This is a genomic window from Actinotignum sanguinis, assembly GCF_030230305.1.
GTDB classification, from domain to species: domain Bacteria; phylum Actinomycetota; class Actinomycetes; order Actinomycetales; family Actinomycetaceae; genus Actinotignum; species Actinotignum sanguinis.
Genome location: NZ_JASPCQ010000005.1, coordinates 1 through 57671 on the forward strand (window position 1 = coordinate 1; position 57671 = coordinate 57671).

Here is a 57671-nt window from a genome sequence, read left to right on the forward strand (position 1 = left end):
TCAAGGACGAGCTGACGCATCCGATACATGATCTCGGTACGCTTCGCCAACGAGGTACGAGCCCAAGCTTTTTGAGCTTCAACCGCAATCTCTACTGCGTAGTCAAGATCTTCACGGCTTGCCTGTAACAAATACCCGCGAATCTCGCCACTCGCCGGGTCGTCAACCGCGATCTTTCCCTCCGGCTGGCCCGTGTACAGGCCACCATTAATCCAATGAGGTATATCCATTCGTTATCACTCCTTTGTGAGTCCAAACCAGCACCCCACCAGCGGGGTGTCTCATTTGTTCCCAAAATAACCCCAGACCCCCTACTTGTAAATACAAAAGACCAGCCAGAATGGCGGGGAAACTTCGATGAACGTGGCCATATAAACCGCTATGAATCGCTAAAACTACAGAAATACTGGCTAAACATACGACGATCGGCTATGTTTACAATTGGGTGAACAAATAAGAGTGAGAGGGTCACGTTAATGTCAAACCCCCATGGAAAAGACGATGCAGATCAGCTGGATGTTCCGGTTGCTCCCCGGATTAGTTTCGACTCTCGGTCTTCCACTCCTTTACATCAGCAAATCACGCAATCATTAGCGAGTCTTATTGACTCTGGCACGCTCTTACCCGGACAACTCCTTGAAGACGAAGTGTCCATGTCACGCAGGCTGGGTGTCTCGCGCCCCACGCTACGGCGGGCATTACAAGTCCTGACTGATGAGGGGAAACTCTCACGGCGTCCGCGTGTGGGAACCAGGGTGATGCCACGGGTTTTCCAAAGGGATCCTTCCCTGGCTAGTCTTTCCGATGATTTACGGGCCGCGGGCCGTGAACCGCGCACGGATGTTCTCCAGTATCGGGTGGTGTTTGCTGATAGTGGTCTAGCTGCCGATATGCACTGCCCGGAAGGTAAAGAAATTGTGGCTTTAGAACGTTTGCGGTGGGCGGAGGGAAACCGTATGGGGATTATGCGTAACTGGATCCCTGCCGATCTGGCTCCCTCGCTTACCGCTATATCATCGGGTGGTCTCTATGATTTCTTCAAGAGTCACGGGATTGTGTTACGGGGCGGGGTCCAGCGTATCAGCGCGCGCAGCGCAACTCCCGTGGAAGCAGAACTTCTCCACGTGGCATCCGGGGCTCCTCTCTTACGAGTGAGGCGTAGCGCTTACGATGAGTCCGGGCAGATCGTGGATCTAGCCGACCACCTCTACGACGCAGAACAATACGACCTCACCCTGCCACTCAACTTCCCCGCATAGCCTGAAGTACGTGCACAAATTTTCTGTCGCAAGCCCCCTCTAAGATAGGAACGTACCGCCCGAGCCGCAGCACCCGCGCCGCGCCCGGGCCCGTCCGCGAAAGGAGCCGGCCGTGGCCATCACCCTCCAGAGTATTGAGGAGAACGTCAAGAAACTCACCTCCCGTGCGCCCTTCACTCGCGATTTCTTCTTCGACCTCCTCCTCGCTTACGGCATCTCCAAATCCAGCGTCACCCGCCTGCGTTCCACCACCGCCAGCTCGCTCAACGTCGCGGCGAACCCGGAGCGCGATATCGTGTGGAAAAACAAGATCTACCTGGCCGAAACCAGCCGTGACCTCATGGCCGCCGCGCTGGAAATGAAAACCAGCGAAGCCGCGCTCCGCTTCAATACCCGCTTCGTCATCGCCACAAATTACGAATCCCTCGCCGCAATTGATACCAAAACCGGCGATTCCCTCAGCATCCCCCTCGCCAAACTCGCCAGCGATTTCACCTTCTTCCTCCCCTGGGCGAATATGGAGAAACAGCACTTCTCCTCGGATACCCACGCGGACCGCCGCGCCGCCGAACACATGAGCAAGGTGTACGACGAACTCCTCGCCGCCAACCCCAACCTCTTCCACGAGGACAAATCTCCCCACAGCCTCAACATCTTCTTCACTCGCCTCCTCTTCTGTTTCTTCGCGGAGGATACCGGCATCTTCGCAAAAGGCCAGTTCACCAGCGCGGTCGGCTCACACACCCAGCGCGACGGCTCCGACACCGCCGCATTCCTCACCGCACTTTTCCACGCGCTGGACACCCCGAACACGTCCGATAAACCCGTCTACTTGCAGAGCTTCCCCTACGTCAATGGTCGCCTTTTCCGCATTAATAACGACGACGCCGCCTCCTTGACAGTCCCCCAATTCACCAAGCACGCGCGCGATTCGCTCCTGGAGCTCGGCACCCTGGATTGGTCGGAAATCAACCCGGATATTTTCGGCTCCATGTTCCAGGCAGTGGTAGATAAGGATCAGCGCGCTAATCTGGGCCAGCACTACACCTCGGTCCCCAATATCCTCAAAACCATCAAACCGCTCTTCTTGGATGAACTCTGGAACGAATATGACAAAGCCTGCGAATCGGTACCGCGACTCAAGAAACTCCTCACAAGAATTTCAAAAATCAAGCTTTTTGATCCGGCCAGCGGCAGTGGCAACTTTTTAGTTATCGCATATAAGGAATTGCGCAAGCTCGAACACGCAATCCTGGATCGCATCGATTCTCTTTCCTCGGCGGGCCGCTGGGGCCTGCTCGGCATGGGTGAGGAAGAGAAGCTCGGCGCTGCCACCCTGGGCTTTGGCTCCTCGGTGATCAATATTGAGAACTTCTACGGCATCGAAATTGATGATATCTCCGTGGAGATGGCTATCCTTTCACTCTGGATCGCCAAACACCAGATGAACCAGGAGTTCAAAGCCAAATTCGGCCTGGATATTCCCCTCATTCCACTTAAGGAAACCGGGCACATCGTGCACGGCAACGCCACCCGCCTCGACTGGAACGAAGTCTGCCCCAACAACGGCACCGACGAAATTTATTTAATCGGAAACCCACCCTATGTAGGTTCGGCGGGCCAAATATCCTCCCAGAAACAAGATTTTCACTTTGTTTTTGGCACTGAGAAGTATCCTAAGAAGCTCGATTATGTTTCCCTGTGGTTCATTAAGGGTGCCAATTACATTCGCGGCAGCCGGGCCAAGCTCTCTTTCGTGACCACGAATTCCATTACCCAGGGCGAGCAGGTTGCCCTGCTCCACCCCCATGTTTTCACGGGCGGTATAGAGATTGGCTACGCCTACACCTCCTTCAAGTGGAGCAATAATGCCTCCCATAATGCGGGTGTGACCGTGGCAGTTATTAGCCTGCGCAATGAATCCTCCGAGACGAAATACCTCTTCACGGACCTCGTCCAAACCACGGTGGAAAATATTAACGCCTACCTCATTTCCGGAGAGGATACTTTCGTAACAGCGCAAGGTAAGGCTCTATCATCGACTCTTCCAAAAATGACCAAAGGCTCCCAACCGACCGACGGGGGTAACCTCATTCTTTCTGCTCAAGAGGCAGAAGATCTTCTTACCAGCTATCCTGAGCTTTCCGAAGTAATTAAGCAGTTCGTGGGCGCTGATGATTACATCAATGGGAAAGACCGCTACTGCCTGTGGCTCACGGAGGAAAACCGGCACGAAGCAGCCAAGATTCCAGAAATAAAGCGGCGCCTGGAGCACGTTTCCGCCATGCGTTCGGCCAGTACGAAGAAGCAGACCCAAGAGTTTTCTGCCATCCCTTGGCGATTTGGGGAAGTCCGCTACAAGCCCACCGATTCGATTATCGTACCGGCAGTTTCTTCCGAACGCCGACAATACGTTCCTATTGGTTATCTCGATCCTGACACAGTTATCTCTAACCTTGCATTTGCAGTTTACGATGCTGAGCCGTGGCTGTTCGCCTTGCTGACCTCGAAAATGCACATGGCCTGGCTACGCGCTGTTGGCGGGAAGATGAAAACCGACTTCCGGTACTCGAATACCTTGGTTTATAACACTTTTCCCGTGCCAGAGTTATCGGCGTCGTCGAAAGAAGAACTCACGAAACGCGCGCTACGCGTACTCGATGTACGCGAATACCACTGCGAAAAAACCTTAGCCGAGCTCTACGACCCAGACCTCATGCCACGCAACCTCCGCGAAGCACACGAAAAAAATGACGAAGCCGTCGATAGACTTTATAAGAGCACCCCGTTCGCATCCGATGAGGAACGCCTCGCGGTGCTATTCGCGAAGTATCAGCAGATGATCGAAGCAGAAGGGAAATAGCCGTGGCCACCGAAAACGTTGTGGACGTGACCTATGCGCAAACCGGGAAATCGGTTGCCACCGATGAGCTCGGGATGCGGGAAATGCAGGCTCGTGCCTATGAACAGCGCGCCTCCCAGTACCTGCTCATCAAGGCGCCGCCGGCTTCCGGGAAATCGCGCGCGCTCATGTTTATTGCGCTCGATAAGCTCTTCAACCAGGGCCGGCGCAAGGTGATCGTGGCGGTACCCGAACGCTCCATCGGTGCGTCCTTCGCGCCCACCGACCTCACCACCTACGGCTTCTTCGCGGACTGGGACGTCAAACCCGCGAACAACCTGTGCACACCCGGCAGCAACGAATCGAAAGTCGCCGCATTTCTGCGTTTCCTGGAAGGGCCGGATGCCACGCTCGTCTGCACGCACGCCACCCTGCGTTTCGCCTTCGAACAGGCCAAACCCGAGGATTTCAACGGCTGCGTGATCGCGATTGACGAATTCCATCACGTCTCCGCCGACCTGGACAACAACCGGCTCGGCTCCGTGCTGCATGCCATTATGGAGCAGTCCGACGCGCATATCATCGCCATGACCGGCTCCTATTTCCGTGGTGACTCCGTGCCCGTGCTGGACCCGAAAGACGAAGCGAAATTCACGCCCGTCACTTTCAACTATTACGACCAGCTCAACGGCTACCAATACCTGAAAACACTAGGGATCGGCCACCACTTCTACCAGGGCCGTTACACCGATGCCATCGCGGAAGTGCTGGATCTCGACAAGAAAACCATTCTGCATATCCCCTCCGTGAACTCCGGGGAATCCACGAAGGACAAGTACGAAGAAGTCGGGAAGATCCTCGATATTATTGGCGAGGTGCTTCCGCCCGAAGAAGTTGCGCAGGTAGAGCCGCGTTTCCCCGGGGACGACTGCATGATCTTCGTGCGGCGGCGCGACACCGGTGCCGTGCTGCGCGTGGCCGATCTTGTGGATGATAGTGATGAGAAAGCGCGCGCTAAGACCCTGGTGTACTTGACTGATGTGGCCGCGAAGAATCGCGATGCCGCCGATATCATCATCGCGCTCGGCATGGCGAAAGAAGGTTTCGACTGGCCTTTCGCGGAACACGCCCTCACGGTTGGTTACCGAGCCTCGCATACCGAGCTCATCCAGATCATCGGGCGCGTTACCCGCGATAGCCCCGGGAAAAGCCACGCGCAATTCACCAACCTGCTGGCCGAACCGGATGCCACCCAAAACGAAGTGACGCTCTCCGTGAACAACGTGCTGAAAGGCATCACCGCGGCGCTGCTCATGGAGCAAGTGCTTGCCCCGAACTACAACTTCCAAGCCAAGCGGAACACAGACGAAACCCCAGATCCCGGCACCCTGGAAGTCAAAGGCCTGATGGAGCCATCTACCAAGCGCGCCAAGGAGATTATCGCCACCGGTATTGATGATCTGAAGGCCAATATTTTGCAAGATGACCAGGTGGCGCGGGCCGCGGCCGGAGCTGCCGAACCCGAAGTCATCAACAAGGTGCTTATCCCGCGGATCATTCGCGAAACCTACCCGGATCTGACCGAGAAAGAAGTGGAGCAAGTTCGCCAGCATGTGGTGGTCTCCTCGGTAATCAAGGCCGGTGAGGTGCGGACCGTGGGTGACCGGCGCTTCGTGGAGGCGGGGAACAAGTTTGTGGATATCGATGAGATCAATATCGACCTCATCGAATCGATCAACCCCTTCCAGAAGGCTTTTGAAGTGATGTCCAAGCAGGTCTCCAGCCCGGTGCTGCGCATCATCCAAGACGCCATCGCCGCTACCCGCATCACCCTGAAGCCGGAAGAAGCGATGGAGATGTGGCCGGCAATCACCGACTGGGTCAAGGTCAATGGCCGCCGCCCAGACGTGCGCAGCGAAAACCCAACCGAGAAAATGTACGCCGAAGGCCTGCTCGTGCTTCAGCGCGAAAAAGCAAAGCGGGATGCTGAGAAGGCCGCCGCCGAGGCAGCGGCTGAAGCTGGGGCTGAGCAGAGCGAACCCGAGGCAGTCCGTAGCGGCGGCAAGCACGCCGCAGATGTTCCGGTACCGGCACGTACCGCGGGTACCGATGCTTCCCAGGGGGACAAGAACTAATGGCCGATTTCGATTTTGAAGCTGAATTCGCGAAGATCCTTGCCTCGGATACCGAAGGGCTACTTGACGCGCCTCCGGCCCCGCGGCGTTTCACCAGCGAAGACCGCCTAGAACGTGCCTTCCTGGAAATCGTGGACTTCCGAGCCAAAGAAGGGCGCGAACCTGACCCCCACACCCGCACTATCGGAGAACGTAAGCTCGGAGCACGCCTGGAGGGAATCCGTGCCGATCCCGAAAAGCTCGAAAAGCTCAAGGACCTAGACACCGAATTCGGGCTACTCACCCGGCACGAAGCTCCGCAAAACATTGATGATGTTCTGGCTTCCGACGAGTTCAACCTCCTGGACGACGGATACGGGATCACGGATGTGTCCCGACTCCCCGCTGCGCCGCCACGGACTATCGCTACGCCGGACTACGTGGCCAAACGCGTGAAAGCGAAAGAGTTTGAGAAGTTTGAGCCGCTCTTCAAAGCCAAGCATGCACAGCTATCGGCTGGGATCGTGGAGCAGAAGCCTTATAAGAGTCTAGATACCGGCATCAACGCGATTCGTGAGGGCCTGTACTTCGTGCTCAACGGCATCATGGGATATGTCGCTTTCCAAGGAGACGACGAAAAACACCTTACTGGCGGCGAAATCCGCACCCGGCAGCGCCTGCGCGTAATTTTCGAAAATGGAACAGAATCTGATCTCTTCCGCCAATCCCTTGCAGGACGCATGGGAGAAGAAGACGGCCGGATCATCACCCAACCAGCAGAAGCGGCTTACGATCTTGCCTACGCTGAACCGCCGGCAAATATTGAGGCATCTAGTGGAACTACTAACGAAGCTTCTCCGGACGAAACTCCAACCGGGTGGATCTATGTGCTGCGGTCACTCTCCACAGATCCGCAAATCTCCAGCCTGCGTAACCTCCACAAGATCGGATTCTCACGCGGGCCGGTAGAAAAGCGCATCGCTGGTGCGGAACAATCACCCACCTACCTCATGGCACCCGTTGAAATCGTGGACACGTACGTAACCTACGATGTGAATGCCGCGAAGCTGGAGCACCTACTCCACCAGATCTTCGCGGACGTAAAAGTATCCCTCTCACAAATTGATAGCGAGGGCAAAAACTACGACCCGAGCGAATGGTTCATCGTCCCGCGCGAAGCCATCGCCACCGCCATCGAGCTCATTCAAAACGGGGAAAATACCCGGTACCGCTATGACAAGGTCAGTGAGAGTTTCGTGCCGATACAGTAGCGAAGAACAACTGTGGCGGGGCCTGCCCGATAGTACCCGATCAAGCCCCGCCACACGCGGGAGACATGACAACCACTGTTCCGAACACTCTGTGAAAGAGTGCCTACGGAAGGGGAAATAGCTTAGTTAGTCGCCTTCACCTCTTCTTCCTCTGTGATCTTCAAGTCAGCCTCGAAACGCAAGAACAGCGTGCAGATGAATGCAACGAGGAACCCGACCAAGCAGGAAATAACGAACAGAACGAACCCGTTACCGAAGAACACCGGCAGTGTAGCAAGCGACGGAATCGCAAAACCTCCAGCCTGCGCACCCGAAATACCTGCAATAGCGCCGCCCACGCCACCGCCAAGGCAGACGGCAATCATGGGAGTCTTTCGCGGAAGATTGACACCAAACAACGCCGGCTCGGTAATTCCAAACAATGCTGAAATCACCGAGGAGGCACACACCGTACGCGTCTTTCCGTTCTTCGAGCGCACCAGTACCGCCAACGCGGCGCCAGCCTGGGCGAAAATCGAGGGACCGAACAGGGCCAAAACCGTATCGTGCCCCAGCGCAGCAACATTATTCATCGACACCAGCATGATGCCCCAGTGCAGACCGAAAATAACGAGAAGCTGGAAACATGCACCCAGAACCAAACCAGCCGCAGCCGGCGAAAGATCGTATAGGAACTCGTATCCAGCAGCCAGTCCATTACTGATCAACGTGCCGATAGGCCCGAACGCCATTAGCGTGACCAGCCCGACCAGAATTACCGAAATGAACGGGGTGAGGAATCCTCGAATCACCTCTGGGAAAATCCTGTCCAGACCCTTCTCAACAAAGGCCAGCAATCCAACCGTCATGAGAATCGTGATAACACTGGAGTGGTAGATCGCGCTGAAGACAGGGATCCCCAGGAAGTACATCGTTGTGCCGGACTCCAAAGTCTGGTTCAGATCCGGGTACAGCAGCACACCCGCAATCACCACTGCCGTATACGGATTAGCGCCGAACTTCTTAGCCGACGTAAATGCCAGCAGGACCGGCAAGAAGTAGAAAACGGCGTCGCCCATAGCAGCAAGAATCCGGTAGGTATCCGAGGCATCACTCAACCACCCGGCCGCCACGCAAATCGCCAAAATACCCTTGAGAATACCCGCTGCAGTTAGCAGATTAATGACGGGCAAAAAGATTGCCGCAACGGCATCAATAATTTTATCGAAAGTCTTTTTCTCACTCATGGCTGTCCTCCTTTCGGTAGCCCATGATTAATCAATGTCGCCCCGCGCCCACTGCACCAGGAATTCTCTGAGCTCATCGAAAGCAGGACTCCGGCCCGCACGAACATAGAAGCCTGAGTTCGCTACACCCAGAAAGAGCGATTCTTTACTGGTGAGACCAAGCGAACGCCCGGTGAGGAACCCCGAGTTGAAATTATCCCCGCCGCCCGTTGTGAGCGTTGGATCGGCACAATACGGTCCATCAACAGCAACGTCCTCGTGAGCGTTACTGAGAACCGCGCCATCCACCGGGTGAATAACAATCTCGCTAATTCCAATCTTCTCCCGCAAGAAACGCGCAAGCTCGTGAAGATCCGCGAAGTCCTCCTTCGCTGCACCGTAACGGCTAGCCACTTCATAAGCCTCCTTCTTGTTGAGGCCGAGCGTAGTATCGAAGAACTCCTCGTACTTGCGAATAGTCGCCATAACATTGAGGACATCCTCCGTTGTGCGCTTAGTCGGATCAGAAAGATCGAAGAACATCATCCGCCGCTCGCGGTTCGTCATCTTCGGAAGAACTTCGTCAGCAATGCCATCCCAGATGCTGCCAACATTAATCAGCAGGGTCCAATCGGCAAAAGCTACGATATCCGCGCGGTCAAAAATCTCCACCAGGCGCTCAAGCGTGGTTACCTCAAGGAGGTTCTCCCAGCTCACCATCTTGAGCGGCTCCAGCTGGCTGGAAATCACCTTGCCGTCGGTAAATTCCAGTGCGTCAGAAACCCCGGGGTCGGAGAAGGAAATAACCTCCTCAGCCATATTCGCAAAATCCTGGAAAACAGGATTGACTCCACCCAGGCCCAGCGCGCCCATATATGTCACCCGATTACCCAAGGTCGCCAGTGAATTCGCAAGAATAGTCGCCACGCCCCCGAGTTTCGTGGTAACAGGCACCATTTCGATATTCATACTGAGCCCGGCAGCATCAATAAATTTCTGCCCGTAAGCAGTCAGCGTCTCTACACGCTGGTAATCATCCGGCCCAAGCCGTTTGTCAACAACATGGGTAATACGGTCAATGAAACCATCGTAACCAACCGGAATATTAGCGTTAGGCTTCTTTGCCTCTATTTTTTGTGCCAGATCAATGATCGCTTCGTTGCTCATCATCTCACCTTTCTTGTGTTATATATTTTCTCCGCGGCTGCGGATCACATCGCGGTACCAGAAAAAGCTCTTCTTCCGAGTTCGTTTCCCGCTCCCGTGGCCTGCGTCGTCGAAATCCACATGAACAAAGCCGTACCGTTTACTCATCTGTCCTGTTGATTCAGCAATCAGATCAACGCATCCCCACGTCATGTAACCGCGCAGGTCCACGCCATCGGCAAGCGCTTCTTTGAGTTGCTCGATATGCGCGCGCAAGTAATCAATGCGATAGTCATCCTCGATTCGCCCATCTTCTGTCACAACGTCGACGGCGCCGAGCCCGTTTTCAACGATGTACATTGGAAGCTGATAGCGATCCCAGACCAGGTTGCAGGCAATGCGGATCCCAATTGGATCAACCAACCAGCCCCATTCGCTTTTCTTGAGATAGGGATTGGGAACGCCAGCAAGATTATTACCCTCAACCCCGCTCTGCCCTTCAGCACTGATACAGCTCGAGGAGTAGTAGGAGAAACCAATAAAATCAACCGTTCCTGCGCGCAAAAGATCGGCGTCCTCGGGCTCCACAGTGATGGAAATACCCTCCTCAGCCATATGGCGTTTCATATAACCGGGGTACTCCCCGCGTACGGCCACATCTGAACAGAACCAGCAGTCACGCTGGAGAGACTGGAGATTCGCGAGATTATCTTCCGGTGAGCAAGTCAGGGGATAGCTCGCCGGGCCGGCAAGCATGCACCCAACATGGTTCTCCGGGTCAATCTCCCGCGCCAGCTTCACCACTTTCGCGTTAGCAACGAAAATATGGTGCATAGCCTGGTATCTGGCCTGGATGCGCTCAGGAGAATTCGTTTCCCGCGGGAAGGGGCCTTCCGGCGGTAGGATGCCCGCGGAGGTCGCCTCACCAAAAGCGGTTAGGGTCAGATTCACCTCAACAAATGGAATCCAATACCGCACTTTCCCGCGAAACTCACGCATGATTGTTTCGCAGAACTTCAGATAAAAATCGATGGTTTTCCGGTTCGACCAGCCTCCGTATTCTTGCGCTAAATACAGCGGCGGTTCGTACTGAGTAATCGTAACCATCGGGATCATGCCACTCGCGAGACATTCGTCAATCAACGCGCGATAGAAAGCTAATCCTGCCGGATTAGGACTATCTTCATCACCCCGCGGGAATATACGCGTCCAGCTGATGGAAAAGCGGTATACATTGAAGCCCATCTCGGCAAGAAGCGCGATATCTTCACGCCAATGATGGTAATGGTCAGCCGCAAGATGGCTCGGGTAATGCTTATTCGGATCTAGCGAGAGGGAAAACTCCCGCTTCGTTGTTCTACTTCCTACACTCAGATGATCCCCGATTGAGGGGCCACGTCCATCCTCATTCCACCCACCCTCAAACTGACTGGCAGACGTGGCCCCTCCCCATAGGAATTCTTCAGGGAAACGAGTGGTACTTATGTGAGTCACTTTTCTTCCCTTTTCGGCCCGTCACATCTATTTATCCGCTGGCGGGTTAATGCCAAGAACAACCGGAGTGGAGCGGTAACCAATGCCCATGCGGTCAATACCGAGATCAATGAGTTCAAGGAAATGCTCACGAGTGCGAATGCATCCCGCGCCCTTCACGGCAATCTTGCCGTCAGCCGCCTCGATCATGGTTTTCACAACCTCAACCGTCGCACCCTTGTTTTCAGCGCCGGTGAAGAACCCGGTCGATGTCTTAATGAAGTCTGCTCCAGCGCGGATTGCCGCCTTCGTCCCCTCCGCAACCTGATCCAAGTTGAGGGAGTCCGTTTCGATAATGACCTTGACCTTGGTATTCCACTTATGAGCGGCAGCTACGACCGGTTCGAGATCCTTGACAACATCATCGAGACGGCCTGTGCGCAGCCACCCGTAATTAGCAACAATATCGAGATCTTCAATATCCCACTTCGAGCAATAGTGCTCGGTGAGCATTTCCTTCGCCTCAGTTGTGGCAAGTCCGAAGGGGAAATCTGCCACCACACACAGGCCGGTATTGGTTCCCTCAACCATGGGAGCCACAATTGGGAGAGACGCGGGATTAATACAGATCGTCTTGCACCCAAAATCAATACCTTCCTGGGTGTACTTCCGAATGTCATCATCGGTGAATTCAGGTTTGAGCACTGACTGATCAATGTAGCGTGCCAATTCCTCCGGAGTCATATCAGCGGCTTTACGTGCGGGAATCATCATTTTCCTTTCATTAGTAACGCGTATTGAACTGCATTGTCCGGTACGTTCCATACTTTTAGGTTTAAGGTAGCCCCGAAAATGCAACCTGTCTACAAAATTCGCGGTAATGTTAGCTTTGTACCGTACAAACCGAGGAGACCATGAACACTCTCGATGTCATCGCCAGTCAGCCTTTGAATACCGAGTCCGAACACCCGCTGTACCGGCAATTACAAGAACGAATCGTGCAGCTCATCGCCACCGGATTCCTCAGTGAAGGAACAGCGTTGCCCACCGAACAGTCCTTGTGTGAGTCCTTTGGTCTTTCGCGAGCAACCGTACGTAAATGTTTCGAGGGTTTGGTGAAATCTGGGCGGGTTATCCGTAAACGCGGTAAGGGGACTTTCGTTTCCAAAGGAAATGACCGGCCCGGTTTAGATACCGCCCTCAATTTTTCTGCCGAGATGGCAGGTTTCGGTAAGACGCCGTCGTCCCATGTTGTGAGTTTCCAACAAGTGGAAGCGCCCAACTGGGTAAGCGAGCTGCTCGAATTACAGGAGAGCAACGCGGTCTGGCAAATAGAAAGAGTTCGGCTGGCCGATGAAACGCCGCTACTTCTCACCACCGCATACATTCCGGTGGAACTCTGCCCAGAATTGAGTGAGGAGGAGCTCGAAGATTCGCTTTATTCCGCGATTGCGCGCCATTCTGGAACGCTTCCAGAACGCGCAGATGAGGTGTATGAAGCGACGACGCTGAACGCTGTTCAAGCTAAGCAGCTCCGGGTTCCAGCTGGTTCCCCGGCCTTAAGAATTCTCCGTCATTCCATTGATTCACAAGGCCGGATATTCGAACTATCCGTCATTATTGCCCGGGCTGATCGCTATAAGCTCGCGGTAACAACCACAAGTCGGGGCGCGCGTCTGCGGAAAAATATTACGTGAGGGGACTCTGGTTATTTCACGATTCTGAAGAGACTGCATGACCCTTCGAGGCAGAAACGGTTGCTCTTACCCGGACTTTCCCCTGGTATAGCAACGAAAAATCACAACCGCTGAGCCCGAAACTTTGAAGGCTTGCGAAACCCTACCACTCCGCGGAAAATAAAGAGGGGCGACGTTTGCACGCCGCCCCTCAACGGCAGGATCAAGCAACCCGCTCACCTCAGGTTGAGTGATACACATGCCGTGGTGTGCACACCGAAACGGTGGCACCGGTCTGTCAATGTAGCAACAAGTGAGTACTTGTATAAGTCTAAACGCATGCGCAACAATACTTGCGATTATCGCGCCACCAAACACCGTGCCATTACTCACATTTAATATTGATTAATTTAAACTCGGTACATTGGAGCCTTGTGGAGCGCTCAGAAGCACCTTATTCCACCAAAATCCCCTGGGTGAATCGTCAAGCTACGTGAGTGAATCTCCCTCAGTAACATCCCACGCTCAGGCTTCTTCGCCCTCGCGTTCGCGCTGCTGGGGCGCGTGCAGATCCAAGAAATGCGGCCCGCGCGCATCTAGCTCCTCCATATAGGCCGCACCCCATTGCATCCACGGATCCTTGGAAAGATGGTCATTGGTGAAACGTAGATCGTCTGAAACCTCGGTGGCGCAAAAATCGGGAATTTTTAGATCCACCACCGGCGCACGCCGCTCCACCTCCGCGATAATGAGCCCCGCGTTTTGCCCGCCGAAAGCATCGAATTCCCAGCCGTCCTCATCGAGCCACAGGGAAAAACGATTCTTGAGGACCAGATCCACCGAGCGCCGCAGAATCTGCACGGCCACATCGGTATCAATTTCCATTTCTTTTTCGTACCGCTCCGCGCTCACCACCGGGGATTTCACCGCCACCGAGGCGCTGGCCTGGCATCCCGCCCCCAGCATCCGCGCGAGCGCACGGCGTTCGTAACCACCGCGGAAGTCGGCGGCGTCGTCGAACTCATCAAAAGGCACGAACGCATCGGGGAAACGTACCCGCACCCGCACCGCGTACCCGTCCTGCGCGAAAGTATAAGCCTGGATGATGACCTGGGTGGAGGCGTGCTCAGCGACGTCATCGGGAAGCTCGCGCACCAGGAATTTGCGCTCGAATTCGAAATCGGCGTCCGCATCGACGCCGGGGCCGTGGCCGGGTTCCATCATGATTCCATCGTAGACGCGCGCACCCACGTGGTGAAACAGCCACGCCATCACACCCGCATCCCGGCACAATAGGAGAATGACTGAATTACCTTCACCCGAGCTCATCGCCGCAGCCGCCCGCACCCTCGCGGGCACCGTGCGCCGCACCCCGCTGCAGCTATCCGAGCGCCTCTCCGCCGCCCTTGGCCGCCCCGTTTACCTCAAACGCGAAGATACGCAGGTCGGGCGCAGCTATAAAGTCCGCGGAGCCTACAACGCGATTCACGCGCTCGGGGAGAAGGAACGCGCCGCCGGAGTGGTCTGCGCTTCGGCCGGCAACCACGCGCAGGGCGTGGCCTATGCCTGCAACCACCTGCGGATTCACGGCAAAATTTTCCTGCCCGCCACCACCCCGCGCCAGAAACGCGAACGCATCCGCGATATCGGCGGCGCGTGGGTGGAACAGATTATCGGCGGACCTACGTTCGACGCCGCAGCCGGCGCCGCCCTGACTTACGCCTCTGCGCACGGCGCGACCTTCGTGCATCCTTTTGATGCCGCCCCGATTATCGCCGGGCAGGGCACCGTCATCGCAGAAGCTTTTGAGCAGTGCGTGGAGCAAAGCGGGCTGGAACCCGAAGCGGTCCTGGTGCCGGTGGGTGGCGGCGGGCTGCTGGCCGGCACCGCGATCTGGGTGAAAGACGCCCACCCGAACACCCGCGTCATCGGGGTGGAACCCACCGGCGCCGCCTCCATGCAGGCAGCGCTGGCCGCCGGCGGGCCGGTCACCCTGGAATCCGTTGATAATTTCGCGGATGGCACCGCGGTGGCCCGCGTGGGTGACCTCACCTATGCCGCGGCGCGCGACCTGGTGGACGGCTTTATCACCGTTCCCGAAGGGGCGCTGTGCACCGAAATGCTTGAGCTCTACCAGGTGGACGGAATTATTGCCGAACCTTCCGGCGCGCTCGCCCCGGCCGCGGTGGGGCGGCTGCGGGAGCTAGGGGAGCTGGGAGAACTCGGGAACAAGCCCGATACCGCCACCCCGCCCCGCCCGCTTATCGCGGTGATTTCCGGCGGGAATAACGACGTTTCCCGCTACGCCGATATTTTGGAACGCTCGATGGTCTACGAAGGACTGCGCCACTACTTCCTCGTGACCTTCGCGCAGAAACCCGGGGCGCTCAAGGAATTCCTTGACCGCGTGCTCGTGGCCGACGAAGACATCGTGTACTTCGAATACACGAAGAAAACCAACCGCGAAACCGGACCGGCGCTGGTCGGCATCGATATCCAACACCCGGAAAACCTCGCTGACCTGCTGGATCGCATGGATCGCTCCGGGATTGATATTCACAAGGTCGAACCCGGTTCGCCCGAATTCCGCTTCTTTATCTAAGGCAGCGTTGCGTGGCCGTCGTGGCCGTCGTGGCCGGCGTGGCCGGCGCGCCCGGCGCGCCCAGCGCGCGGTGTACAGCCCGACGAGCCTGCGCCACCGGGTTGCGCGTGGGCCACAGCTGCGCCGTCGTGCTTAAAAGCCCCGCGCAAGAAGCGGGTACAATACCGGCCAGACGCCACCCTCCGCGAAAGGACCCCCATGGCATTCCGTAGCGCCGCCGCGCGTATTTTCCGCGCCTGCTCCCGCTGGACCTTCAAGCACGAACCCCTCGCGCCAAAAACGATTCTCATCGGCGCCCCGCATTCCTCTAATTGGGACGGCATCTACGATATTGTCGCGTTTTGGAGCTACGGGCGCTCCATGAAATTCCTGGTCAAAAATTCGCTCGTGCAGGCCCCAATTCTGGGGGCGGTGGTGCGCGCCGTCGGCGGAATTTCCGTGGATCGCAACCATCCCAGCGGAATCGTGGGCTCACTGCTCGACCAGGCCGAACGCAGCGAAGAATTCTGCGTGGCGCTCGCCCCGGAAGGCACCCGGCGGGATGTTGAATACTGGAAATCCGGTTTTTACCGCATGGGCCTGGCCGGCCGCCTGCCCATCACCCTCGGCTTCATCGATTCGCGCACCAAAACATACGGGTGGTGGAAGCACCTGTATCTTTCCGGCGACGTCGAGGCGGATATGGATATCCTGCGCGAGTTTTACCGCGATTTCGTGGGGAAGAACGGCTCGAAACGCTCGCTGCCGCGCTTGCGCGCTGAGGACGACGCCGCCGCGCGCGCCCACCTCCTCGACGGCATCGATCTGGAAGAAGCGCGCGCTTTTGCGATTCGGATGAATCGGGAAACCGGCGGGGTGGGGATTACCGAGTAGCGGTCCCGCTCCGCTGAGCGCTCGCGCTCCGCTGAGCGATCCCGCTTCTAGGGCTCCCGGTACACTGCGTCAAGCAGCGCGCTGATCACGGTATGCGGATCGCGGCCCAGCGCATCATGCTGGTAATCATCGCTGATCAGCGCGGTGAGGCCCCGAATGCGCCCGGCCGTTTCCAACGAAAGTTCGGCCGGCACGTACATATCCTGACGGAAAATCCACGCGGCCACCGGAACCTGGTTACCCCCCAGCACATCCGGGCGGTACAGATCATGCCAGGACGTACGGAAGGCCAGCTCATTAGCGGCCCCGCGCAGCGGGAGGAGCGCCGGGTCCTGCTCGAACTGCCAGGGGAACACACTTTCCCCGGAGAACCGGAAACCGCGGCCTTCCTTACGTAGATCCGTTTCACCCACCCCACCCATCGCGAGCGCGGGGATGGCAAATTCGGGGAATTCCCCGCGGATCCGGTGCGCGGCCCAGGCCAGCGGCCCGGTGCCCGATTGCGCGTAAATCGCTTCTTGGAGCGCGAAATAGAGCGGGGCATGGGCGGCTGAAACCGCTTCACCCACCCGCTGCAAGAAGCTGGGCCGCAGCCGGCGTTGCCCGCGGAAGGACCACACCGGGTCCTCGAGCAGGTAGTGGAGCTGCTCGAATCCGTAGGTGAAGCCGAGGCGCTGGCCGAGCTGGCGGAAACGCGCCGGGGTGAGGCGCTCCCCGGTGGGTAAAATTTCTTCCACGTCCGCCAGGTGGGTGGTGATATACCAAGCGGTACCTTCATCATCGGGATAACGCTCGAAATAGGCGCGGTTCCGGGCAGCTAGGCGCGGGAACGTCTGCCGGTACACGGCCTGCGGTCCCTCATCCAGGCTGGGCAGCCCTCCGGTAATCATGACCTCGCGCAACCCTGCGGGCGCGTGGGATAGGTACGAAACCGCGGCGAAACCTCCGAAACTTTGCCCCAGCACGCTCCACGGTTCCTCGCCTTGGAGGTGGCGGCGCAGGTGTTCGGCGTCGTTCACAATAGAATCCTGGCGGAAACAGGACAGCAGCGCGGCCTGAGCGGCGGGGCTGCCGGCCGCGGTGATGGTGAGCGAATCAAGCGGGTAGGAATTTCCGGTGCCGCGTTCATCTAGCAGCACGAGGCGGTAATGGTTGAGCAGCAGGTCCTGCCAGCCACTCAAACCAGCGGGGCGCGGTGCCGCGTGGCCCGGCCCACCTTCCAGGTACACCAAACGCGGTGCATCTTCGCGGCCGGCCCGCACGATTTCCCGCGCGAAAATCGTGATGGTGGCGGGAACGTGGGCAATTTCTTCATTCGGGGGCAGCTCGGTGAACGCACCAAAGTAATCAAGGGGCACCTGGATGCGGTGCTCGATGACTGTGTAACCCTGAAAACGATAGGTAACCGCGCTCATACCGTGAAGATTACCCGAGCGACGGCCCGATCTCGCCGGCTGTACGGTAGCTCTCATTTCTGCGGTGCCGCGATCGGGGCACAATGGAATAATAAATACGTACAGTTAATGCGAAAGCGGCACGTTCGAGGAGGAACCGTGGGTAAGTGGTTTGATCAGGCTGCGGAAATTGAACGCTTGCAGAAAGAAAACAAACGCTTGCGCGCGGTTATTGCGCAGTTACGTGCGCAGTTGGGAACGGTTTCGGGCGACGACGCCGCAGCAGACTACGGGGTCAGTGCTGAGGAACGCGCTTTGGCCGCCAGCGGGCGCAAGGTTGAGGCCATCAAAGCCTACCGGGAACGTACCGGCGCGGATCTGGTCACCGCCAAAAATGCCATTGATTCGCTCTGACTCGGGAATGAAGCACCCGGGTGCCCGAGCGGTTTCTCGGTAGCTATCAAGCTACTCTCACATCTACTCTAACGTACTCTAACATCCGGAGTTAGAGTAGAAATCCGCGCCATAGCAACGTTTTCTCGGGGTCACCCGGAGCTACTCTAAAGCTACTCTAACAATGTTAGAGTAGATGCATGCTGCAGCGTAGCGTGGAAAGCCTTCTCACTCTTCCGGTTCATGAAGCCGTGGACGAGCTTCTTCGCCTGCCAGAAGACCAGTGGAATGAACGAAACTAACAAGGGCGATTGTTTCCAGCGGATCGGGGATGAAACGCGCAAACTCACTTTCCGGCAACGTCAAGAACTTGAGTGGGATCGCGGCTTTGTTGGCTTTGATGGAGCTCCCGTTCCCGGCGGTCAGCTGGATGATCTCGACCGGGAACAACTGGAAGCGTACCGCGCCCTACTCAGCTCGTCTTCGGGAACCAATGCGCTACGCGCCCGCGACCTCATTGATCGCGATGGCCAACTGCGAGTAGCTGGGTATCTCCTCTTCGCAAAAAATCCGCAACAGGTTTTTCCGAACGCCTACGTACGGGTGGTCAAGTATTCCGATAACGAACGCGGTGCTGGGCGTTTCCAAAACGTAGAAGCCGGGAAAGACATTCGGGTAGGCGGATCCCTTCCGCGGCAAATTGCAGATGCCAGCCGCATTATTGAAGAGTTTTTGCCGGGGCATCGCCGGCTCACGGATGCGGGTATTTTTGCTAACGTGCCGATTATTCCACGGGAGGCGTGGCTTGAGGGCCTGGTCAACGCCGTCGTCCACCGTTCCTACGGCATTGCCGGCGATCACATTCGAGTGGAGATTTTCCCCAACCGGATAGAGTTCACCAGCCCCGGGCGTTTTCCCGGTCTCGTAGATATTTCCCATCCGGAAAGAATTGGGCGCAATGCCCGAAATCCGCGTATCGCCAGAGTTTTCTTCGATATGGGCATTACGCAGGAACTGGGCGAAGGCATTCGGCGCATTTTCGAAGAGACGCGCCGGGCCGGACTGGCCGAACCCCTGTACGCGCAATTGCCCGAGGCCGTGCGCCTCACCCTCCTCGCCAGCAACGCTATCCCGGAAGAAATCATGCGGCAGATCGGACCGAGCGGCCGCGCGATTCTGGACGCCCTGCGCCTGGCCCAACAGCCGCTGGGAACCGGGCAGATCACCGAACTTGTGGAGCTTGCCCGACCCACCGTGCTCCGCCATCTCAATATGCTGCGCGATGCTGGCGTGATCCGCTGGAATGGTAAATCCCCGCGCGATCCTCGCGCCACCTGGGAGCTGCTATAAAGCTACTCTCACATCTACTCTAACGTACTCTAACATCGGGAGTGAGAGTAGAAATCCGCGCCATAGCAACGTTTTCTCGGGGTCACCCGGAGCTACTCTAAAGCTACTCTAACAATGTTAGAGTAGCCGGCCGGGTGCCGGAGTGCCGGAGTGCCGCTGCGCCGTCGTACCTTCTGCAAGAATAGAACCATGGCAACAATCCCGCTTCTTCCCCTCAATTCCGGCCATTGGATCCCGCAACTGGGCATCGGGACCTACCGCATGGACAACGTCACCGCGCGCCGGGCCGTGCGCGAGGCGCTCGCCATGGGTTATCGGCATATCGACACCGCGCAAATGTACGGCAACGAAGCCGCGGTGGGCACGGCAATCGCGGAATCTGGCGTGGATCGTGAGGATATTTTCCTTGTCACGAAACTCGATAATCCCCATCACGCTCCGCGCGCGGTGCGGGAAACTTTCGCGCGCTCACTCGCGGATCTCGGCACTGATTACGTTGATCTGTTCCTCATTCACTGGCCGATGCTTAGCGGCGATTACGTGGAGGCGTACCAGGTCATGGAGGAATTTGTGGCAGACGGGCGCGCTCGCGCGATCGGCGTTTCCAATTTCGAGCGCCACCACCTTGAGGCGCTGCGTTTCGCCGCGCATATCCAGCCCGCCGTCAACCAAATCGAAGCGCACCCCTATTTCCAGAACGCCGAAGTCACGCAGTACTGCACCGCCGCCGGGATTCGCGTGGAAGCGTGGGCGCCGCTGGCGCGCGGCGCTGTGAACGACGACGCCGTGCTTGCCGAGCTTGCGGCAGCTAAGGGATGCACCGTTGCCCAACTGGTGTTGCTCTGGCACCTCTCGCGCGGGAGAATCGTTTTCCCCGGGGCATCCTCCACCGCGCACCTGGCTGAAAACCTGGCCTGCTTGGAGTACATGCTCCTCAAAGAAGAAGCGGAAGAAATCGACAATATGGATCGTTTCGAAGCCGGGCGCACCGGGCGCCACCCGGATACCTTCCGCCGTAATGGGGAATAGCGGCTGAGCTGGGCTAATGCCGGGGCTTTGGTGTCCAGCGCATAAAACGCCCCATAAATATGGCGTAGCCCTTCGCTAGCATAGAAGTGGTGAAAGGCAGGTCACGCCCCGGTGGGTTGGGGCGGAATATCAGGTGAACGTCACCGTGCCAGGAACCCGTAAGGAAAAGGAGCGGAATGTATTTTGCATACACCATCGCCGGGTCTGAAGCTACCGGCGGTGCTGGATTCCAAGTTGATTTGAAGACCTTCCAGCAGCTCGGGGTGTACGGCATGGGCACGCTCACGTGTATCGTGTCCTTCGACCCGAAAAATAACTGGAACCATCGCTTCGTGCCCGTCCCTCCGGAAGTGATTAGCGCCCAGATGGAAGCGGCGCTGCGCTCCCAGAACATTCGCACCGCGAAGGTCGGCATGCTCGGCCACCCGGATACTATTGAAGCAGTGCGCGCCGGGCTCGCTTCCCAGGAATGGGACAATGTAGTGGTGGATCCGGTCCTCATCTGCAAGGGTCAGGAACCGGGCCAGGCACTGGATACCGATAATGCGCTGCGCACTAAGATTCTTCCCTTCGCCACCGTCACCACCCCAAATAATTTTGAGGCTCGTACCCTCTCCGGCTTGGATAAGCTGGAAACCGAGGAGGATCTCATCGAAGCCGCCAAGCGCATCGGTGAGCTCGGCCCCAAGTACGTGGTGGTCAAGGGCGGGATTGATTTCCCGGGCCCGGATGCCGTGGATGTGCTCTGGGATGGTGAGAAAGCCACCGTGTACCGCGCCCCGAAGATCGGTGAAGAACGCGTCTCGGGTGCCGGCTGCACCCTGGCCGCCGCCATCACCGCGGAACTGGCCAAGGGCGTAGAGATCCACGAAGCCGTGCAGCGTGCCAAGGATATGGTGACCGCCGGTATTAAGGCCCGCGTGGAAGCCAATACCCCCTTCGCCACCGTGTGGCAGGGTGCTTACCGGGACCAGGACTAGGCCATGTCCGGCATCGATCCGGCCGTTCCGGTCATTATTGTGCTGGGCGGCCGGATCGTGCACACCCGCCTGGGGTATCTACCCAGCGGTGGTTTGAAACGCCGCCTTGCACGGGCCCTGGCCGAATATCGCTACGCGCGCTCGCGCGGGGCACGCCCCGCCCTCATCTGCTCGGGCGGGCGGGCCTCACCCGGCGTGCCCAGCGAAGCCCAGGTCATGGCCTCCTGGCTTTCCTCTCGCGGAGTGCCGCACAGCGCTCTCCTGGCAGAAAGCCACTCGCGCACCACCGAAGAAAATATGGGCGATTGCGCCGCGCTGCTCCGCCGGTACGATCCGGTTCCCGGGCTACTGCCCGATGGCACCATCGCCGCGGTCATCGTGACCTCCTGGCAGCACGTGCCCCGGGCCCGGTACTTCGCGGTGAAATTCGGATTTACCCCGGTCATGCGCGGGGCCAGCCTTGCGCCTTCCACCACCCCGAAAGCCCTTTTCTGGGAATTGGGCGCGGTGGGGATTTACCTGGCGCGGGTAGTGGCGCGCCGGGTGCGCAAGCGTCGTCGTAACACTTAAGTACGGAAGGGAGGTAGCGTGGCGTGCCACAATAGAAACGTGACAACGAATCCGTACCTGCGCCCCGCCCTCGCGTTCCTGCGCGAGCACCTGGAAGGTGCCCCGGCCAGCGCGCGCGCCCGCCGCTATCGCTACGAACACTGTTTGCGGGTGGCGGCCATCGGGCGCGGGGTCGCGATGTCCGAAGGCCTCGCGGTAGATACCCTCGAAATTGCCTGCCTCCTGCACGATATCGGGAAATTTGATTCCGCGCGGCCGGTGGATCACGGCCGGGCCGGCGCGCGAATCGTCCGCCCCTTTTTGGACAGCCTGGGCATGCCGGAAGCGGAAGTCACGGAGATCTGCCAGGGCATCGCCATGCACACCGATGGCCGCAGCGAATATCCGGAAGACTCCCCCGAATATCGCGGCCAGCGCGAATACCCGGCGGAGGCCAGCGTGCTCGCGCGGTCGGTCGGGGACTGCGATAACGTGGACCGTTTCAGCGTCTACCGCATCCACGACACCCTGCTGTATCACAATATGGACGCCATGCCGCTCCCCGAGCAGCTCAATTTTATCGACGGATACCTGGCGCGCCTGGGGCGCGAACGTAACTACCACTGCGCCACCCGCAGCGCGCAACGCCTCTGGATTGAAGCACTGGAATTTCAGGAGTATTACTTTTCCCGGATGCGTGAGCAGCTAGCCACCGCGCACCCGTATATGGACCTTGCCGAGGGAAAATCACTACCCTCGGCGCACTCAAGGAGGAATCCATGACAACATTCACGCAGGCGCGCGATTCCATTCACGGCTCCTACGCCCCGGAATTTGCACGGGTGGTGGACGCTTTCGCCGCCTCCATCGCCACCAACCAAGATCGCGGCGGGCAAATCGCGGTCCTCTGGCACGGCGAACCTGTGGTCAATATTTACGGGGGCTGGAACCCACCCGCCGGTGCAAATACCGGGGGCGGCGTGGCCGATGGCGCCGTCGTTGAAGACCCGATCACAGAGCGCACACCCTACCCGGATAACGCGGTGCAGCTTATTTTCTCCCAAACGAAGGGCCTAACCGGCATCTGCTTCGCGGATTGCGTGGCGCGCGGGCTCATTGATCCGGATGCGCGAGTGGCAGATTACTGGCCGGAATTTGCCGCCAATGGCAAGGAAGATATTCGGGTGAGCCAGCTGGCCAGCCACTCCGCCGGCCTGCCCGGTTTTGACCATATTCTGCCCGCGAGCGCGCTTTTTGATTGGGATCTTATTACCTCCGAGCTCGCCGCCCAGGCCCCACGCTGGGAGCCCGGAACCAAACACGGCTACCACGCACTCTCCATGGGCTATCTGGCCGGGGAGCTGGTGCGGCGGGTTTCCGGCCTCACCCCGAAGCACTACCTGGAAGAAAACTTCCGGGCTCCCCTCAACCTTTCTGTGTGGATCGGTTGCCCCGAATCTGAGCGGTCGCGCATCGCCAAGCATTTCTGGGGGCCTCGCACCCAGGGCTGGGGCGGCGCGCTGCGCCAGGCCCAGGCCGACCCGAAGTCCACAACCTCCTACGCCTACCAATCCCCGAAGGATACCGATTCGGCCATCACCGACCCGCATTTCCTCGATGCGGAAATGCCCTCTATCAACGGGCATGCTGATGCGCTCTCCTTGGCAACCCTCTACGCGATGTTCTGCGATGGGCGCTATGCGCGCTACGATGCCGAGCTCATTACCGCGGTATCGGCCACCCGCGCTGAAGGCTTCGACGAAGTGCTGTGCGATTCGACCTCCCGCTACGGGCTGGTCTTCCAGCTGGGTAGCCAGCGCGAACCCATGCTCTCCCGCGGCAGCTTCGGGCACAATGGGCGCGGCGGCTGCCTTTCCTTCGCGGACCCGGGCACCGGGATCTCCTTCTCCTACGTGGAGAACCAGCTTTCTTCCGAGCCACTGCCGCAGGCGCGCGTCTGCCGGCTCCTGGCCGCGGTACGCGACAGCCTCGAATTGGCGTAACTAACCCAGCGGCAGAGTGCCGGTGGTAGAAAAGTATTTTACGTGGGGGTGCGCTGCAGGTCGGCAGCGGCACCCCCGCGATTTTGCTCCACAGGCTTAGTTTTCCGCAAGGTTCGCGAAACGCGCGTAATGGCCCTGGAAAGCCACTTCCACGGTGCCGGTAGGTCCGGAACGCTGCTTGCCAATAATGACTTCCGCCAGGCCGGCCTTCTCAGAATCCTGATGGTACATATCATCGCGGTGGATAAGAAGGACGACGTCGGCATCCTGCTCCAGCGAACCCGATTCACGCAGGTCAGCCACCTGAGGGCGCTTATCATTACGCTTTTCCGAATCACGGTTGAGCTGCGCCACCGCAATAATAGGAATTTCCAATTCCTTAGCGAGCAACTTAATCGAGCGCGAAAACTCCGAAACTTCCTGCTGGCGCGATTCGGGAACCTTCCCGGCCGAAGCCAAAAGCTGGAGGTAGTCGATCACGATCATCTGAATATCGTGCTGCTGCTTAAGCCGGCGTGATTTCGCGCGGATTTCCGGCAAGGTGAGATTCGGAGAATCATCCACAATGAGCGGCGCGGTAGAAATACGTTCGACGGCGCCGGCGACTTTGTCCCAATCCTGCTGTGTCATCTCACCTTTAATCATGCGATCTTGGAACACTCCCGCTTCGGCAGCGAGCAAACGCATGGACAGCTCCGTACGGTTCATTTCCAGGGAGAAGTAGACCACCGGTTGGTGATTGTGGATGGCTGCCTGCCGGCAAAAATCCATCGCCAGAGTGGATTTACCCGCACCCGGGCGGGCCGCCACAATAATCATCTGCCCGGCGCGCAGGCCGTTGAGCTTGGCATCCAGGTCGATAAAACCGGTAGCCACACCTTCTAATTGGCCGGCGCGTTCCGCGTTCTTCTCCAGCTCATCTAAAAGCCCGGGAACGATTTCCGCCATCGTGGCGTAATCCGTGGCCTCACGCGATTGCCCGAGAGAAAAAACTTCTGATTGCGCCATATTAATGAGGCCCATAACATCCGCGCCGTCCGTGGTGTAGCCGAGCTGGGCGATGCGGGTGCCCACTTCCACCAAGCCGCGCAGCTGGGATTGTTCACGCACAATATTCGCGTAATACCCGGCATTCGCAGCCGTGGGCACCGAAGCAACCAGGGTGTGCAGATACGGCAGCCCGCCGATACGCTCAAGATCCCCGCGCTTCTTGAGTTCCGCACCCACGGTAATGGCATCTGCCGGCTCCCCACGCCCGAAAAGCTCCAGGATAACCGTGAAGACCGTGGCATTCGAGGGATGGTAAAAATCATCGGCGGTCAACACCGTCACCACATCGGCAATGGCATCTTTGGAGAGCAGCATCCCGCCCAACACAGATTGTTCCGCCGAGAGGTTTTGGGGAGGGGTACGTTCAAAAGATGACCCCTGCATCTTTGCACCGTTATTGACGACGGACATAGCTTCCCTTTCTCGGCGATAGATCTCCACTGGCTTTCGTAACGCGTTTACGAGGTGAATTTCAAGTTAATTCGCCTGCGCGGATGTGTAAACACGCCGGTGAATTCGTGCATAACCGGTGGACAAACTGTGGATAGCTTGGGGATTGTTCACCATTTGTACCCACAACTATCCACAACTGTGGATGGAGTGGGGGAAATCCCCGGTATCCCGTCCCCAAGTTTGTCCACAACTGTGGATATTCTGCGGGAAAGTTCTCCACATCTTAACTACGTGACGTCACTCACGTTGAGGCTTTCCTCAAGTACTCATCACCTTTGGTTGGTAGCACCGGTTCCGGACGACCCTCCCGGGCTCAGCTAAGCTAGCGGACGTGACGACACCCGAGAAGCATCCTGACGGCCCCGCTGGGGACCGCACAAACAGTGCCAACAAAGACGAGTCCTACACCACTGACTCCGGTACGACCAGCTCCAAGACCCCCACAACCAAGCACGCTATCGACCGCGAGATCGCGCGCCTGGCCCTACCCTCCCTCGGTTCTCTCCTGGCCGAACCACTCCTCGTCGCCACGGATACCGTTATGGTCGGCCACCTGGGCACCGGGCCGCTTGCCGGCCTCGCCCTCGCCTCCACAATTCTCACCACCCTCGTGGGACTGTGCATTTTCCTCGCCTACGCCACCACCTCCGCCACCGCCCGCTACGTGGGAGCCGGCCGTATGAAAGCCGCCCTCTCTCAGGGCATGGACGGCCTGTGGTTGGCCGGAACGCTGGGCGTGCTGCTCGGAGCGATCTTGGCCATCTGGGCGCCCCAGATTCTGGCGGTCTTCGGGGCGGAGGGGATCGTTATCACCGAGGGGGCACGCTATTTGCGTTTTTCCGCCGCGGGGCTCCCCGGTATGCTCGTTGTCCTCGCGGCCACCGGAACTCTGCGCGGACTGGGGAACACCACCACCCCCTTCAAGGTTTCGGTACTCGGCGCACTCGTCAACATTCCCCTCAACTTCGTTTTCATCTACCCGGCCGGGCTGGGCCTGGCCGGCGCCGGAATCGGTACCGCAGCGGCACAAACGGTCATGGGCGTGGTCCTTACCGGCGTCGTCGTACATCATGCCCGCGAGCACCACGCACCGCTCGCTCCACGTGGAGTGGGTGTGCTCCGCGCCCTCCACGATTCCGTGCCCCTCATCGTGCGTTCCGCGGTGCTACGCGTGCTGATCCTGCTGCAAATAACCGGGGCGACCCAACTCGGCACCGAAGCGCTGGCCGCGAACCAGATCACCATGACCATCTGGAATTTCGCCTCCTACGGGCTGGACGCCCTCGCCATGGCCGCGCAAATCCTCGTGGGCCAAGCCTCCGGGGCCGGCGATGAATCGCGCCTGCGGGTAGTGCTCGGGCGCTGCCTCAGCCGCGGCATGAGCGTCGGTGCTGTGCTGGGGGCCGCCACCGTTCTCACCTCACCTCTTATCGTGCGGATTATGAGCACCGCGGGGGACGTGCGCTGGCTGGCTTTCTGGGGCCTCCTCGTCATCGCGGTATTTTTCCCCATCGCCTCGGTGGCATTTATTCTCGACGGCGTCCTCATTGGCGCGGGTGATCTGACGACCCTGGCGTGGATGATGTTTATCCCCCTCGCCCTGTACGGGCCTATGGTGCTCGCTCTGCTGGAATGGACGTCCGGGCAGCCGGGATTCATCTGGCTGTGGATCGGCTATGCCGGGGTGTGCATGAGCGCGCGGGCCCTGCCCATGTACCTGCGGGTACGCGGGGAAAAGTGGGTGCAGCTCGGGAGCTCGAGCTAGGCCATGGCCCAGGGCCGGGGAGGTAGGGCGCCGGACCCGGTATGTGTTTTCCGGGGTGTACTGCGGATGTTGTACATACGAAGTACACCCTTGAAAACACCTAGCACCCTAGCTGGTGCCAGTGTGACTTCTGAGGTTCTTGTGGACGGTGACTCGTGGCCCGTGACTCGTAGAGCACGTGACTTGTACTCGTGGAGCCCGCGGGAGTGCGGATGGGCGTGGTACGGCAAGGGGCACGGTAGCAGCGGCAGCACGAAACTTGCCCGGGCAGCACAAAGGCGGGGGAGACCACATCCGGTTCTCCCCCGCCTTAGCGTGCTGATTAGCTAGCTATCAGCTATTACTTCTTGGGTGCGCGCAGCACATCCACCTGAAGGGATGCCGTGACATCCTCATGCACCCGCACCTTGGCGGTGTAGCTGCCCAGGGACTTGATCGGGGAGGCAAGCGTGATCCAACGCTTGTCCACCGGCTTGCCCACGGTTTCGGTGGCGGCTTCGGCGATGTCCTTGGAGGTCACCGCACCGAAGAGGCGGCCGTTTTCACCGGCGGCCTTCTTCACCTGCACCACGGCTTCGTTAAGCGCATCGCGCAGCGCGTGCGCGGCTTCCAGATCGGTGATGGAGCGCTTGCGGCGCGCTTCGGCCATCTGGTCGATCTGCTTCTGGGCACCCTTGGTCCACGGAGTGGCGTAGCCGCGCGGCAGCAGGTAGTTACGGCCGTAGCCGTCCTTGACGGTGACAACGTCACCGGCGGTGCCGAGGCGTTCGACGTCGTGCGTAAGAATGAGCTTCATTATGTGCCTCCTTAGCGAGCGTTGCTCGAGTAGGGAAGCAGAGCCATCTCACGGGCGTTCTTAATCGCCTTGGCGATCTTGCGCTGCTCCTGAACGTTGACACCGGTCACGCGGCGGGCGCGGATCTTGCCGCGGTCCGAAATGAACTTGCGCAGCGTAGCGGTGTCCTTGTAGTCAATATTGCCGACCTTGATGGCCTTCACCGGAGCGGTCTTCCGCTTCAACGGCTTGCGAAGATGTCCCTTCGCCATAGTTGTCTCCTAATGTTGCTGCGACTCGTGCCTAGCGCAATTCCCGCGAATCCCGCGCGTTACACTGCGCGGCGCGCTGCGGGGCGGCAGCCCGAGTCAAAATGTCAATAACTGGTGTGTGCGTAGTCCCGAAAATCTAGAACGGAAATCTAGACGAAAATTTAGAATGGGGGCATATCGTCGAAAGCGGAACCGCCCTGCGGGGCTTGCGGCTGCTGACTCCACGGATCGTAAGCCGAGCCGCCCTGCGGAGCGTTGTAGCTGGCCTGACCCCCGTAGGAGCCCTGCCCGCCCTGGCCGCTTGGCGCACCTTGACCGCCCGGGTTCTGGCCGTAGCCACCCTGGTTGCCGCGGTTGTAATTACCGCCGCCGCTAGTTTTCGTAACCTGGGCCTTGGCGTAACGCAGCGAGGGCCCGATTTCATCAACCTGAAGTTCCAGACCTTCGCGCTGTTCCCCGTTCTGGGTCTGGTAACGGTTGACCGTAAGCCGGCCCGTTACCAGCACGCGCATGCCCTTCGACAGCGATTCGGCGACATTCTCCGCGTAGTCACGCCACGCCGAGCACCGCACGAACATTGGCTCGCCATCTTCCCACTGGTCAGTTTGGGCATTGCGCTTGCGCGGGGTGGAAGCAACCGTGAAGCTCGCGACCGCCACACCACCTGACGTGAAACGCATTTCCGGATCGGCGGTGAGGTTACCGACGATCGTAATGACCGGTTCGTTTGCCATAATCGCTCCTATTACCCCGTTGTTTTCTCAGATTCGGTTCTTACGCTGGTGGTACGTTTACTTTGCTTCGCGACGCAGGAGCTTGATGCGGAGCACGTCCTCATTGAGGCCGAGCTGGCGGTCAAGTTCGCTTGCGGTTGCGGGAGTCGCCTTCATATCGACGACGACGTAAATACCCTCGGAGTGCTTGTTAATGTCATAAGCAAGCTTCCGGCGGCCCCAAATATCGACCTTTTCCAGTTCGCCGCCCTCATTGGGGACAACCTGGAGCAGCTTCTGAACGTTGGTCGACAGATTACGTTCGTCAACGTTCGGAGAAAGGATGATCATCATCTCGTATTCACGCATGTCTACCCACCTCCTCTGGTCTAAACGGCCGCGGTCCGTCCGCGGCAGAAGGGTTATGCGTTGACCGGCCCGTTCGCATGCTTACGCACGCGAACAGATAGGTCAGTCCCTCAGTCTAGCCGGTAGCGGCAGTGTTTTCCAGATGGTTAAATATGGAGCGGCCCACGCCTTTTCGCCTGTATTTCCGTGAGAATCCCGGCCCTGAACGCAGGGGGAACGGTAGACTTTCCCTAGGTCGCTCCACCGCGATTGTGGCGGCCTACCGGGCACAAACACAGGAGCGAGCTATGAGTGAAGGTGAAGCACCCACCACACGGGAAAAGCTGCTGGATGCGGCCCGCGCGCAACTTGACCGCGCCGGCGGCGAACAGCTTTCTATGCGCGCGATCGCTCGCTCCCTGGAGCTTTCCCCGGGTGCTCCCTACCGCCACGTACGCTCCCGCGAAGAACTCCTCACCGCCCTGGCGGCCGAAGCCTACCGCGACCTGGCCGGAGCGATGCGCCGGGCGGCGGACCAGAAAATATCGGGGCGGGAACGCTGGGTGGCGGCCTGGCGCGCCGCCCACAGCTGGGCCCTCGCTTACCCGAACCGCTTCTCCCTTATTTACGGCGCCAGCGCCATTGATTTTTCCAATCCGGAAATGACCACGGCCGCGGCCCTGCGCGTCCCCCTCGAATTGGCTCGCATCGCCAAAGGCGGGCGCAATAAAGCCCTGACCGGCCCGGAAACCCGCGCGCTCGGGGTGGATCTGTGGCGGATTCGCATGACCTTCGGTTCCCTCGATGCGGAGCTGGCCGAGCTCCCGGACGGCCTCATCGTCTCCGTGATCCGCGCGTGGACGGAACTGGTAGGAACCATCACCCTGGAGATGACCGAAAGATACGCCGGCCTGTTCGACGATCACCTCGGCTACCTTGATACGGTCGCCAACCAGTGGGCGGGCACCCTCCAGCTCTAGGTCACCGTTCGGCAGACCGCAGGCAGCCGAAAGGCCCAACTTGAGGCGCCCGGCGAGCTAGCTCTAGGCGAGTGGCAGTCCGGACTCCGCTCCGGTCACGCGCGCGTGCAGCTCGACCACCTCCGCGGCGCGCCCGGTAGGAGCGGGCCCGAACGCAGCAATAAAGCGCGTGGTGGCGTGGCCGGCGCGGGCGTCGTCGTACTGCGTCAACCACCGGAGCATTTCCTCGTGCGCAACCTGATCGCAGAGCGCCGACGACGCATCGTACTCGGGCCAACGCACGCCGGGCGCCGCGATCCCGACTCGCCAGGGTTTGGCACTCAGGCGCGCCCGGTACGATTCGTACACCCGGCACAGGCGCATATAGAGCGGGTCGGAACCGAGCTGGTTGAGGATCATCTGCGCTTCCCCGGAGTCCGCAGCAATACCTTCAACCGCTACGATAACGCGGAAACCTTTGAAGGTGCGGTAGACGAAAATCGGCCATGCTGCATTGAGCCGCGCGAAGTGCTCGATACGGTCAAAGGCAATGAGTTCAGCTTCGATCATGTACTGGCGTACCGGCGCTGTTTCGGTGATGAGCCCCGGGATGGAGGCGGGATCGGAGGCGGTGTTCGACACGGTAGTCGATGCCGGTTCCGGTGCGGGATCAAAAGCCGATCCGGCGGGCCGCTCCTGTTTCTGCGCGCCGAACCCGAAAAGTCGAGCGAAGAAACCGGGCTTCTTGGGGGATCCTGCCGCATGTTCCCCGGCTCGCCTACCGGCTCTTTTGCGGCCGCGGGCGCGGGCTGCTTCTTCTAATTCGGGAACGTCCACATCCGCGATGAGGATATCCGAGGTATTGAGAACTTCGGCTCCGTAGCGGTTCCGGGTGATCGCACAGGTGGGAGTGCCATTCTCCGTACTGAGAACAGAAAGAATCTCTTCGCGCAGCGGGGTGCCCGGATAGTATTCCGCGCGAGCTTGCCGTTCGCGGGGAAAATGACCGAGTTCAGCAATGCGATCAACGAGGCGCTGCAGCCGCACCTTCGCGACTTTTTGCGCTTCTTCTTCCGAATTCACGGACCAGCCCCATTGCGCCACCGTGGCCGGCCCCGAGGTGGTAGATACCGGGGCGCTCTCCCGCGCCCAGAAGGGATAGATCTTCATGACTCCAGTCTAAAACGCGGGTGGCTCACACTTCGAGAGCGTGGAGCGCACTAGCCCGCGCTTACCCAACCGCACCGGGAACGCGCTCACGCTCGGCCGGCTCGGTGGGTAGCGGGATGGTTTCCGTGGGCGGGGCTGGCATCCGGGTGGGCTGCAGCTCCGGGGGCACGGTCGCGCTCGGTTCAGGCTCCGGCGCCTCGGTGGCCGGCGCTGGCTGCTCGGTAGGCTCCGCGCTCGGTTCGGGCGTCGTCGTTACTTCTTCCACCGGTTCGGGGCGCGTGGGGCGGTAGCTGGGGCGCTTGTCCCCAATAAGCTCCGGTTCGGGGAATTTCGGCAAATCCATACCGCCCGTCACGGCCTTCATGAAGTCCACCCACATATCCACCGGGTAGCCGTTCCCGCCGATACCCCACGGGTAGGCACCCCAGCCGCCCAGCGATTCTTCCTCACCGTTCGGCCCGATCTGGAACATATTCACCGTGGTAATAATCTTCGGGTTGTAGCCCACGAACCACGCGGATTTCAAGTCCGTGGAAGTTCCGGTTTTCCCGGCCACCTGGAAGCCGAGCCGCCCGGCCCGATCCGCGGTCCCGCGCGGACCGGTGGGCTCCTGGAGTAGCTCGTTGAGATTATCGGCAATGCGCTGGTCGAGCACCCGCTTACCGGCCGTATCCGCACGGTATACCACGGTGCCCTGCGCGTCACGCACCTCGCTGACCAGGTGGAGGGGCACACTCACCCCGCGGTTGGCGAACCCGGCGAAAGCCTGGGTGAGTTCCTTATTGGTGGGCGAAGCCGAACCGAGCACATTGGTGAGGGAATTATCCAGGCCCGGCGTGGTCTCCGGGATTCCGGCCTCAATCGCGGCGGCGCGGGTATTGCGCGGCCCCACTTCCTCGTTGAGCTGCGCATAGTACGTATTCACCGAGTTCGCGGTAGCTGTGCGCATATTGATATTGCCCATATTGGCGTCGTCGAAATTGCTGATCGTGATATCGCCAATTTTCAATTCCGCGGGGGAATTGTAATAGGTGCCGTCGATGGATTTACCCTGCTTGAGGGCCGCGAGCGCGCCGAAGGGTTTGAATGTTGATCCGGCCTGAGCGCGATCCTGCGTGACGGTATTGCGCTGGCGTTCCTGGTAGTCCGCGCCGGCGTACATCGCGTAAATACCTCCGGTGGAGGGGTCCGCGGAAAGCATGCCCACGTAGTTGTTCTCCGGGCGGTCCTTGGGGAGGGCATTGACGACGTCAACCGCGGCCTGCTGCATGGTCGGGTCTATTGTGGTGACAATCGTATAGCCGCCCCGGTTGAGGCTGTCCTCGGTGAACTTTTCCGTGGCGATAAGTTCCTGCTGGGCGGCGGCCAGCAGGTAGCCGTTCGTTCCGCTGAATTGCTTGGCGGCAACATACTCGATGGTTGCGGGCATGGTGGCGGCCGCGGCCTGCTCAGCGGTGATATAGCCGTCTTCGAGCATGCGGTTAATGACCCGGTCGAAACGTTGGGAGGCTCGCTCCGGATCAACCGCCGGGTCCCAGGCGGAGGGCGCCGGAATAACCGCGGTGAGGAGCGCAGCCTGGTCCAGGCTCAGCTGCGCGGCGGGAATCCCGAAGTAGTTCTGGGCCGCGCTTTCGATCCCGTAGGCGCCGCGCCCGAAGTAAATCGTATTGAGATAGTTTTCCAGAATGTCCTGCTTGGAGGAATTGCGATCCACCTTGACCGCGAGTACGGCTTCTTTCACTTTGCCGATGTAATCGGTGGTGGTGCCCAGGTAGTAGTTTTCCACGTACTGCTGGGTGAGGGTGGAGCCGCCCTGGCGCGCCCCGCCGCGAATATTATTGACGACGGCGCGCGCGATGCCACCCAGGTCAATCCCGGAATTGGAGTAGAAGGTGCGGTCTTCGGAAGCAATCACCGCATTCCCCACGTAATCCGGTAGGGATTCCAAGGGGACCGGGGTGCGGTTCACCTCGTACATGCTGCCCAATTCGGTGCTGCCATCGCGGTAGTAGAGAGTGGTTTTTTCCGCGGTCGCAATATCATCGGGGCTGGGAACAGGTAGGAAAATGTAGAGGGTCACCAGGGCAACCAGCCCGCCGAAGCCCAGGGTGAAGAACAACCCGAGCACGAAACGCCACGAAGGAATCCAGCGGTGAATCGGCCCTTTGCCGCGGCGCGGGTAATTCCATACGGAGCGCTTGCGGCGCGCGCCAGCGCCCGGTCCGCCCCGGCGCGCTCCGGCACGACCCGCGGGAACTGCGCCGCGCCCAGCTTGCGTGCGCGTGCGCTCCTTCTGTGTCCGACCCGTTCGCGTTCCAGCCATCGTTACTCCCTACCGGCGCGCGGTCGCGCCGCGTATCTAGTCTGCCTCAGGTCACGCGCTCGTGGCTAACCCGCGTGATCCAAGCTACCCGCGGATCCCTTTCTTACGACGCCGCGAAATCTTCCGCAGGTCCCGCATCTTGGTTCGCACCTCGGAATCTCGCGAGGTGAAATCACGATAAATTTCCCGCACCGGTTCATCAAGATCGTAAACGCCGCGATCGGCGCGCGTTTCCGCATTCGATTCGGGCACGAGGAAAGCCTCCACCCAGCGCGAACGCGAAGAAGAATCCACGAAAATCGCCTTGATAAACAGGGTGAGCGGAACAGCAAGAATTGTTCCGAGCGGCCCGAGCACCACCGCCCAGAACAGCAGCGACAGGAAGGTGACGGTGGTGGACAAGCCCACCGCATCTCCCACGATCTTCGGCTGCAGCACGCCCTGGATCGTGACATTGAGGAAGGTGAAAATCACCAGAATCCACAGCGCGGTGGCCGGCCCGCTATCCACCAGGCCCATGAGCGCCGGCGGGATCACACCGAGGATGAAACCAATATTCGGGATGTAATTCGTAACAAAGGTCCACAGCGCCCAGGCCAGTGCCAGCGGAATCCCCAACCACATCATGACGAAATAATTGAGGGTGGAGACCAGCAACCCGAAGAGGGTGGCCACCAGCCAGTATTGGCGCACCCGCCCTTCGAAGGAGGCCAGGGCACGGTAGAGATCCGGATCGTGATCGCGCACGATCTGGGCGCGTGCCGGCACGGACAGCGTGTCGATCGTGATGAAGAAAATCGCGAGCGCCAGCACAAACATGAGGCTCCCCACGCTCATAAGCGCCCCGGACGCCTGGCTGAGCAGCGAAATAATCGTGTCCATATTGAGCACGTCACCCAGGCGCTGGCTGAGCTGATCGGTGCTGAGCCCCAGGCTTTCCAGCCAGGTCATGGTGTCCTGGAAGAGCTTGGTGAATTTATCTTCGTAGCTCATGAGGGTGCGTGGCAGCCCGGCCAGGGACCACGCCGTCAAACCCACCACCGCGAGGAGCACCACCACAATAATGGAGACGGTCAGCGTTCCGGACAGCCACCGCGGCACGCGGTGGCGCAGCAGCAGGCGGTGTACCGGGCGCACCGTCAGCACCAGGGTGAGGGCCAGGAACACCGGCCCCACAAAATCATGAATGAGGTAGAGGCCCACGCAGACGATGGTGAGGAGCGCCGCCGCGTGCAGCAGCTTCACCCCGAAATCCCCGCCGCTACTCGAATCCGCGCCGCGCCCGGCCTCCGAGTTCCCAGAGTCGCTTTGTTCACCGCCGCCGGAATTCTCCGCATCGCCTGCCCGTGCTAAGGCCGACGACGCCGCCCCTCCCGCGCTCTCCTCACCGCCACTATCGTTACCCGCCCGGGAGCCAGCAACCTGGGTGGGCAGGGTGTTAATAGCCTGGGCAATGCGATCACGTGGAATATCACCTGGTCGAGTGGCGGCCATAGGATCCTCCGTCCTGGTGGGAGTCCCGGTGGCGGATGCGCACCGGGTCATTTACTTCTTATCTTGCCAGTTTTCCACACCCCGCACGGAGGTCCCACGCCCCGCAGGAAAGTACCGCGCGGGCTGCGGTGGCGTCGTCGTACCGAAAATGCGGCGACCGGGGCGGAACCGCCGCGGTGCAGCCGAACCGCTCCGGCTAGAGCGCGACCGGTGCGGGCCGCCCGCCGCTGGAACGCACGAACAGCGCATAAGCTCCCGCCACGCACCAGACCATAACGATGAGGGCGAGCTGCACCTCGCGCGACCACCCCATGGTCGGCAATACAAGGATCGCCACCCCGGCCGCAATGCATTCGGAAATATTGAACAGGACATCGTAAATGGAGAAAGCGCGGCCGCGGAAAACATCGGCGGTATCGGATTGCACGATGGTATCGACGGCGATTTTGGCGCCCTGCACCCCGATCCCGAAAATAAACAGCCCGACCATCACCCAGGTCAGGTTCGTAGTCGCCGCGATAATCGCCTGCCCGGCGGTGCCGCCCACCAGGGCGCACACCACCCACCAGCTCGGGCTCATGCGTTCGTGGGCGAGGGGCGTGAGGATAATCGACATCCCGTGCCCCAGCACCATCATGCCGAGCAGCATCCCGAAATAGGCGATGCCGGCATCGGCATTGGCCGGGTCGGCGTAGAGATTACGGCCGGCCAGCACGATGGTGATGAACTGCATTCCGTAAACGAAACGGTGCAGGGACATGGTGGTAAGAGCCGCGGCCGGGGTGCGCCGGGCAATAAGATAGCGCAGCGCCGCCACCAGGTCACGCGCCGCCGCCACAAGTGCGGTGCCGAAAAAACCGCGCGGGCGGGTGTGCGGGCCCAGCTCATCGCGCCCCAGCAGACTCGCTACCCCCGATCCGCCCAGGTAGAGCACCAGTGCGCACACCAGCGCCCCCACTTTTTGCATCGCTTCCCCGGGTAGCGCCAAACGCAGGAAGAACGCCAGAATCGCGCCCAGCGCGGTAGAGGCACCCCCGAGGGTCGGCACCAGGGAATTCGCCACGAGGAGCCGCTCGCGTGATTCCACCACGTTCGGCAGCCCCGCGCTCATGCACGCCAGCAGAATCCGGTTGAGCCCGAGGGTGACGAGAGCCAGCACATAGGTGAGCCACACGATATTGGCCAGGGTGGTGACCACCAGCGCCACCGTGAGCCCAGCCCGGATCTGGTTGCCGTACACCAGGATCTGGCGGCGGCGCCACCGATCAATAAAAGGGCCGGTAAAAGGCCCGACCAGGGAGAAAGGCAACAGTAGCACCACGAGGGAGAGCGCCACCCCGTGCACATCCGCGCTCGCGGCCGGGTTGAAGAAGAAAAGCGAGGCCAGGCCGATTTGGAACATGCCGTCCCCGCATTGGGTGACGAGCCGAACCGAGAGCAATTTGAGAAATCCCCGCGAACGGGCCAGGGAGCGCAGATCGCCAACGAGTTTCACTGGGCGTCCCACCATTCCAGCAGGCGCTTTTCGGCTTCTTCCACACCCAGCGGGCCTTCGTCCAGGCGTAGGGAGAGCAGGTACTGGCGGGCTTTGCCCACCTGCGGGCCCGGCTGAAGGCCCAGCAGCTCCATAATGCGGGTACCGTCAATATCGGGGCGCACCGCCTCGAGTTCCTCGCGTTCACGCAGCTCAATAATGCGGCGTTCCAGTTCGTCATTCGCGGCGTACAGCCGCGCCACCCGGCGCCGGTTCTGGGAGGTGATATCGGCGCGGATGAGGCGCAGCAGGCGCGGGAGGAGCTCCCCGGCATCGCGCACAAAGCGCCGCACCGCGCTATCGGTCCAGTCATGTTCGCCAAATCCGAAAGCCCGCAGGTGCAGCTCGACGAGGCGCGCCACGCTTTTCGTCGTCGTTTTATCAAAACGCAGTTCACGCATGCGCGCACGGGTCATTTTCGCGCCCACCACATCGTGGTGGCGGAAAGTCACCGAGCCGTCACGTTCGAAACGGCGGGTGGCCGGCTTGCCAATATCGTGGAAAAGCGCGGCCAGGCGCAGGATGAGATCGGGACCGGGCACCTCCTCGTCTTCCAGGGCGATAGCGTTATCCACCACCTGGAGGGTGTGCTGGTACACGTCCTTGTGGCGGTGCTGGGCGTCCACGGTATCGGTCAGCGCGCCGATTTCGGGCAGCACGCGCTCGGCCACCCCGGTGTGCACAAGGAGCTCAATACCGCGGCGCGGGGCCGGAGCTGTCATGAGGCGCTCCACTTCGGCGCGGATGCGTTCCTGGGAGACAATCTCAAGGCGCTCGGCGTAATCTTCCATCGCCCGCATAACATCCGGAGCCACATCGAAACGCAGCTGCGCGGCGAAACGCGCGGCCCTCATGATCCGCAGCGGATCATCATCGAAGGACTGCGCGGCGGTCACGGGCGTGCGCAGCTGCCCGGCGAGGAGGTCATCCACCCCGCCGCACGGATCCACCAGTTCCAGGCTGGGCAGCCGCACCGCCATCGCATTGACGGTGAAATCGCGCCGGGTGAGGTCACCTTCGAGGTTGTCGCCGAAATCCACATCGGGTTTGCGCGAACCGATGGTGTACGTATCGGAGCGGTACGTTGTTACTTCGACGACGACGTCACCGCGCCGCGCCCCCACCGTGCCAAATTCACGCCCGATATCCCAGGTGGTTCCCCACTGGGCCAGCAGTTTTTCGGTGGTTTCCGGGCGCGCCGAGGTAGTCAAATCAAAGTCGTGAATGGGGGCACCGAGGAAAGCATCACGAACCGGGCCGCCCACGAGGGCCAATTCTTCGCCGTGATCTGAGAAGATAGAAGCTAGTTGCAAGATGTCGTCCGGGAGATTCGCCAGGGCGCGCTGGCCTGCCAGGAGCAGGAGAGCGCGGCGCTGGCCCGGAGGCATATCGTCCGTTGTTGGAGTCTTCGGAGTCTGTTGAGAAGTGGTCACCCTTAAAGGTTGCCACATCCGGGGGCTCTGACCGTTAGTTGTAGTGTTAGAGGTATGTCGAAGTCAGCACCGTTGCCCTCCAAGTTCGGGGGCCGTAGATCCTGGAGGCGCGCCGCTGCCGTGCACCAGGCCTCTGCGCGGCGCCATTCACTTCCGGTGGTGAACGAAACGAGTGCGGGGGGAATCGTGATCGGGGTGCGCGGCGGGAAGGCCTATGTGGCCGTTATCGCGCGGCGCAACCGCGGCGGGCGGCTGGAGTGGTGCCTCCCCAAGGGGCACCTGGAAGGTAATGAAACGCCCGAAGAAGCCGCCGTGCGGGAAATTGCGGAGGAAACCGGGATTACCGGGCGGGTGCTCATGCATTTAGCCACCATTGATTACTGGTTCTCCGGCACCAACCATCGCGTCCATAAAGTCGTCCACCACTTTTTATTGGAGGGGATCACCGGGCATATCACCGTTGATAACGACCCGGATCACGAAGCCGAAAAAGCCGAGTGGGTGCGCCTTGATCGGGTGGCTTCCCGGCTCGCCTACCCCAATGAACGCCGTATCGTGGCCTCGGCCCGCGCGATTCTCGCGGGGGAGGAATGATGTGGCGGGGTGCGATTGCCGGGGCTGTGGCTGTCTGGGTGCCGCTGAGCGCTTGGGTGCCGCTAGGCGCGCAAGCCCTGCCCGCGCAGGCTCTTCCCGCACGTCCAGCCGCCGCGCCCAGCGTGGACATCGTGGACGTGGGCGCCCCGGTTCTCGGTAAGGACGCCACCCTCACCCTCACCGCCACCGTGACGAATTCCACCACGGAAACCCGCCATCTCAATTCGGTCTCGCTCTATATCCAGCGCTATGTGCCCTCCTCGCGCAGCGCGGTGCTGAGCTTTATGCGCGCGGAACCCGCAGGCCTGGCCCTCTACGACACCCTCACCCCCGATGCTGATCTTGCACCCGGAACCTCCACCCGCGTCACCTTTTCTGTTCCGCGGGAGCGGATTCCCGCCGAGTGGGGACCGCGCGGGGTCCAGGTCAGTGCCGTGGTGGATGGGGAAACGGCAACAGACCGTAGTTTTATTGTCACCGCTCCCGGCGACGACGCCGCGCCTGCCCCCATCAGTGCAATTGTGCCGGTCACGCGCTCCCTGAGCGATGTGGGTAGCACCCCGGCCCTCGAGGAGCAGGTCTACACCAGCCTGACCGCACCCGCGCCCGGGGCCAGCCCGCAACCGCAGGCCACACCACCGGCACCCTCAGCTCCGGCCGGAACGGCCACTCCTTCGCCCACCGCACCTTCCGCCACCTCGGAAAGCATCGCCGTGCCGAGCCTCACCTCAACGTCCGACCCGGCTGCGAGCGCAGCGCCATCCGCGCCGGCGGCATCCCAGGGGGCGAGTGCCCCAGCTGCGCCGTCGGCCCCGGACACCGCACCCGCGGCTTCAGCACCATCTTCGTCTTCGGGTTCCGCGCCGGAGGCCGAGCGGCTACCCCATCGCTTGAGCACCCTGGAGTATTTTGCCCACCCTGGTGTAAGTGCCGCCGTCGATCCGCTTCTTATCGGGGGCGATCCGGAGCGGGCCGCGCTGCGCAATTTTGAATCTGCGGCCGGGACCAGCGTGTTCTTCGGTTTGGGCGCGGACGTGGATGCCGCGGCGCTCACCCATGCCGGGCGTGCGGATAAGCTCGCCCTGGCACGGCAAGACGCGGTGCAGGCGGCGCAGGCTTCCGGCTTCGCGGCGCGTTCGGATATTGCGGTGACAGCGCTGGGTGTGGACCGGGCCACCGCGCGGGCGCTGCGCGATGCGGGAGTCGCGGCGCTCATCACTACCGATGTGGATGCGACGCACGCCTCCTGGCTCAGCCCGAGCGGGCGGGTGAATATTCCGCTCGACGCGGAGGAAAATAAAACGTGTTCTTTGAGCGAAACTCGCGGTGCCGGCGCGGAAGGCGCGGGCGCTGCGGATGCGGATTCCGGAACCGCCACAAACGAAGCGGCGGATTCGGGTGAAATTGCAGCGGGTCCGGATGAAGCCGCGGCACTGCGTGCGGACGGCGTGCTCTCCGCCCTGGTGCAGGGATATCTGCCCAGCTCAGACGAGGCAAATGTACTAGCCTCCGGAGGTGGGGAAGGTTTGCCGGAAGCCACCGGGAGCCGCCTCTCCGCCATTGATGCCCGCCAAACGGCCCTCGCGCTCTCGGCAGCAACCTACCGGGAACTACCCGCCGCACCGCGCGCCCAAGTGGTGCTGGTGGACCGGCCGGAAAGCGGGGCGCTGGCGCGGGCCGGTTCTTTGCCGGATCGCGATATCGGGGCCGCGCTCGGGGCGCTCACAAGCGCGCCGTGGCTGGCGCCCACCGCGGCCGGTAATCTTCTCGAGAAACCGGCGGCCGGGTGCGCCCAGCTTCCCGAGGAGCGCGTGCTGCCCGGGGAGATTTCCGCGGCGCAATTGGCCCGGGGTGATGCGCACGTCACCACAATTTCCACCACGGCCTCTCTGACTCCGAGGCCCGCAGATATCACCGGACCCGTTACCCATCACGCCGCGCAACTGGCAGGGGTGGCGCTCCGCGATCACCACGAACAACGCGAGGAACTTGCCGCGCAGCTCAAGCAGCTGGCCGAGGAGATGTCCGGTGCCGTCACGGTCCAGCCCTCCTCCACAATCAATATCATTTCGGAAAGTGCGGATCTGCCCGTGCACGTGCATAATTCACTTCCCGTTCCCGTGGGCGCGGTGGTGGAATTGCGCGCCGAAGATTTCCGCATCGTGCCTTCCGATCCCGTTGCGGCAACGATTCCGCCCGCTGCCTCGGTGACGGTGGCGGTGCCGGTGCAGGCTTCCGGCTCGGGGAATGTCACGGTGACGGCCGCGGTGACCGATCCGGTGGGTACGCCGATCGGTGCGGTGCAGGATATTAATGTGCGGGTGCGCGCCGGGTGGGAAACCACGGGGACGTATATTATTGGCGCGCTGCTCGCGGTGCTCCTGCTCGGTGGGATCGCACGCAGTCTGCGCAGCGGGCGGCGTTCGGGCGGCGTCGATCCTGAAAAACATCTCCACAATTTACGTGAGGCTAGCGCGGCGGAAGAAGCCGGGCCGCGCGCCGTCGATAAACTGCGCGAGGAACACGAAATACCATAGGAGTAATGTGGCCGCGAGGCACGGCAAGGAGGAACTGTGAGCGCCATCGGAACCAGGGGCATGACTCTCGCCGGTCGCTACCGCCTGGAGAATTTGTACGAAGAGCAACTCGATATTGCGGGTACCGAGCAGTGGTACGCCGTGGATGATGCGCTTGGCACCGCGGTGCGGGTGCTGCTCATCGGGGATATTCCCACGCGCGCGGATGCGCTGGACGCGGCGCGGCGCACCGGGCTGCTTGACGACGCGCATATCGTGCGCACGCTTTCCGTCGGCGAAAATTTCGTGGTGAGTGAGATTCCGCTGGGCACCTCGCTCACCGGCTATGTGCACGGGGAAGGTTTCGCGCCCGAGCAAGCCAAGGCCGTGGTGTGTGAACTCGCCGCGATCCTCACTCAGGTATCCGGGCGCGGTATGCGGCATTTGCGCATCACGCCTTCGCGGGTGCGGGTGGGCGATGCCGGGGATGTGTACCTGGACGGCATCGGTATTGACGCTGCTCTGGCCGGTGCGCGCACGGATGAATACGATCCGGCCAGTCTCAATAACGCCGAGGCCGCTGACCTGGTGCTTTTCTTGGCGACTTTGCTCGAAGGCGCGCAGGCGGATGAGACCACGCTCGAGGCGCTGGCGCGCGATGATTCCCTCCCCGATGATATTCGCGAAGTGTTCCGGCGCACCCTTTCCCCCGAACGTCTGCTTTCCCCCGGGGAAGTACTGCGCAGCCTCGTCCCCTTCAATCGGCCCGACCTGCGTGAATTCCCCACTCCGGTACTCGTGGCGCCGCAGCTGCCCGGCGGCGGGGATTCCCGTTTCGGTTTCGATCCGCTGGGCGGGCATGTCCGCGGGGGCGCGATTGGCCGCGTCACCTTGGGCTCCAGTCACGTTTCCTTCGGCGCCGTTGATTCTGAGCACGACGACGCCGCAGCTGCCACCGGTGCGGAAGCCGAAGCACCTGACGTGGGCGCTGGGACCCTTGCTGAGTCCGGTACACATGCCGGCGAGCCATCCGAACCCGATGGGATTACCGCACCCGAGGAAATAACCCACGCGGGTGAGACCGCTCCTCATACCGCGACCACGCCCGCTACCGAAGCTGCACCTGATATCGAAGTTGCGGTTGCTACCGAAGTAGTGCCGGATAGCGAAACTGCTCCTGATGCCGCAGGTGTATCTGCCAGCACCGCGACTACCTCCGCTTCATCGGCTATTGGAAGCCAGGAATTGGACCCCGCCGGAGTTTCCGGAGCGAATTTCGAGGGTGCGGTTGATACAGAATTGGGTATTGCCGCAGCTCCTGACGTGGAGCTCCACCCCCGGTGGGTATCACCGGAAGAATTCCGCGGTGAAGAAAGTAAGGTAAACACTGCTTACCGCGACCGGAGCGAAACAGGGACTGAGGAAACTTCCGCGGCCCATATCGATAGCCACGGTGGTCAGGATGCCGCTGGCGGCGGCGTCGCTCAGGATGCCGCAACGCCGCGATTCCAACCGCATTTCCCCTCGCTACGCGAAGCGGAACGTGAACTGGAGGAATGCGAGCGTGAGGCGGCAGAAAATGAAGCTGCCGAACGCGCCGCGGCTGCGCGTGTTGCGGCAGAACGTAAGGAGACAGAACGCGAAGGGGCAGAACCTGCAAGTGCCGCCCCGGAACATGAAAGTGATACCGCACCCACGGTTGCTTTAAACAGTGTTCACAGTGCGACGAGTCCGCAGCGTCGTTCCATTATGAGCGGCACCGACGAGGAGCGAACCGGGTCGCCTCACGGGGGCGATGAATCCCCCCGTATTCACCCAGCTTCAGCGGCGGCACGCGCAAGCGCCGCTCCGGCAAAGGTAGCGGCCCGCACCCGCGGGGATCGTAAGCCCGCCACCCGGCCACCGGCTCCCTCGCGGCCGATTATTACCGATGAGGAAAACGGGCGCGCCCTCGGATCGCGCATTTTCGATTCTTCTAAGCTCATTGTGGTGGGCGCGATTGCGCTGGTTTTGGTGGCGTTGTACTTCGCGGTATCCACCTTCTTCCGGCCCACGGATGTTTCCACCCGGCCGCCGGTTATTTCTGCCCCGCCCACGGCTTCGGCCGATGCGCAAACTTCGGAAGGTCAGGGTGCCCAGCCGAGTGCGAGTGCCGCGCCCACGCCCAGCTCCACGGCACCGCAAATTGTTTCAGCGAATCTTCTCAACCCGCATAAGAGTGAGGCGGATGAAGACTACCCGCAGACCCTTCCGCTTGCTATCGATAAGAATCCGGCAACGGAATGGGCTAGCTGGGAATACCTGCGAAATCCAAAATTTGGCTTGCTCAAAGAGGGGATGGGGATTGAGCTGCGCCTGGCGAAGCCGTCCACTATCAAAGAAGTCACTTTGCAGTTGAGCGGCCAGGGTGGACATGTGCAGTGGCGTGATACCACAGCTGAGCAGCCCAGCGGCGGTACCGTGGTGACGGAGGGTACCATGAGCGCGAAAACAACACTCACGGCACCAACGCCGGTAAACAGTGATCACGTGGTGCTGTGGTTCACGGAGTTACCCAAGAACGCGGCGGGCCAGTTCAAGCTGCAGATTTCTGAAATTAGCGTGAAGTAAGCGGTGTTTACAACCGGCTGGGAATAGCTACACATTCCGGGACGTTGTACCCAATGTTGTGCCCGATGGGGAGCGGTGTGCTCGCACAACGCGGCACGCTCACTCACAAGAACACAGGAGAAACATGACCGAGAGCGATATTCGTGACGTCATCATTGTCGGATCCGGGCCGGCGGGCTGGACCACCGCGCTGTACACCGCGCGCGCCGGCCTCAAGCCGCTGGTGATCGGCGGTGCCATCGATGCCGGCGGCGCCCTTATGACCACCACCGAAGTGGAAAACTACCCGGGTTTCCCGGATGGAATCTTCGGGCCGGACCTTATGGCTAATATGCAGCAGCAGGCCGAAAAATTCGGTGCCGAAATGGAGTACGACGACGCTCTCTCCATGGACCTAAGCGGCGATATCAAGATCATCCGCACCGACGAATCAGAGTTCCGGGCACGCACGGTGATTTTGGCCCTCGGCTCAGCCTATAAAAAGCTCGGCTTGGACGGCGAAACTATGTTCGCCTCCCGCGGGGTTTCCTACTGCGCCACCTGCGATGGGTTCTTCTTCAAAGATCAGGAAATCGCCGTGGTGGGCGGCGGGGACAGCGCCGTAACGGATGCTCTCTTCCTCACTCGCTTCGCAACCAAGGTGCACGTTATCCACCGGCGCGATGAACTGCGCGCTTCGAAAATTATGGCGGATCGCCTGCTGGCCGATCCCAAGATCGTTATGCACTGGAATAGCGAAGTCACCGATATTCGCGGAGAAGATGGCGGATCCATGAACGCCATCACCCTCCACAACAACGTGACCGGGGAAGATTCCAATCTTGATGTAACTGGTCTTTTCGTCGCCATTGGTCACCTACCGCGTACGGAGGTCCTCGGTGGGCAGCTTAAGTTGGACGACGGCGGCTATATCCTCGTCAACCACCCCCATACCGAAACCTCGGTTCCTGGAGTTTTCGCTTGCGGGGATGTTGTGGATCGGTACTACCGCCAGGCTATTTCCGCAGCTGGCACCGGGTGCCGGGCGGCTCTCGATGCGGAACGCTATCTTGAAAATCTCGCGGCGCAGCACGCCGCCACGGATAATAGCGCAGAGTAATTCCAGGGAAGGTAGCCCCTGTAACTAAGCATGCGGTGTACGGCGGCGCTTCTCTTCATGTTCGAACCGGCGAGGCAGTTAAAAAGGCCCGCCTCGCTGGTTCTGCATTTAAAATAGTTGAGCTGGGGATCTGCCCACCCCGGTCAGAAGGAGGTGCCATGAACGCCTACCGGCATGATGTTCCTACTCTGCTGCTCTACACTGCCTCGTGGGTTCCCTATGATCGGCCGATGCGCGTCATTTTCGAGGAGACCGTCGTCGACCTCCATCGTTTAATTCCGGACGCAACTTTCGACGCCTGGTGCATCAACCTGGATGTTCTTACCGAACCACCGATTGGTCCGCGGCGCACAGCCGCCACCACTACCGATGCCGATATCCAGCACATCTTGCCGGGCGGTGCCCCGGAACATCGGCTAGATTTCACTGACCTATCCGAAGAAGTAACGTACGCGATCCAGCGAGCCTTGGGTTATGGCGGTATTACCCCCTCGGATCTTGCCTCACGGGACATGCAGCAGCATCCGTGGGAGGAAGTAGGCGCTTTCATTCCAAAGCTCGAGTGGCTGCCCACCCTGCTCCTCGTATACCAAGGGGAGGAGTATGCGCGGTTCGCGGGATTAGTTCCCAAACTCGACATCCGGGCTGAACTGCTAGCCCGCCTTTCAGAACTGCCGCCACCTTTCGGCCGTCGCTTACAACGTGAATAAATATGGAGCTGACACGGTCATTTCATTGCGGGTACGCTACTGCCCCATAAGAACTCAGCGCGTTCGGCTCCGCAATAAAGTGATGCGCAAAGCACACCTGCGAACATTGTTTTATCGCGGCCCCGAGCGTGGCACACTTAGTGTGTTAAAAGAGAAGGAGAACGTATGGGCGAGCAGCACGCCGGTCCCGGATTTACCAGACTTGATCCATGGTACAATGTTTACGCTGATCGAGCTTTAGGAATGAAGCAATCCGAGGTTCGTCAGCTTTTCGCCGTCGCAAATCGTCCCGAAGTAGTGTCTCTTGCTGGGGGTATGCCAAATATTAGCGGTCTCCCCTTAGACTTCCTCGCGGATATGACCGCACGGCTCATCCGTAATAATGGCGCTAAAATGCTACAGTACGGCGGTGGCCAAGGAACGGAAGAACTCCGCGAAATGATCGTGGAAGTCATGCGCCCCGAAGGTATTCGTGCTCATCCGGACGACATCAATATTACGACCGGCAGCCAACAGGCCCTTGATCTCGTTTCCCAGATTTTTATTAATCCGGGCGACGTGGTTATTGCTGAGGCTCCCTCCTACGTGGGAGCGTTGGGAACTTTCCGGGCGTACCAAGCTCACGTGGTGCACGTGCAGATGGATGCCAATGGCCTGATTCCCGAGCAGCTTGAAGAAACGATTAAGGATCTTGAAGCCGTTGGAAAGCCAATTAAGTTCCTCTACACCATCCCTAATTTCCACAACCCTGCCGGGGTGAGTCAATCCGAAGAACGCCGCCGGCGTATCGCTGATATTTGCGATAACCATCATGTTCTTATCGTCGAAGATAACCCTTATGGCCTGCTTGGTTTTGATGGTGATCCCATCCCTGCTATCCAAACGTTCAACCCGGATGGCGTGGTGTACTTGGGTTCCTTCTCCAAAACTTTCGCGCCGGGATTCCGCGTCGGCTGGGCATTGGCACCTGCTGCGCTGAGTGCACGTCTCACCCTCGCCGCTGAAAATGCGATCCTGTGCCCAACCACTTTTGGTCAGCTTGCCATCGCGGAATATCTGCGCACCTACGACTGGTATCAGCAGGTCAAGGAATATCGGGGTATGTACGCTGAGCGTGGTCAAGCTATGCAAGCAGCTCTTGAGAAATACATGCCCATGTGCACGTGGAATAAGCCTCGGGGTGGTTTCTACACCTGGGTGAAACTTCCTAACGGTCTCAATGCGCATGAGATGCTTCCTCGTGCGGTGAAGAACCTGGTCGCATATGTATCGGGAACCGCTTTCTTTGCTGATGGTCAAGGTTCGGATCATATGCGGTTGTCCTTCTGCTACCCAACCCCGGAACGTATTACGGAAGGCGTTCGGAGGCTCGGAGAAGTTATCGGCCAGGAAAATGACTTGGTTCAGATGTTCGGTGTGGATGATTCCTCGCCACGGGCAACGAAGTAATTCGATTGCTATCGATTCTCAAAGACGATGAGTAGAGTGAAGTCCGGAGGGAAAATGGACAATATTCTTACCGTTGCTATTCTTGCCGGTGGTCTTACACACGAACGCGATGTGTCGCTGAGTTCGGGGCGGCGGGTCGCAACACTGCTACGCGAAGCGGGTGCCCAGGTCAAGGTCCTCGATGTTGACGCGACCTTGCTCCAGCGTCTCAACTCCATGAATCCTACGGTGGTCTGGCCGTTGGTGCATGGTGCGACCGGAGAAGATGGCGCGCTTCAAGATCTGCTTTCTCTTAGCGGGTACCGTTTTGTAGGGTCGACGGCGAACGCCGCCCGCATTGCCTCTAATAAAACGGTTGCACAATCGCTTTTGCGCCATGCCGGACTTGCCGTTCCGTGGTCAGTGAGCTTCCCGGAGGCTCTTTTCCGAGAAGTCGGGGTGGCACCTATTCTTGAGCTTCTTGGGGAACGCTATGACTTCCCCTTGGTGGTGAAACCTAATTTGGGGGGCTCGGCCCTGGGGGTAACCATCGTTAATAAAGCTGGTGATCTTCCTCGTGCCATGGTTGATTGCTTTGCTTATGGGGAAGAGGCGCATGTCGAAACCTTTATTGCAGGAACTGAAGTTTCCGTTTCCGTTATTGACGGAGCTAACGGTCCTATCGCGCTCCCGCCGGTAGAAATTGAAACCGATGGACCCTATGATTACGATGCACGCTACTTCGCTGGGCGCGCTAAGTACTACGTACCTGCGCGCCTTTCCGAAGAAGAGAAAATCCGGGTTGCAGATGCTGCCCTCACAGCGCATACCACTCTTCGGCTTCGCGATGTTTCCCGTATTGACCTCATCATAAAAGATGGCATTCCGTACGTTATCGACGTGAATATCGCTCCGGGCATGACGGAAACATCGTTGCTTCCCCAAGCCGTTGAAGCATACGCGCGAGATACAGAGACAACTCCGGAATCTCTCTACCTGCAAATTTTGCACCGTGCCGCTGGGCGAGATCTTAGTGAACCGGAAGACCTTCCCGATATGGCAAAGTAGTAACAATAGTTATATTGGGGATATCCCCATGGCGCGGGCAATGTTTCACGTGAAACATTGCCCGCTTCCTTTAAAGCCGCCATTAGCGCTATTCCATAATCACAGCATCATCACCGATTTAAAGCCGGCATCGGATATGTTTCACGTGAAACATGAGGGAAGTACCGCCACGCACCAAGCACCACGACCCCGATCTAAGAAATGCCACGTTGCCAACATTCGAATATAAATCAGGGCAATGTTTCACATGAAACATTGCCCTGTAACAAGAAAGCTCAGCGGTTTATGCTTCGCTACTATCTTCATGAGGAAGATTGACGCCCTCCACATCCGGTGCCAGAACGCTCAAAATCCGATTGAGATCCTCGAGAGAACCAAAATCGATTCGCATAGTTCCCTTCGTGCGGCCCATATCGACTTTGACCCGCGTATTGAGGCGATCACCCAATTGGTTGGCCACGGAATTTAGCTCGTGTTCAAAGCGCCTGACCCGAGCTCGGCGCGGTGCCGCCGGCGTTGATTCATCACCGAGGGCGACAATCTCTTCCACAGCACGAACGGAAAGTCCTTCCGCAACGATCCGTTGGGCAAGGCGTTCCATAGCGCCAGCATCAGCGAGACCAAGAAGCGCACGCGCATGCCCTGAAGATAGCACGCCCGCCGCAACTCTCCGCTGTACTAAAGCGGGGAGCTTCAAAAGTCGCAAGGTATTAGTAATTTGCGGGCGTGACCGCGCAATCCTCTTCGCGAGCTCATCCTGAGTACATTGGAAGTCCTCTAGTAATTGCTGGTAAGCAGCAGCTTCTTCTAGCGGATTTAGATCTGCACGGTGTAAATTCTCCAGAAGAGCGTCCCGCAGCACATCTTCATCTGAGGTACGCCGAATAATAGCGGGAATATGGGTTAAGCCAGCCCGCTGGCTCGCACGCCAGCGGCGTTCACCCATAATGAGCTCGTACCTCGCATCTGGCTGCTCATCCAAAGGCTCACTCAGTGGCCGAATAACGATAGGCTGTAGAACGCCTACTTCCTTAATCGACTGTGCAAGTTCCTCTAAATCATCCTCGTCGAAATTGGTACGAGGCTGCGCATGATTGGGAACAATAATAGTTACATCAATCTCGCCGTAGGTCGCACCGGGAACCGCAACAAGGTCAGCATCCTCTGATGTTTCACGTGAAACATTGCCAGCCGCGCCACTATCACTCTTTGATTCTGATAGGACGCCATCAGTTTTGGAATTTTTACTGGCAGGTTTCTTCTTTGGCATATCAGCCGATTGTTTCGAAGCTACACGCCGAGAGCCGCCCGATGTTTCACGTGAAACATTCTCTCCTGCTGTACCATATCCAAGGTCTAAGGGACTGACCTCATCAGAGAGATCCTTCTGGTGCACATCCACCGCGGGCAAGGGATCTTCCTCCGAAGCGGACGGAATACCACCTTGACCGCTGCTGAAACTCTCCGAATCCTCATCCTTATGCGAACTCTCATCCTTCTTCTTCACAGTTCCGAAAAAGATGTCGATTGGGCTTTCAGTATTCTCTGCCTGTTCCGGTGGAATGAGGGCCCCGAGTCCACTACCTAAACCGCGCCGTTTACGAGTTGCCACGATGATTCCTAACTATGAGAGAGCTGAAAATTCTTTTGCTGCCGCAAGATAGGCGATGGCAGCGCGATTTCGAGGGTCATGGGTGAGAACACTTTTCCCGAAAGACGGCGCTTCCGCCGCCGCCACAGATCGGGGAATCTCCGTATGAAGCACCCGGTCACCGAAGTGTGAACGCACTTCTTCCGATACGTCTTTCGCAAGATTTGTGCGAGTATCTACCATGGTCACGATAAATGCCGAGATATGCAGCTTCTCGTTTCGTGATGAGCGCACATCCTCAACCGTTTGTACCAATTGAGCTACACCCTGGAGAGCATAGAACTCAGCCTGAATAGGAACCAGCACCTCATCAGCCGCGACCAACGCACTTACCGGTAACAACGCCATACTTGGGGGGCAGTCAATGAATACAAAGTCAAAGGCCTTACCCTGCTCCGCAAAACTATCCATAGTTTCCCGGATCGCCTCGCGCAAAATAGAGTACCGCCCAGGTACCTGGCCTAATTCAAAATCAACCGCGGCCAAGGTGATACTCGAGGGTGCCACGTAGAGATTCGGGATCTCTTCAAGTTCGATAAGAACATCCTCGAGCTTAGCTTCACCCTTGAATACTTCGTAAACGTCAGTACGTTCCTCTTGCGGGCTAATTCCCAAGCCGGTCGAAGCATTCCCCTGCGCGTCAGCATCAACAAGCAACACTCGCATACCGTTAAGAGCAAGGGCTGCCGCCATATTAACAGCGGTCGTGGTTTTACCAACGCCACCCTTTTGATTAGTCACCGCAACAACACGAGTATGCTCCGGCTTCTGGAATTTACTCGCTTTTACCTTCTTAAGGCGCTTGAAATCCTCGCGAAGTTCACGGGCGATCGGAGTGTCCCGATCCTGTGGTGCAGGGGCAGGTGCCGAACTCGGTGCAGCACGACGTCCAACTTTTTTCCGGGGATCACTCATAAATAACGCCCTCCTTACCTCAGAATATTCTAGCCGGTATCAAGCGCCCTCAGTGCCGTCGTCAGCTGGGTCACGGCCACCGCTCCCGCAATCTAAGCATCACTAATACCAACCGAACATATGTTCGTTTTTATGGGCCTCCGAAGCTCCTCAACCTATGACTCACGCCGAGGAACTACCCCGCTAGGATGCCTTTTTGGTTACCTCCACAACTCGGGTAGCCTCCGCAGTTCCGAAGGGAACCACCGCATGCACTGTCACCTCCACGGCGCCGTAACGCTGCAATTGCGCTGCAGCGTCGTCAATTTCTTGGGCGGCGCGCTCACCCTTGAGAGCGACCAAACGCCCTCCGGGTTTAACTAGCGGCATCGTCCACGGCAGTAGTTTCTTGAGAGCCGCCACCGCGCGGGCAGTCACAATATCCGCAGCGAAACGACCTTTGAGCTGTTCCGCACGGGCGGTGCGCACCTTGACATTTCGCAAGCCTAATTCGCCCACCACGTAGCGTAGCCATTCGGTGCGGCGCTCCATCGATTCAATCAGAGTCACGGTAACGTCCGGCCGCACAATCGCCAATACGATCCCCGGAAAACCAGCCCCGGAACCCACATCGCCCACCGTGGCATTCACGGGGATGAATTCCTCGATAGCTAACGAATTGAGAAGGTGACGGGACCATAAGCGACCCAGTTCGCGCGGACCCACCAGCCCGCGTACCTCGCCTTCCTCTTCAAGCAGACGCGCAAAATGAAGCAAGGTTCCCCATGTCGCCGTGCCGAAGTGTTCAGCACCGGCGGCAGGAGGAACCTCGATCATAGGATGTTCTTCCGCCATATATGCGTATTAATCCTCGTCCGCGGGCTTGATAACCACGTGACGCCCCGCGCCTACACCTTCAGAATCGGAAACAAGCCCGGCGGCAGCAGCAGCATCATGCACAACCTTGCGCTCGAAGGGATTCATGGGATCCAACTCGATTTCGTCGCCGGTTTCCTGTACCTCGCGGATAGCTTCGGCAGCGATTTCTTCAATCTTGGCGCGCCGCTCATCGCGGTAGCCCGCGATATCCAGCATGAGACGCGAGCGTTCCCCGGTCTTTTCCTGAACCGCAAGGCGGGTCAAATCCTGGAGCGCATTGAGGGTCGCACCGTGCCGGCCCACCAGGCGCCGCAGCCGCTCATCGGCTTCACCCCCGGTGACAATGGCAATCGTGGCACGATCTTCGTCAATCGAAATATCAATATCGCCGTCGAGATCAGCAATATCCAGCAGTTCTTCGAGGTAGTCAGCCGCAATATCGCCTTCGCGATCAAGCTTCTTAATATCCTCAGACGTTTCGCTCATTCTTTCTCCTGGTATCCGGGGGATCCCCTTCTGGGGCTGCCAAGATGTTGCGCAACCCGTCCGTTCCTTTTCTTTGACTAAGTTTAGCTTGTTCTACACCGGTAGCCGCATGTTACTTACCGCGGTTTTTCTTATTCTTCTTGGCGCGGGCGCGAGCCCGTTCAGCCTGCCGGCGTTCGTAGCGCTTCCGAGCACGTTCTTCATCCGTCAAACCATCTTTACCGACGGCGGGCTTATCGTCGTCGCCCTCATCTTCCGGCCGCGGCATATACGCATCGGGACTCAGCCCGGCTTTCTTCGCGCGTTCCTTGCTCATCGGCTGATAACGCTGGCCGCCCTTCTGCTCCTCAGCTTCCAGTTCGGCAATCTCTTCATCGGTGAGTCCCTTGCGCTTACGCTTTTCCAGAATGCGCTTTTCCCGCTCGATATAGGCCCGCGAACCGGGGGTGGGGTTGTGCCGAATGAACCAGCTCTGCTGGCACATATTCCAGAGGTTACCGGCGCACCAGTAGATAAGCACGCCCACCGGGAACACCGCACCGGAGAAGACATAAATCAGCGGCATACCGTAGAGCATCATGCGTTGCATGCGCAGAGCCGCGTTATTCGGATCCTTCTGTTCCGGCATATTCTTCGTCATGAGCTGACGCTGAGTCCAGAACATGCTGAGGATCATGATGACAACAAGAACGACGGCGACAATCCGCACCTGGGTGGCATTAGCAAATTGACCCGCGGTGGAAATGGTGGCGGACATAGGAGCACCGAAGAACGTGGTGTCCTCGAAGTCCTGCGCAACCGACTGCGTAATCGGCCCGATGGGGCCACGCTTGCCCGTCGCAATGGAGGGGAAGTTAATAAGCACCCGGTACAGGGAGAAAAGAATCGGCATCTGCACGAGCATCGGCCAGCACGACGCCATGGGGGAGGCCCCGTGTTTGCGGTAGAGCGCCTGCAGTTCTTCCTGCTGGCGCTGCATGGACACCTGGTCCCGCTTCCCCTTGTACTTCTTCTGCAGCTTCTGAATATCGGGTTGCAGCACCTGCATCGCCCGCGAAGCACGAATCTGCCGGTTATACAGCGGCAAGATGAGCAGACGAACCACAATGGTCAGGCCGACAATGGCGCATACCCACGCCGGCCCGGCGCCCTGGTTCATACCCAGGAGTACGAGTCCTTCGTGGATGCCGTACATCACCCACGAGACCGCCCACATAAACGGAGCGAGAATTGTATCCACTTAGTTTCTCCTCACGCTATTGGACGATCCTGGTTGGGACTGCCCGTAGCGTTGTTCTTATCGTCTAACGCGTCTTCTTTGGCGTAAAGCTCGAGAAGCTCATCTTGGTCCAATGGTTTCTTTGGCCACTGACCCGGTGGTGGCACTCGATCTACGCCGCCCTTCGTCAACGGGTTGCACCGTAGCAAGCGCCACACGGTTAAAAGTGTACCTTTGCCGGTCCCATGAATCTGTATGGCTTGTATCGCATAGGCCGAACAGCTCGGTGCGTAGCGGCACCGCGGGGGACGTGCGGCTGAGATGGTGCGTTGGTACCAGCGCACTGCCCGTACCAGCATACTTTCGTTGCGTTGCCCGTGCGGTTTCACGCTTGCCCCCGCCGCGCTCACGCTGTGCTCACCGCCCGAGAACGGTGCGCGCATGCCTTGGCGAGCGCACGATCCACATCCTCACCGAGTTGCGCGCTGCTGCTTCCCGCCGCGGCGGGAAAAGCGCGAACGACGACGAGATCGCCGTCGTCAAAAAAACTGAGGCGTGCATGCATAAGATGGCGCAGCTGCCGGTATACCCGATGCCGCACCACGGAATTACCCACGGCTTTGGATACGACAAAACCGACCCGCACAGGGTGAGGGCCGGTTAGGGTCGATTCCGACTGGGAGCCGAGGATGACTTGGACGCGCCGCGTAGAGCCGCGCGTTCCGGAAAAGGCCGAGTCGAAATCCGCCGAACTCCGCATGCGGTGAACGGCTGGAAGCATTTACTGAGCCGAAATCTTGGCGCGACCCTTGCGACGGCGAGCTGCCAGAACAGCGCGACCTGCGCGGGTCGACATGCGCTTGCGGAAACCGTGTACCTTAGCGCGACGGCGATTATTCGGCTGGAAAGTCCGCTTAACCACGGTGATCCCCTCCACTAGATATTGACGGGCTTATCCACAACCGGTGGCGGCCCTTCCTAACAAATACGCGCGGCTGAACCACGCATGGACTAGATGACTTTACGCGAGATCCAGGCGATGAGTCAAAGGGTTTTAGCGTGCGGTGACCGTTATCTCAAGGATGATCACTGTGAGAAAACACGTACCGAAGCAATTTTTTCGGACTATACACATCTGTGGAAAAGATTGAGGATAGGTTTTTAAGGCTCCACAGCGCGCAAGTGACCTGCGAATAACAGAGGTGTAATTTCCACAGGTGTGGAGAAGCCTGTGGATAACTTGTTAGCGTGTTGCGCGTCATTCACCTACGATAGGCAGACAGAGATAGGGCATGGCCTCACCAGATACCGTGAAACTTACAGTCGTGATCATCAACGGCGCTCGGATCACCTGGCTGCGAGGCTCGCCCCCTTTTTTCTTAGAAGAGTCCTCAGGAGGATGTCATGGCGGAGATGAACCCCGCGCGCGATGCTTGGCTTGCCGCCTTGGAATTGCTGCGTATGCAGGGCGACCTCTCCGATTCACAATCCGCTTTTGTGCGCATGGCCCATCCGCTCGCCACCGCCGAGGACATTTTCATGATCGTGGTGGGATCCGAATTCGTGAAGAATTGGATCGAAGAACACGTTGCTGATCTGATGACCGGGGCGCTTTCCAATATCCTTGGCCACAGCATCCGCTTGGTTATTTCCATTGATCCAAGCGTCAATGAATCCCCGCTCCCGGCTGCGGAACGCCGGGAGTCTCGCCCGGTGGAGACCGCCCCGGCGCCGCGCCGCGTGGAAACTCCCACCGCTCTTTCTCCGGATTCGGAATGGAATAAGTCCGCTACCTATCGGGATTTCACCCTGGAAGAACCGGGAACTTATCCCGATGTGCCCGCCGAACCGGTGGCCGCAGCTGCGCCGTCGGCCCGTACTACCCCGCACGTAAGCGCACCGGTCGAAAAAACTGAACCGACCTCGCTCGCAACTTTGGCGATGGCCTCCGGGGAAGAAAAGATCTACGGGAATTCCGCAGATCCTTCTTTTGCGGCGATCTCCACCGCCGCCGGTCTCAACCCGAAATACACGTTCGATAATTTTGTTATCGGGGATTCGAACCGTTTTCCTACCGCCACGTCGCTAGCGGTCTCCGAAGCGCCGGGAACCACCTATAACCCGCTGTTCCTCTATTCGGATTCCGGGATGGGGAAAACCCATCTCATGCACGCGATCGGGAATTACGCACTCTCGCTCTACCCGAATATTCACGTGCGCTATATCAGCGCCGAAGAGTTCACCAATGCTTTTATTAACGCGGTGCGTGACGGGCGGCAAAGCGAATTCAAGGATTCTTTCCGCAAGGTCGACATTCTTCTTATCGACGATATCCAATTCATTGGCGGGCGTGATACCACTGTGGAAGAGTTCTTCCACACCTTCAACGCCCTCACGAATTCCAATAAGCAGATTGTTATTACCTCCGATGTGGCCCCGAATCTGCTCAACGGCTTCGAAGAGCGGATGCTTTCGCGTTTTAACTCCGGGGTGGTGGCAAGTATTGACCGCCCGAATCTGGAAACCCGTATCGCCATTCTGGAAAAGAAAGCGCATGTGGACGGCATTAGCGTCCCGCGCGAGGTGCATGAATATATCGCCACGCATATGACCACGAATGTGCGCGAAATGGAAGGTGCGCTGCGGCGAGTCACCGCTTTCGCGGATCTATCCAAGCAACCGGTTTCACTCACGCTATCCGAGATGGTCCTCAAAGATCTCATTACCAATCCAGATTCGGTGGATATCAAACCGAGCCTCATCATGGCGCAAACGGCGAATTACTTCTCCATCACCATTGACGATCTCACCAGCGCGGATCGCTCCCGAATTCCTGTTACTGCGCGGCAAATCGCCATGTATCTGTGCCGGGAAATGACAGATCTTTCCCTCCCGAAGATCGGTTCACTTTTCGGCGGACGCGACCACACCACCGTCATGCACGCCTATCGGAAAATCGATAAGCAGATGGCCGAGCGGCAGACCACCTATAACCAGGTCTCCGAACTCTCCGTGCGTATTAAGCAGGCGGCCAGCCAGGCCGGGTAGCTTAGGCCGGATAGCTCAAGCCCGGTAACTCTATAAACCAGGCCGGGTAACTCTCTACATCGGTAACGCCAACCGCGGCGCACGCCGGGGGAGAATCTGTTTGCCTTGGCACCGGGGCCGGTGCGCGCGTGCGACACATTGAGTACGACGCCGCAGCCACCTGCCTCCATAGCCACCTCGTCTCACAAATCAGCCTGATATATATCCCTATTTCTTCGCTCACACACCAGGATCAAGGCTATCCACAGGGCTTGCGGATAAGCTGTGGATACCAGCTCAAATTAAGCGGATTGGCGGGATCTAGCGGTGGATAGCATTCGGGCTCAAGTGTCTCATCCCCCGAAAGCACCTCTTATCCACAATGCCGTCCACAGGCTCATCCACAAGCAGAAATCGCATGCGCACGCCGTTTCGAACACATTTCCACAGTGTCCACAGCACCTACTACTACCACTACCTATTAACACCCGCATGAACAACAACCGGTCGCCGAGGGCCTGTGCACCCGCCGCGATAAACTACACCGTTGTAATTACAAAGCCGCTAAATTCTTTTCCTTCCGGGCCTTCCCTCGCGTAAAGTAGCTCTAGAAGTTCTTGTCATTGGGAGGAAGGTTCGCTGTGAAATTGCGGATTGAACACGATGTCTTCGCGGACGCCGTCTCGTGGACGGCACGCACTATCCCCACCCGCCCTTCGCTGCCCATCCTTTCCGGGATCAAAATCGAAGCTAAAGACACCGGCGTCGTTGCACTCTCCTCGTATGATCCTGATATTTCCTCCTACGCTGAAATTACCGGTGATGTAGAAGAAGCCGGAACCATTTTGGTGCACGGGCGCCTGCTGGCCGAATATGCCCGCGCGCTCCCCAATAAGCCCATTGATCTCACGGTCGAAGGCACCAAACTTGATCTCCAATGCGGCTCCTCGCGCATGGTCATGACCTCGATGCCGCTGGAAGACTACCCGGCTGCCCCGCCCCTCGATGGAGTATCGGGCGTGGTAGACGGCGCGGCCTGGCA

Annotated in this window: 50 protein-coding genes and 1 pseudogene (1 of these 51 running past the window's edge); 26 read left to right on the forward strand and 25 right to left on the reverse strand. The window is 59.2% G+C overall.

The features are described 5' to 3' along the window. On the reverse strand, positions 1-230 hold a 230-nt coding region (locus QP828_RS03870; RefSeq protein ID WP_284891295.1), incomplete at its 3' end, for an aldehyde dehydrogenase family protein. Positions 231-476: 246 nt separating this feature from the next. On the opposite strand from QP828_RS03870, the pseudogene QP828_RS08785 reads away from it, so the two are divergent. The 5 genes and pseudogenes from QP828_RS08785 to QP828_RS03890 all read left to right on the forward strand — a co-directional run. Then, positions 477-746, forward strand: a pseudogene (locus tag QP828_RS08785) (GntR family transcriptional regulator); the annotation flags it as partial. Between the two features lie 12 nt (positions 747-758). After that, the gene (locus tag QP828_RS03875; RefSeq protein WP_274732626.1) at positions 759-1259 is read left to right on the forward strand and encodes a GntR family transcriptional regulator; all 501 of its coding nucleotides are present in this window, start codon (positions 759-761) and stop codon (positions 1257-1259) included. Positions 1260-1371: 112 nt separating this feature from the next. Continuing rightward, positions 1372-4122, forward strand: a complete 2751-nt coding sequence (locus QP828_RS03880) for a class I SAM-dependent DNA methyltransferase (RefSeq protein WP_274732625.1) — start codon at positions 1372-1374, stop codon at positions 4120-4122. A 2-nt stretch (positions 4123-4124) separates the two neighbouring features. Then, on the forward strand, positions 4125-6236 hold the full coding sequence (locus QP828_RS03885) for a DEAD/DEAH box helicase (RefSeq protein WP_274732624.1): 2112 nt from the start codon (positions 4125-4127) through the stop codon (positions 6234-6236). Next, a complete protein-coding gene (locus QP828_RS03890; protein ID WP_274732622.1) occupies positions 6236-7486 on the forward strand; it encodes a GIY-YIG nuclease family protein in 1251 nt (416 codons plus the stop codon). The genes QP828_RS03885 and QP828_RS03890 overlap by 1 nt, the downstream gene beginning before the upstream one ends. 122 nt (positions 7487-7608) lie before the next feature. Here the strand turns inward: QP828_RS03890 and QP828_RS03895 are convergent, their stop codons facing one another. From QP828_RS03895 to deoC, 4 genes are read right to left on the reverse strand one after another with little or no spacing between them, the layout of a single operon-like run. After that, complete coding sequence (locus QP828_RS03895) at positions 7609-8712, reverse strand: PTS transporter subunit EIIC (protein WP_274732620.1); 1104 nt, start codon at positions 8710-8712, stop codon at positions 7609-7611. A gap of 27 nt (positions 8713-8739) precedes the next feature. Then, positions 8740-9861: a PfkB family carbohydrate kinase gene (locus QP828_RS03900; RefSeq protein WP_274732618.1), complete on the reverse strand. Its 1122-nt coding sequence runs from the start codon at positions 9859-9861 to the stop codon at positions 8740-8742. Positions 9862-9876: 15 nt separating this feature from the next. Continuing rightward, entirely contained in the window at positions 9877-11331 is a 1455-nt protein-coding gene (locus QP828_RS03905; RefSeq protein ID WP_274736450.1) for a glycoside hydrolase family 1 protein, read from the reverse strand. 27 nt (positions 11332-11358) lie between these two features. Then, the gene (gene deoC, locus QP828_RS03910; protein WP_274732616.1) at positions 11359-12084 is read right to left on the reverse strand and encodes a deoxyribose-phosphate aldolase; all 726 of its coding nucleotides are present in this window, start codon (positions 12082-12084) and stop codon (positions 11359-11361) included. A gap of 140 nt (positions 12085-12224) precedes the next feature. Here deoC and QP828_RS03915 point away from each other — a divergent pair, with 140 nt between their 5' ends. Further along, entirely contained in the window at positions 12225-13007 is a 783-nt protein-coding gene (locus QP828_RS03915; protein ID WP_274732615.1) for a GntR family transcriptional regulator, read from the forward strand. A gap of 504 nt (positions 13008-13511) precedes the next feature. Here QP828_RS03915 and QP828_RS03920 read toward each other — a convergent pair. Then, positions 13512-14210 carry a CYTH domain-containing protein gene (locus QP828_RS03920; RefSeq protein WP_274732613.1) on the reverse strand — a complete coding sequence of 233 codons (699 nt, stop codon included), beginning with the start codon at positions 14208-14210 and terminating at the stop codon, positions 13512-13514. Between the two features lie 76 nt (positions 14211-14286). On the opposite strand from QP828_RS03920, the gene ilvA reads away from it, so the two are divergent. Both ilvA and QP828_RS03930 read left to right on the forward strand, forming a co-directional pair. Beyond that, positions 14287-15588, forward strand: a complete 1302-nt coding sequence (ilvA, locus tag QP828_RS03925) for a threonine ammonia-lyase IlvA (RefSeq protein ID WP_274732612.1) — start codon at positions 14287-14289, stop codon at positions 15586-15588. Between the two features lie 198 nt (positions 15589-15786). Further along, positions 15787-16461: a 1-acyl-sn-glycerol-3-phosphate acyltransferase gene (locus QP828_RS03930; RefSeq protein WP_126135490.1), complete on the forward strand. Its 675-nt coding sequence runs from the start codon at positions 15787-15789 to the stop codon at positions 16459-16461. Between the two features lie 47 nt (positions 16462-16508). On the opposite strand, the gene QP828_RS03935 is transcribed toward QP828_RS03930, so the two are convergent. Further along, positions 16509-17876, reverse strand: coding sequence for an alpha/beta fold hydrolase (locus QP828_RS03935; protein ID WP_274732610.1), 1368 nt, complete (start codon positions 17874-17876; stop codon positions 16509-16511). A gap of 138 nt (positions 17877-18014) precedes the next feature. Between QP828_RS03935 and QP828_RS03940 the strand changes: the two genes are divergently transcribed. From QP828_RS03940 to QP828_RS03970, 7 genes are all read left to right on the forward strand, one after another. Beyond that, positions 18015-18269 (forward strand): 50S ribosomal protein L7/L12, encoded by a 255-nt coding sequence (locus QP828_RS03940; RefSeq protein WP_274732609.1) that lies wholly within the window; start codon positions 18015-18017, stop codon positions 18267-18269. Positions 18270-18491: 222 nt separating this feature from the next. Then, complete coding sequence (locus QP828_RS03945; protein WP_274732608.1) at positions 18492-19598, forward strand: ATP-binding protein; 1107 nt, start codon at positions 18492-18494, stop codon at positions 19596-19598. Between the two features lie 189 nt (positions 19599-19787). Continuing rightward, on the forward strand, positions 19788-20627 hold the full coding sequence (locus QP828_RS03950) for an aldo/keto reductase (protein WP_274732607.1): 840 nt from the start codon (positions 19788-19790) through the stop codon (positions 20625-20627). Positions 20628-20803: 176 nt separating this feature from the next. After that, positions 20804-21607 carry a bifunctional hydroxymethylpyrimidine kinase/phosphomethylpyrimidine kinase gene (gene thiD, locus QP828_RS03955; RefSeq protein WP_274732605.1) on the forward strand — a complete coding sequence of 268 codons (804 nt, stop codon included), beginning with the start codon at positions 20804-20806 and terminating at the stop codon, positions 21605-21607. Between the two features lie 3 nt (positions 21608-21610). Beyond that, on the forward strand, positions 21611-22177 hold the full coding sequence (locus tag QP828_RS03960; protein ID WP_274732603.1) for a YdcF family protein: 567 nt from the start codon (positions 21611-21613) through the stop codon (positions 22175-22177). 39 nt (positions 22178-22216) lie between these two features. Beyond that, positions 22217-22939, forward strand: coding sequence for an HD domain-containing protein (locus QP828_RS03965; protein ID WP_274732601.1), 723 nt, complete (start codon positions 22217-22219; stop codon positions 22937-22939). Beyond that, positions 22936-24159 carry a serine hydrolase domain-containing protein gene (locus QP828_RS03970; RefSeq protein ID WP_274732599.1) on the forward strand — a complete coding sequence of 408 codons (1224 nt, stop codon included), beginning with the start codon at positions 22936-22938 and terminating at the stop codon, positions 24157-24159. The genes QP828_RS03965 and QP828_RS03970 overlap by 4 nt, the downstream gene beginning before the upstream one ends. 96 nt (positions 24160-24255) lie before the next feature. Here QP828_RS03970 and dnaB read toward each other — a convergent pair whose 3' ends face one another. Further along, on the reverse strand, positions 24256-25620 hold the full coding sequence (gene dnaB, locus QP828_RS03975; protein ID WP_274732598.1) for a replicative DNA helicase: 1365 nt from the start codon (positions 25618-25620) through the stop codon (positions 24256-24258). 373 nt (positions 25621-25993) lie between these two features. Here dnaB and QP828_RS03980 point away from each other — a divergent pair, with 373 nt between their 5' ends. Beyond that, on the forward strand, positions 25994-27427 hold the full coding sequence (locus QP828_RS03980; RefSeq protein WP_274732597.1) for an MATE family efflux transporter: 1434 nt from the start codon (positions 25994-25996) through the stop codon (positions 27425-27427). A 340-nt stretch (positions 27428-27767) separates the two neighbouring features. Here the strand turns inward: QP828_RS03980 and rplI are convergent, their stop codons facing one another. The 4 genes from rplI to rpsF form a co-directional block, all read right to left on the reverse strand. Next, positions 27768-28223 (reverse strand): 50S ribosomal protein L9, encoded by a 456-nt coding sequence (gene rplI / locus QP828_RS03985; protein ID WP_016442030.1) that lies wholly within the window; start codon positions 28221-28223, stop codon positions 27768-27770. A gap of 11 nt (positions 28224-28234) precedes the next feature. Further along, positions 28235-28474, reverse strand: coding sequence for a 30S ribosomal protein S18 (gene rpsR, locus QP828_RS03990; protein WP_016442031.1), 240 nt, complete (start codon positions 28472-28474; stop codon positions 28235-28237). Positions 28475-28635: 161 nt separating this feature from the next. After that, on the reverse strand, positions 28636-29208 hold the full coding sequence (locus tag QP828_RS03995) for a single-stranded DNA-binding protein (protein WP_016442032.1): 573 nt from the start codon (positions 29206-29208) through the stop codon (positions 28636-28638). Between the two features lie 57 nt (positions 29209-29265). Further along, complete coding sequence (rpsF, locus tag QP828_RS04000) at positions 29266-29556, reverse strand: 30S ribosomal protein S6 (RefSeq protein WP_016442033.1); 291 nt, start codon at positions 29554-29556, stop codon at positions 29266-29268. Positions 29557-29843: 287 nt separating this feature from the next. On the opposite strand from rpsF, the gene QP828_RS04005 reads away from it, so the two are divergent. Next, the gene (locus tag QP828_RS04005) at positions 29844-30515 is read left to right on the forward strand and encodes a TetR/AcrR family transcriptional regulator (RefSeq protein ID WP_274732596.1); all 672 of its coding nucleotides are present in this window, start codon (positions 29844-29846) and stop codon (positions 30513-30515) included. A 63-nt stretch (positions 30516-30578) separates the two neighbouring features. Here the strand turns inward: QP828_RS04005 and QP828_RS04010 are convergent, their stop codons facing one another. The 5 genes from QP828_RS04010 to QP828_RS04030 form a co-directional block, all read right to left on the reverse strand. After that, a complete protein-coding gene (locus tag QP828_RS04010; RefSeq protein ID WP_274732594.1) occupies positions 30579-31664 on the reverse strand; it encodes a hypothetical protein in 1086 nt (361 codons plus the stop codon). 61 nt (positions 31665-31725) lie between these two features. After that, on the reverse strand, positions 31726-33987 hold the full coding sequence (locus QP828_RS04015) for a transglycosylase domain-containing protein (protein ID WP_274732592.1): 2262 nt from the start codon (positions 33985-33987) through the stop codon (positions 31726-31728). Between the two features lie 84 nt (positions 33988-34071). Further along, the gene (locus tag QP828_RS04020) at positions 34072-35481 is read right to left on the reverse strand and encodes an AI-2E family transporter (RefSeq protein WP_274732590.1); all 1410 of its coding nucleotides are present in this window, start codon (positions 35479-35481) and stop codon (positions 34072-34074) included. A 196-nt stretch (positions 35482-35677) separates the two neighbouring features. Further along, positions 35678-36991: an MFS transporter gene (locus QP828_RS04025; RefSeq protein ID WP_274732588.1), complete on the reverse strand. Its 1314-nt coding sequence runs from the start codon at positions 36989-36991 to the stop codon at positions 35678-35680. Continuing rightward, complete coding sequence (locus tag QP828_RS04030) at positions 36973-38466, reverse strand: CCA tRNA nucleotidyltransferase (protein WP_375712900.1); 1494 nt, start codon at positions 38464-38466, stop codon at positions 36973-36975. Before QP828_RS04030 ends, QP828_RS04025 begins: the two co-directional genes overlap by 19 nt. Positions 38467-38502: 36 nt before the next feature. Between QP828_RS04030 and QP828_RS04035 the strand changes: the two genes are divergently transcribed. From QP828_RS04035 to QP828_RS04065, 7 genes are all read left to right on the forward strand, one after another. Next, positions 38503-39042: an NUDIX hydrolase gene (locus tag QP828_RS04035; RefSeq protein WP_081637277.1), complete on the forward strand. Its 540-nt coding sequence runs from the start codon at positions 38503-38505 to the stop codon at positions 39040-39042. Further along, the gene (locus QP828_RS04040; RefSeq protein WP_274732585.1) at positions 39039-41579 is read left to right on the forward strand and encodes a DUF6049 family protein; all 2541 of its coding nucleotides are present in this window, start codon (positions 39039-39041) and stop codon (positions 41577-41579) included. The genes QP828_RS04035 and QP828_RS04040 overlap by 4 nt, the downstream gene beginning before the upstream one ends. Before the next feature lie 36 nt (positions 41580-41615). Further along, positions 41616-44168, forward strand: a complete 2553-nt coding sequence (locus QP828_RS04045; RefSeq protein ID WP_274732583.1) for a protein kinase family protein — start codon at positions 41616-41618, stop codon at positions 44166-44168. 124 nt (positions 44169-44292) lie between these two features. Continuing rightward, positions 44293-45267 (forward strand): thioredoxin-disulfide reductase, encoded by a 975-nt coding sequence (gene trxB / locus QP828_RS04050; protein ID WP_274732582.1) that lies wholly within the window; start codon positions 44293-44295, stop codon positions 45265-45267. Positions 45268-45425: 158 nt separating this feature from the next. Further along, a complete protein-coding gene (locus QP828_RS04055; protein WP_274732581.1) occupies positions 45426-45977 on the forward strand; it encodes a YbbN family protein in 552 nt (183 codons plus the stop codon). Positions 45978-46142: 165 nt separating this feature from the next. Beyond that, positions 46143-47426 carry an aminotransferase-like domain-containing protein gene (locus QP828_RS04060; RefSeq protein ID WP_274732579.1) on the forward strand — a complete coding sequence of 428 codons (1284 nt, stop codon included), beginning with the start codon at positions 46143-46145 and terminating at the stop codon, positions 47424-47426. Positions 47427-47453: 27 nt separating this feature from the next. Next, on the forward strand, positions 47454-48473 hold the full coding sequence (locus QP828_RS04065) for a D-alanine--D-alanine ligase family protein (RefSeq protein WP_274736453.1): 1020 nt from the start codon (positions 47454-47456) through the stop codon (positions 48471-48473). A 283-nt stretch (positions 48474-48756) separates the two neighbouring features. Here QP828_RS04065 and QP828_RS04070 read toward each other — a convergent pair whose 3' ends face one another. The 8 genes from QP828_RS04070 to rpmH all read right to left on the reverse strand — a co-directional run bounded on the left by QP828_RS04070 (position 48757) and on the right by rpmH (position 54524). Beyond that, complete coding sequence (locus QP828_RS04070) at positions 48757-50085, reverse strand: ParB/RepB/Spo0J family partition protein (protein ID WP_274732575.1); 1329 nt, start codon at positions 50083-50085, stop codon at positions 48757-48759. A 12-nt stretch (positions 50086-50097) separates the two neighbouring features. Next, entirely contained in the window at positions 50098-51039 is a 942-nt protein-coding gene (locus QP828_RS04075) for a ParA family protein (protein WP_274732573.1), read from the reverse strand. Positions 51040-51222: 183 nt separating this feature from the next. Then, positions 51223-51873, reverse strand: coding sequence for a 16S rRNA (guanine(527)-N(7))-methyltransferase RsmG (gene rsmG / locus QP828_RS04080; RefSeq protein WP_274755768.1), 651 nt, complete (start codon positions 51871-51873; stop codon positions 51223-51225). Between the two features lie 9 nt (positions 51874-51882). Next, complete coding sequence (locus tag QP828_RS04085) at positions 51883-52383, reverse strand: Jag family protein (RefSeq protein WP_274732568.1); 501 nt, start codon at positions 52381-52383, stop codon at positions 51883-51885. 112 nt (positions 52384-52495) lie between these two features. Further along, positions 52496-53623, reverse strand: coding sequence for a membrane protein insertase YidC (gene yidC / locus QP828_RS04090; RefSeq protein WP_126135093.1), 1128 nt, complete (start codon positions 53621-53623; stop codon positions 52496-52498). 11 nt (positions 53624-53634) lie between these two features. Further along, positions 53635-54045, reverse strand: a complete 411-nt coding sequence (yidD, locus tag QP828_RS04095) for a membrane protein insertion efficiency factor YidD (protein WP_407706697.1) — start codon at positions 54043-54045, stop codon at positions 53635-53637. After that, complete coding sequence (gene rnpA / locus QP828_RS04100; protein ID WP_274736454.1) at positions 54009-54383, reverse strand: ribonuclease P protein component; 375 nt, start codon at positions 54381-54383, stop codon at positions 54009-54011. The genes yidD and rnpA overlap by 37 nt, the downstream gene beginning before the upstream one ends. Beyond that, positions 54384-54524 (reverse strand): 50S ribosomal protein L34, encoded by a 141-nt coding sequence (rpmH, locus tag QP828_RS04105; RefSeq protein ID WP_039898524.1) that lies wholly within the window; start codon positions 54522-54524, stop codon positions 54384-54386. Between the two features lie 482 nt (positions 54525-55006). Here rpmH and dnaA point away from each other — a divergent pair, with 482 nt between their 5' ends. Next, positions 55007-56650 (forward strand): chromosomal replication initiator protein DnaA, encoded by a 1644-nt coding sequence (gene dnaA / locus QP828_RS04110; RefSeq protein ID WP_274732561.1) that lies wholly within the window; start codon positions 55007-55009, stop codon positions 56648-56650. 620 nt (positions 56651-57270) lie between these two features. Continuing rightward, positions 57271-57671, forward strand: partial view of a DNA polymerase III subunit beta gene (gene dnaN, locus QP828_RS04115; protein WP_274732559.1) — the 5' portion only. The gene runs 730 nt beyond the window's last position; 401 of the gene's 1131 nt are visible here — the first part of the coding sequence; its start codon is at positions 57271-57273; its stop codon lies off the right edge, out of view.

Coding starts and splice junctions, on each gene's coding strand:
- QP828_RS03875 (WP_274732626.1), top strand. CDS start 759: ATGCCACGGGTTTTCCAAAGGGATCCTTCCCTGGCTAGTCTTTCCGAT.
- QP828_RS03890 (WP_274732622.1), top strand. CDS start 6,236: ATGGCCGATTTCGATTTTGAAGCTGAATTCGCGAAGATCCTTGCCTCG.
- QP828_RS03895 (WP_274732620.1), bottom strand. CDS start 8,712: ATGAGTGAGAAAAAGACTTTCGATAAAATTATTGATGCCGTTGCGGCA.
- QP828_RS03900 (WP_274732618.1), bottom strand. CDS start 9,861: ATGATGAGCAACGAAGCGATCATTGATCTGGCACAAAAAATAGAGGCA.
- deoC (WP_274732616.1), bottom strand. CDS start 12,084: ATGATGATTCCCGCACGTAAAGCCGCTGATATGACTCCGGAGGAATTG.
- QP828_RS03915 (WP_274732615.1), top strand. CDS start 12,225: ATGAACACTCTCGATGTCATCGCCAGTCAGCCTTTGAATACCGAGTCC.
- QP828_RS03920 (WP_274732613.1), bottom strand. CDS start 14,210: ATGATGGAACCCGGCCACGGCCCCGGCGTCGATGCGGACGCCGATTTC.
- ilvA (WP_274732612.1), top strand. CDS start 14,287: ATGACTGAATTACCTTCACCCGAGCTCATCGCCGCAGCCGCCCGCACC.
- QP828_RS03930 (WP_126135490.1), top strand. CDS start 15,787: ATGGCATTCCGTAGCGCCGCCGCGCGTATTTTCCGCGCCTGCTCCCGC.
- QP828_RS03935 (WP_274732610.1), bottom strand. CDS start 17,876: ATGAGCGCGGTTACCTATCGTTTTCAGGGTTACACAGTCATCGAGCAC.
- QP828_RS03945 (WP_274732608.1), top strand. CDS start 18,492: ATGAAGCCGTGGACGAGCTTCTTCGCCTGCCAGAAGACCAGTGGAATG.
- QP828_RS03950 (WP_274732607.1), top strand. CDS start 19,788: ATGGCAACAATCCCGCTTCTTCCCCTCAATTCCGGCCATTGGATCCCG.
- thiD (WP_274732605.1), top strand. CDS start 20,804: ATGTATTTTGCATACACCATCGCCGGGTCTGAAGCTACCGGCGGTGCT.
- QP828_RS03960 (WP_274732603.1), top strand. CDS start 21,611: ATGTCCGGCATCGATCCGGCCGTTCCGGTCATTATTGTGCTGGGCGGC.
- QP828_RS03970 (WP_274732599.1), top strand. CDS start 22,936: ATGACAACATTCACGCAGGCGCGCGATTCCATTCACGGCTCCTACGCC.
- dnaB (WP_274732598.1), bottom strand. CDS start 25,620: ATGTCCGTCGTCAATAACGGTGCAAAGATGCAGGGGTCATCTTTTGAA.
- rplI (WP_016442030.1), bottom strand. CDS start 28,223: ATGAAGCTCATTCTTACGCACGACGTCGAACGCCTCGGCACCGCCGGT.
- rpsR (WP_016442031.1), bottom strand. CDS start 28,474: ATGGCGAAGGGACATCTTCGCAAGCCGTTGAAGCGGAAGACCGCTCCG.
- QP828_RS03995 (WP_016442032.1), bottom strand. CDS start 29,208: ATGGCAAACGAACCGGTCATTACGATCGTCGGTAACCTCACCGCCGAT.
- rpsF (WP_016442033.1), bottom strand. CDS start 29,556: ATGCGTGAATACGAGATGATGATCATCCTTTCTCCGAACGTTGACGAA.
- QP828_RS04005 (WP_274732596.1), top strand. CDS start 29,844: ATGAGTGAAGGTGAAGCACCCACCACACGGGAAAAGCTGCTGGATGCG.
- QP828_RS04010 (WP_274732594.1), bottom strand. CDS start 31,664: ATGAAGATCTATCCCTTCTGGGCGCGGGAGAGCGCCCCGGTATCTACC.
- QP828_RS04015 (WP_274732592.1), bottom strand. CDS start 33,987: ATGGCTGGAACGCGAACGGGTCGGACACAGAAGGAGCGCACGCGCACG.
- QP828_RS04020 (WP_274732590.1), bottom strand. CDS start 35,481: ATGGCCGCCACTCGACCAGGTGATATTCCACGTGATCGCATTGCCCAG.
- QP828_RS04025 (WP_274732588.1), bottom strand. CDS start 36,991: ATGGTGGGACGCCCAGTGAAACTCGTTGGCGATCTGCGCTCCCTGGCC.
- QP828_RS04030 (WP_375712900.1), bottom strand. CDS start 38,466: ATGTGGCAACCTTTAAGGGTGACCACTTCTCAACAGACTCCGAAGACT.
- QP828_RS04035 (WP_081637277.1), top strand. CDS start 38,503: ATGTCGAAGTCAGCACCGTTGCCCTCCAAGTTCGGGGGCCGTAGATCC.
- QP828_RS04040 (WP_274732585.1), top strand. CDS start 39,039: ATGATGTGGCGGGGTGCGATTGCCGGGGCTGTGGCTGTCTGGGTGCCG.
- trxB (WP_274732582.1), top strand. CDS start 44,293: ATGACCGAGAGCGATATTCGTGACGTCATCATTGTCGGATCCGGGCCG.
- QP828_RS04055 (WP_274732581.1), top strand. CDS start 45,426: ATGAACGCCTACCGGCATGATGTTCCTACTCTGCTGCTCTACACTGCC.
- QP828_RS04060 (WP_274732579.1), top strand. CDS start 46,143: ATGGGCGAGCAGCACGCCGGTCCCGGATTTACCAGACTTGATCCATGG.
- QP828_RS04065 (WP_274736453.1), top strand. CDS start 47,454: ATGAGTAGAGTGAAGTCCGGAGGGAAAATGGACAATATTCTTACCGTT.
- QP828_RS04075 (WP_274732573.1), bottom strand. CDS start 51,039: ATGAGTGATCCCCGGAAAAAAGTTGGACGTCGTGCTGCACCGAGTTCG.
- rsmG (WP_274755768.1), bottom strand. CDS start 51,873: ATGGCGGAAGAACATCCTATGATCGAGGTTCCTCCTGCCGCCGGTGCT.
- QP828_RS04085 (WP_274732568.1), bottom strand. CDS start 52,383: ATGAGCGAAACGTCTGAGGATATTAAGAAGCTTGATCGCGAAGGCGAT.
- yidD (WP_407706697.1), bottom strand. CDS start 54,045: ATGCGCGCACCGTTCTCGGGCGGTGAGCACAGCGTGAGCGCGGCGGGG.
- rnpA (WP_274736454.1), bottom strand. CDS start 54,383: ATGCTTCCAGCCGTTCACCGCATGCGGAGTTCGGCGGATTTCGACTCG.
- dnaA (WP_274732561.1), top strand. CDS start 55,007: ATGGCGGAGATGAACCCCGCGCGCGATGCTTGGCTTGCCGCCTTGGAA.